Consider the following 57,427-nt stretch of genomic DNA (forward strand, 5'->3'; position numbering starts at 1 on the left):
CCTTGAAGGGTCGTTCGAGACCAGGACGTTGATAGGCTGGGTGTGGAAGCGCAGTAATGCGTTAAGCTAACCAGTACTAATTGCCCGTAAGGCTTGTCCCTATAACCTTGACGGTTATGAGCATTACCCTGTGTTTGAGTTACTACGATATACCCCAACAACTTTACTTCCTCCGGATTGCAGCCGGGCTCCATAGAGCCCGGCGCGACAAGTCAAAGCCTGATGACCATAGCAAATCGGTCCCACCCCTTCCCATCCCGAACAGGACCGTGAAACGATTTTGCGCCGATGATAGTGCTGCAACCAGTGTGAAAGTAGGTTATCGTCAGGCTAGTTATACAGAAAAACCCCGTTGGCGAGAGCCGGCGGGGTTTTTCGCTTTTCAGTGTCTCATTCAAGACACTTTCCACATTTCCGTCTCAATTTCCGTCTTTTTTGACTTGGTCCGCCGCGTCCCGCTAACCTCCGCTGACGAGATGGCGATCACGCCGTCCGGCCCTACAACGGAGAGACTATGGCCATACGCAAGACCTTGATAGCCGCCGCCATCGCGGCCACCGTAGCCACCGCGGTCCAGGCCGCCCCTGTCATGGGCGGTCCCGCGGCGTTTTCCCCGCAAGAGAAGGCACGCCTGGTCAGCACCCTGAACGGTGAGCGCGGCAAGCACGGCCTCGATGCCGACCATGGATTCGCCATCGCCAGCCAGCACCCCGGCGCGCGCGGCACGGCCATCAGCCGCCTGAACCACACCTACAAGGGCGTGCGGGTCTACGAGTCGGAGTCGGTGGTGGTCAGCGACGACGCGGGCAATATCGTCAGCGAGTCGATCGCCGACCGCCGCAAGGACCTGGCCGCGAAACGCATGAACGTGAAGCCGCGGCTGCAGCAAAAGGACGCGATCAACGCGGCCCTGCGCGCGGTGGGCCCGTACAGCGCGCAGATCGATCCGCCCAGCGCGGAGCTGATCATCTACCCGGTCATGAAGACCTACCGCGTGGCCGAAGCCGCGAACAAGGCGGAAAGCGAATTGAACGCGATGGACGTGTTCGAGGCGGTGGAAAGCTACAAGCTGGCCTACCTGGTGCAAACCCGCATGGCCAACGGCAACAAGCCCGTGTACCACAACACCATCGTCAACGCGCAGGACGGTTCGGTGCTCGAGCAATGGAACATGGTGCAGAACGTGGTCGGCACCGGCAACAGCCAGTACAACGGCTCGGTGCCCATCAACACCACGCTGAGCGGCACCACCTACAAGATGATCGACGGCAGCCGCGGCACCGGCGGCACCTTCGGCGCGATGGCCATCACCAACGCCAACCACACCACCAGCGCCGGCAGCGTGTACACCAACGCCAGCAACACCTGGGGCGACGGCAAGCAGTACATCGCCGGCGGCAGCACCACCGACGCCAACGGCCAGACCGCCGCCGTGAACGCGATGTGGGGCTTGATGAACACCTACGACATGCACAAGAACGTGCTGGGATGGCAATCGCTGGACGGGAACAACACCGCGACCTATATCGCCGCGCACGTGAACACCGCCTACGACAACGCCTATTACTCGGACACCTGCAAGTGCATGTACATCGGCGATGGCGGCAGCTACTTCAACAACCTCGGTTCGATCGACGTGATCGGCCATGAAATGGGCCACGGCATCACCGCCGCCACCTCCAACCTGGCGTATCGCGGCGAGTCCGGCGGCCTGAATGAATCCGGCTCCGACATCGCGGGCGAGGCGGTGGAAGCCTACGCGCGCGCCGGCGGCGCCGGCGCCACGCTGCCGTCCCCCGGCGCGAACGACTGGATGATGGGCCAGGAGATCGCCAAGAACGGCCAGCCGCTGCGCTGGATGTACAAGCCAAGCAAGGATGGCAGCAGCCCCGACGCGTGGAGCACCTCGCTCAAGCGCCTGGACGTGCACTACAGCAGCGGCCCGAACAACCGCATGTTCTACTTCCTGGCCAAGGGTTCGAATTCGAGCAGCACCAGCGACTACTACAGCAAATACCTGACCAAGGCGCCGCTGGCGATGACCGGCATCGGCCTGGACAAGGCGTACCGCATCTGGTTCAAGGCGCTGACCACCAAGTTCACCTCGTCCACCAACTACGCCGACGCGCGCCTGAAAGTGCTGGCGGCGGCGCAGGAGCTGTATGGCGTGAACAGCGCGGAGGCGAAGGCGGTGCAACGCGCGTACGCGGCCATCAACGTCGGCGCCGACATCGCCGAGTAAGCCCGCCGCGGGACGCCAGGGTGGGCCGCCAGGCCGGCCCCGGCGTCCGTCTTTACCTCGTTTTACATCTGGGCAACACTCCGGACGCCGCGTTTTCGCCGACAATGGCCGAGTACGCAAAGGAGGAATCATGCCCAATCGCACCCTCGCCGCCGCCATCCTGGCGGCGATCGCAGCCCAGGCCCACGCCGCGCCCATCATGGGCGATCCCGCTTCCTTTTCCCAGCAGGACAAGGCCCGCCTGGTCAGCGCCCTGAACAACGAGCGCGGCATGCGCGGCCTGGATAGCGACCATGGCTTCGTCATCGCCAGCCAGCATCCCGGCGCGCGCGGCACGGCCATCAGCCGCATGCAGCACACCTACAAGGGCGTGCGCGTGTTCGAATCGGAATCGGTCGTGGTCAGCGACGAGGGCGGCAATATCGTCAGCGAATCGGTGGCCGACCGCCGCAAGGACCTGGCCGCGAAACGCATGAGCGTGAAGCCCAGGTTCCAGCAGAAGGAGGCGATCAAGGCCGCCCTGCGCGCGGTGGGCGCCTACAGCGCGCAGATCGACGCCCCCAGCGCGGAACTGATCATCTACCCGGTCATGAAGACGCAGCGCGTGCCGGAGGCGCTGAACAAGGCGGAAAGCGAACTCAATGCGCTCGACGTGGTCGAGGTGGTCGACAGCTACAAGCTGGCCTACCTGGTGCAGACCCGCATGGCCAACGGCAATCAGCCCGTGTACCACAACACCATCGTCGGTGCGGACGACGGCGCGGTGCTGGAGCAATGGAGCATGCTGCAGCACGTGGTCGGCACCGGCAACAGCCAGTACAGCGGCGTCGTCCCCATCAACACCACCCTGAGCGGCACGACCTACCGGATGGCCGACGCCACGCGCGGCACACGCGGCACGTTCGGCGCCATGGCGGTCACCAACGCCAACCACACCACCAGCGCCGGCAGCGTCTACACCAACACCAGCAACACCTGGGGCGACGGCAAGCAGTACATCGCCGGCGGCAGCACCACCAACGCCAACGGCCAGACCGCCGCCGTCAACGCGATGTGGGGCCTGATGAACACCTACGACATGCACAAGAACGTGCTGGGATGGCAATCGCTGGACGGGAACAACACCGCGACCTACATCGCGGCGCACGTGAACACCGCCTACGACAACGCCTACTACTCGGACACCTGCAAGTGCATGTACATCGGCGACGGCGGCAGCTACTTCAACAGCCTGGGGGCGATCGACGTGATCGGCCACGAGATGGGCCATGGCATCACGGCAGCCACCTCCAGCCTGGTGTACCGCGGCGAGTCCGGCGGCCTGAATGAATCGGCCTCGGATATCGCCGGCGAGGCCGTGGAGGCCTACGCGCGCGCGGGCGGCACCGGCGCCGTGCTGCCTTCGCCGGGGACCAACGACTGGGTGCTGGGCAAGGAGATTTCGAAGAGCGGCCAGCCGCTGCGCTGGATGTACAAGCCGAGCAAGGATGGCCGCAGCCCGGACGCCTGGAGCACGACGCTGAAAAGCCTGGACGTGCATTACAGCAGTGGGCCGAACAACCGCATGTTCTACTTCCTGGCCAGGGGTTCCAGCGCCAGCGGCACCAGCGAGTACTACAGCAAGTACCTGACCAAGGCGCCGCTGGCGATGACCGGCATCGGTCTGGACAAGGCGTATCGCATCTGGTTCAAGGCGCTGACCACCAAGTTCACCTCGTCCACCGGTTACGCCGACGCGCGCCTGAAAGTGCTGGCGGCGGCGCAGGAGCTGTATGGCGTGAACAGCGCGGAGGCGAAGGCGGTGCAGCGCGCGTACGCGGCGATCAACGTCGGCAGCGACATCGCCGAGTAGGGGGCGTCAGAAGCGGTAGGCCACTTTCACGACGCCGTAGTCCACGCCGCTGTTGGGCTTCTTGATGCCGCCGTTGGAGTAATGCTGCATCTTGAGCGCGACTTCCCAGTTGTTGTTGAACACATAGCCCACGCCGATGTGGTCGCCGAACTGGAAGGCGGTGGACAGCCTGTCGTCGTTGTTGTTGTAGGTCTTGGACAGCAGGTGCAGGCCGATGCCGGCCTCCGCGTAAAAGCCCTTCTTGCTGTCGCTCTGGAAGCGAAATACCGGCGTGAAGCCGATGTCGACGATGTTCTGGTGCGCGCCGGGGATGTTGCGCGCCTGCGTGCCGCGCCAGGCGCCGACGCTGGCGTCCCAATAGCCGGAGAGGCTGGTGCCGTTGGACTGGAACCATTGCTTGTTCCAGTCGGCGGTGGCGCCGGCGCGCGCCATGCGGATCTTGGATCCGCTGGCGAATTCGCCGTACACCGTGTCGAACATCCTGTCGGCCGCGTGGCTGGCCTGCACGGCCAAAAGCGCGGCGCTCGCCGCGATGATATGTTTGATATACATAGGCTCTTTCTGGGTCGGTGCCATATCTCGAGTTATATAGCAGTACTTCATTTTACCGAGATTCACAAAATCGTTCCGGACACGCTAAGATGAGTCGAATGCTTCCTCATTCCTCACTATGGAGTAGTTCCATTGTCTACGCAAATCACATTTCTCGGCATCGGCTTAATGGGGGAGCCGATGGTGCGGCGCCTGCTGGCGGCCGGTTTTCCCGTCACCGTCTGGAACCGCACGGCCGGTAAGGCTGATGCGCTGCGGGCCTTCGGCGCCACCCCGGTGGCCAACCTGGCGGACGCGGTGGCGTCGGCCGACATCGTCATCTCGATGCTGGAGGCGGGGCCGGTGGTCGGCCTGGTGATCGAGGCGGCCCTGCCCGCGCTGCGTCCCGGCGCGCTGTGGGTGGACATGAGCTCCACGCGCCAGTCCGAGGCGCTGAGCTTCCACGTGCGCCTGACGGCGGGCGGCTGCCGCTTCATCGACGCGCCGGTGTCCGGCGGCGTGGGTGGCGCGCAGGCGGGCACGCTGGCCATCATGGCCGGCGGCGGCGCGGAGGACTACGCGCGCGCCGAGCCGGTGTTCGCGGCGATGGGACGCTCCACGCTGGTGGGCCCGGCCGGCAGCGGCCAGGTGGCCAAGCTGTGCAACCAGTTGATCGTGGGCGCGACCCTGAACATCGTGGCGGAGGCGCTGTTGCTGGCGCAGGCGGCCGGCGCCGATCCGGCGGCGGTGCGCACGGCGATACGGGGCGGCTTCGCCGAGAGCCGCATCCTCGAGGTGCACGGCCAGCGCATGTTGGAGCGCAATTTCATGCCGGGCGGGCAGGTCAAGACGCAGATCAAGGACCAGCACAACATCCTCGCGGCGGCGGCCGACGCGGGCGTGGAACTGCCGGTCACCAACCTGGTGACGCAGCGCTACGAGGCGATCGAGGACATGTTTCCGCACGCCGACCATTCGGCGGCGCTGCTGGCGCTGGAGCAGCTCAACACCGGGCATCGGGTTGGGGCGGGACCCGATCAGTTGCCTTGACGTGTTGATTCCCCGCATGCGTAGGGCGGGCCTAAAGCCCCGCCCTACGGTTCCGTGGTTGTTCGTAGGGCGGGGCAAGCCGGCCCGCCGGATGCATGCGGGCCAGCGGCGGATATTCACTTCGCCAGCGGCAGCGCGGTCTCCACCAGCTCGACCCAGAAGCTGGCGCCGATCGGCAGCAGCGTGTCGTTGAAGTCATAGCTGCCGTTGTGCAGCACGCAGGGCCCGAGGCCGTGGCCGCCGTCGCGGTGTTCTCCCTCGCCGTTGCCGATGAAGATGTAGCAGCCCGGCTTCTCCTGCAGGAAGAAGGCGAAATCCTCCGCCCCCATGGTGGGCTCGATGCGCTCGTTGACATTGCCCTCGCCCACCACCGCCTTCATCACCTCCACCGCGAAGCGCGTCTCCTTCTCATGGTTGACCAGCGGCGGGTAGTTGCGCTTGAAGACGAAGTCCACCTCCGCGTCGAAGCCGGCGGCGATGTGCTCGGCCAGCGCCCGCATGCGGTTCTCCAGCAGGTCCAGCACGGGCGTGGTGAAGGTGCGCACGGTGCCGATCAGCTTGGCCTCGTCCGGGATCACATTGGTCGCGCTGCCGGCGTGGATCTGCGTGATCGACAGCACCGCCGTGTCCAGCGGGCTCTTGTTGCGGGTGATGATGGTCTGCCAGGCCTGCGCGATCTGGATCGCGATCATGATGGGGTCGATGCCGTTGTGCGGCTGGGCCGCGTGGGCGCCCTTGCCGCGCACCGTCACGTGGAATTCGTTGCTCGACGCCATCATCGGCCCCGCCGTCACGCTCAGCGTGCCGGTGGCCAGGCCGGGCCAGTTGTGCATGCCGTAAATCGCTTCCATCGGGAAACGCTCGAACAGGCCGTCCTCGATCATGCGGCGCGCGCCGGCGCCGCCCTCCTCGGCCGGCTGGAACACCAGGTACACGGTGCCGTCGAAATCGCGCTGCCGCGCCAGGTGGCGGGCCGCGCCCAGCAGCATGGCGGTGTGGCCGTCGTGGCCGCAGGCGTGCATCTTGCCGGGGTGGCGCGAGGCGTGCGGGAAGGTGTTGACCTCCTGCATCGGCAGCGCGTCCATGTCGGCGCGCAGGCCGATGGCGCGCTCCGAGGTGCCGTTCTTGATGACGCCGACCACGCCCGTCAGGCCCAGGCCGCGCACCACGGGGATGCCCCACTCGGCGAGCTTGGCGGCCACCACGTCGGAGGTGCGCCGCTCCTCGTAGCACAGCTCGGGATGGGCGTGCAAGTCGCGCCGGATTTGCTGCAATTCGGACTGAAATGCAATAATGGGTTCAACAAGTTTCACTTGGGCTCTCCAGTATTCTGCTCTGCGCGCGAGGCGCGTCCAGCGATACTGTATTGTAGCCTTAGCAAGGCGCGCTTGGGCGGCCCGCATGGCGCGGCCCGCGATCGTTTACGATAGCGGTTTCCCGTTCGCATCCTGGACCCATCATGACCACCACCCACGTCCGCGCCGCCTGCCCGCACGACTGTCCCGACACCTGCGCCCTCATCGTCACCGTCGAGGACGGCGTCGCCACCGAGGTCAAGGGCGACCCCGGCCATCCCACCACCGCCGGCGTGCTGTGCACCAAGGTCGCGCGCTACGCCGAGCGCACCTACCACCCGGACCGGCTGCTGTACCCGCTGCGCCGCGTCGGCCCGAAGGGCGAGGGGAAATTCGAGCGCATCGGCTGGGACGAGGCGCTGGACGCCATCGCCGCCAGGCTGAAGCCGATCGCCGCGCGCGCGCCGGAGGCCATCCTGCCGTACAGCTATTGCGGCACCATGGGGCTGGTGCAGGGCGAATCCATGTCCAGCCGCTTCTTCCACAAGCTGGGCGCCTCGCTGCTGGACCGCACCATCTGCGCCTCCGCCGGCGCCACCGGCTACAAGTACACGGTGGGCGCCTCGGTCGGCACCGACATGGAGCAGTTCCAGCACGCCAAGCTGATATTGATCTGGGGCGGCAACCCGATCGCCTCCAACCTGCATTTCTGGACCCGCGCGCAGGCCGCCAAGCGCAACGGCGCGAAGCTGATCGCCATCGACCCCTACCGCTCCCTGACGGCCGAGAAGTGCCACCAGCACATCGCCCTGCTGCCGGGTACGGACGCGGCGCTGGCGCTGGGCATGATGCACGTGCTGATCGCCGAGGACCTGCTGGACCACGACTACATCGCGCAATACACGCAGGGCTTCGAGCAATTGAAGGGGCGCGCCGCCGAGTGGACGCCGGAGCGCGTGGCCGAGACCTGCGGCATCACGGTGGCGGAGGTGGTGGAGCTGGCGCGCCTGTACGGCCGCATGGCGCGGGACGGCGAGCCGGTCGCCATCCGCGCCAACTACGGCGTGCAGCGCGTGCGCGGCGGCGGCATGGCGGTGCGCAACATCGCCTGCCTGCCGGCGCTGGTGGGCGCCTGGCGCCACCCGGCGGGCGGGATGCAGCTGTCGTCGTCCGGCTCGTTCCCGACCAACAAGCCCGCGCTGCAGCGCCCGGACCTGCTGCCCGACGCCGGCAAGCCGCCGCGCACCATCAACATGAGCACCATCGGCGACGACCTGCTGCGCGCCGCCTCGCCCGAATTCGGGCCGCAAGTGGAGGCGGTCATCGTGTACAACGCCAACCCGCTGGCGATCGCGCCGGACTCCTCGAAAGTGGCGGCCGGCTTCGCCCGCGAGGACCTGTTCACGGTGGTGCTGGAGCACTTCCAGACCGACACCGCGGACTACGCCGACATCGTGTTGCCGGCCACCACCCAGCTGGAACACGTGGACACGCACACCTCCTATGGCCATTTGTACATGATGGCCAACAACGCCGCCATCGCGCCCATGGGCGAGGCCAAGGCCAACACCGAGATCTTCCGCCTGCTGGCCGCGCGCATGGGCATGGACGACCCGTGCTTCCGCGAGAGCGACGACGAACTGGCGGCGCAGGCCTTCGACAAGCGCGACGCGCGCGCCGTCCATTTCGACTGGGAGGCGCTCAAGCAAAAGGGCTGGCAGCGGCTGGACATGCCGGACGCGCCGTTCGCGCGGGGCGGCTTCCCCACGCCGTCCGGCAAGTGCGAGTTCTATTCGGAGCGCATGCTGGCCGACGGCCTGGATCCGCTGCCGGCCTACATCGCGCCGTACGAGTCGCGCGCCAGCAATCCGGAACTGGCGGCGAAGTACCCGCTGGCGATGATCTCGCCGCCGGCCCGCAACTTCCTGAACTCCAGTTTTGTCAATGTGACCAGCCTGCGCGCCACCGAGGGCGAGCCGCACCTCGATATCCACCCCGGGGACGGCGCCGCGCGCGGCATCGCCGACGGCGACATGGTGCGCATATACAACGATCGCGGTTCCTTCGTCTGCAAGGCCCGCGTAACGGATAAGGCCAGGCGGGGACTGGTGGTCGGCCTTTCCGTGTGGTGGAAAAAGCTGGCCGGGGATGGCAAGAACGCCAACGAGGTCACCAGCCAGCGGCTCACCGATATGGGCCGCGCGCCGACTTTTTACGATACACTGGTTCAGGTGGAGAAAGCCGCTTGAAGGTGAAAAATGCGCAAGTTTGTCAGTCAATTACGGCGCGCCAGGTTCTGGCTGGCGGCATGTGCTTGCGCGGCGATGCTGGCGGGTTGTGCGCAATTCAAGTATTACTTCCAGGCGGCGCAAGGCCAGTACGCCCTGTGGTCCGACGCCCGCCCGATTGAGGATTGGCTGGGCGACCCCGGCACCGATCCCAATCTCAAGGCGCGCCTGGAAAAGGCGCTGCTGATACGCCGCTTCGCCGTCAAGGAACTCGGCCTGCCGGACAACGCCAGCTACAAGAACTACGCCGCCCTCAAGCGCCCCTACGTGCTGTGGAACGTGGTGGCCACGCCGGAGCTGTCGCTGCGGCCGATCCAGTGGTGCTTCCCCATCGCGGGCTGCGTCAGCTACCGCGGCTACTACAGCAAGGAGGACGCCACCGCCTACGCCGACGAGCTGCGCGCCGAGGGCAGCGACGTGCAGGTGGGCGGCGTGCCGGCCTACTCCACGCTGGGCTGGTTCAGCGACCCGCTGCTGTCCTCCTTCATCCATTACTCCGACGTCGAACTGGCGCGCATGGTGTTCCACGAGCTGGCGCACCAGGTGGTCTACATGCAGGGCGATTCGCGCTTCAACGAGGCCTTCGCCACTGCGGTGGAGGAGGCGGGCGTGAACAAGTGGCTGGAAATCTACGGCAACGAGGCCATGCGCGAGGGCTATCTGCGCTACAGCGCGCGGCGCCAGGACTTCCTGGGCCTGCTGGTCAAGCACCGCCAGCTGCTGGCCGAGAACTACGCGCGCAAGGTCAGCGACAAAAGGAAGCGCGAGGAGAAGGCGCGCATCTTCGCCTCGCTGAAGGCCGAGTACCACGCGCTGCGCAACGGCGCCTGGGGCGGCTACGCGGGCTACGACCGCTTCTTCTCCGAATCGTTGAACAATGCCCACCTGGCCTCGGTGGCGACCTATAATGACTTTCTGCCCGGCTTCCGCGCCTTGTTGGCGCAACACAAAACCTTCCCGCAGTTTTATGCTGCGGTGCAAGGCATGGCCAATCTGACGCTGGCCGAGCGGCAGGCGCGGCTTCACCAGCTGGGTCAGCCCCCGGCGCCGGCGCCCGACACGGTGGCTACGCAATCGGTAGTTTCGCCCGTCCAGTAATTGCTGCGTCGCAGCATCGACAGCGTGGTTTTTGCCACAGAGGTGACGTTCTAAAATAGCAAAATATCTTGCATACTCTGCCACAGCCCGATAGCATCTAAGTTAATTTTCTGTACGAGCGTACTATTTTTTGCCACCATAAAATACTACTAGAGAGACGAGGCACAGGATGGACAAGATTTGGCTGCAGTCATATCCGCCGGGCATGCCGACGGAGATCGATCCGACCCAGTACCGGTCGCTGGTGCATCTGCTGGAGGAGTCGTTCCAGAAGTACGCGCAACGCAACGCCTATGTCTGCATGGGCAAGTACCTCACCTACGCCGAACTGGACGCGTATTCCCGCCGCCTCGGCGCCTGGCTGCAGGGGCGCGGCCTCAAGAAGGGCGGCCGCGTGGCCGTGATGATGCCCAACGTGCTGCAGTACCCGGTCGCCATCGCGGCCATCCTGCGCGCCGGTTACACCGTGGTCAACGTCAATCCCCTGTACACGCCGCGCGAGCTGGAGCACCAGCTGAACGACTCCGGCGCCGAAGCCATCGTCATCCTGGAAAACTTCGCCACCACGCTGGAGCAGGTGCTGCCGCGCACCAAGGTCAAGCACATCGTCGTCGCCAGCATGGGCGAGATGCTGGGCGGCGCCAAGGGCATGCTGGTCAACTTCGTGGTCCGCAACGTCAAGAAAATGGTGCCGGCCTTCTCGCTGCCGAACGCGGTGCGCTTCAAGGCCGCGCTGTCCGAGGGCGGCTCGCTGAAGCTGACGCCGGTGGAGCTGCAGGCGTCCGACATCGCCTTCCTGCAGTACACGGGCGGCACCACGGGCGTCTCCAAGGGCGCCACGCTCACGCACCGCAACATCGTCGCCAACCTGCTGCAGAACGAGGCCTGGGCGCAGCCCGGCCTGGTCAAGCCGCCGCAGGTCGAGCAGTTGACCATCGTGTGCGCGCTGCCGCTGTACCACATCTTCGCGCTGACGGCCTGCGCCATGTGGGGCATGCGCATGGGCGCGCTCAACATCCTGATCCCCAACCCGCGCGACATCGGCGGCTTCATCAAGGAGCTGGGCAACTACAAGTTCAACATGCTGCCGGCCGTGAACACGCTGTACAACGCGCTGCTGAACCATCCCGATTTCGGCAAGCTGGACTTCTCCGGCCTGAAGCTGGCCAACGGCGGCGGCATGGCGGTGCAGCAGGCCGTCAACGACAAGTGGCTGAAGGCCACCGGTGTGCCCATCATCGAGGGCTACGGCCTGTCCGAGACCTCGCCGACGGCCACCTGCAACCGCGGCGACAGCACCGAGTTCACCGGCACCATCGGCCTGCCGGTGCCGTCGACCGACATCGTCATCCTGGACGACGACGGCAAGGAGGTGCCGCTGGGCCAGCCGGGCGAGATCGCCATCCGCGGCCCGCAGGTGATGGCGGGCTACTGGAACCGTCCCGACGAAACCGCCAAGGTCATGACGCCGGACGGGTTCTTCAAGTCCGGCGACGTCGGCATCATGGACGCGCGCGGCTACGTCAAGATCGTCGACCGCAAGAAGGACATGGTGCTGGTGTCCGGCTTCAACGTCTATCCGAACGAGGTGGAAGGCGTGGTGGCCTCGCATCCGGGCGTGCTCGAATGCGCCTGCATCGGCGTGCCGGACGAGCATTCCGGCGAGGCGGTCAAGGTGTTCGTGGTGCGCAAGGACCCGAACCTGAGCGTGGACACGCTGATGGCCTACTGCAAGGAAAACCTGACCGGCTACAAGAAGCCGAAGTACATCGAATTCCGTGACGAACTGCCCAAGACCAACGTCGGCAAGATCCTGCGCCGCGCGCTGCGCGACGAGCCGGCGGCGGAGAAAAAGCAGGCGGCGTGAGTCCGTCCCCTGTTACGCGCAAAATTGATTAAACATACGAGGCTATAGATGGACAAGATTTGGTTGAAATCCTACCCCCAGGGCGTCCCGGCGGAAATAGACAAGACGCGGTACAAGTCGGTGACGCATTTGCTGGAGGAGTCTTTCCAAAAATACGCCGACCGCAACGCCTACGTGTGCATGGACAAGTTCCTCACCTACCGCGAGGTGGACCAAATGTCCCGGCAACTGGGCGCCTGGCTGCAGTCCAAGGGCCTGGCCAAGGGCGCGCGCGTGGCGATCATGCTGCCGAACGTGCTGCAGTACCCGATCGCGATGGCCGGCATCATGCGCGCCGGCTACACGGTGGTCAACGTGAACCCGCTGTACACGCCGCGCGAACTGCTGCACCAGCTGAACGACTCCGGCGCCGAGGCCATCTTCGTGCTGGAGAACTTCGCCACCACGGTGGAGCAGGTGCTGGCGCAGACCAAGGTCAAGCACGTGGTGGTGGGCGCCATGGGCGACCTGCTGGGCGGCCTGAAGGGCGCGCTGGTCAACTTCGTGGTGCGCAACGTGAAGAAGATGGTGCCGGCGTATTCGATCCCGTCGGCGGTGTCGTTCAAGAAGGTGCTGGCCGAGGGCGCGCGCCTGACGCTCAAGCCCGTCGAGCAGAAGCACGGCGACATCGCCTTCCTGCAATACACGGGCGGCACCACCGGCGTCTCCAAGGGCGCCGTGCTGCTGCACAGCAACGTCGTCTCCAACGTGCTGCAGAACGAGGCGTGGCTGCAGATGAAGCCGCAGGCCGAGCAGCCGGTGTTCGTGTGCGCGCTGCCGCTGTACCACATCTACTCGCTGACCATCAGTTGCTTCATGAGCATGCGCCTGGGCGGCCTGAACCTGCTGGTGCCGAACCCGCGCGACATCCCCGGCTTCGTCAAGGAGTTGGCCAAGTACAAGGTCACCGTGTTCCCGGCCGTGAACACCCTGTACAACGCGCTGCTCAACAACGCCGAGTTCGCCAAGCTGGACTTCTCCAGCTACAAGATCTGCAACGGCGGCGGCATGGCCGTGCAGCAGGCGGTGGCGGACCGCTGGCTGAAGCTGACCGGCACCGCCATCATCGAGGGCTACGGCCTGTCCGAGACCTCGCCGGTGGCCACCGCCAACCGCGTCGACATCAAGGAATTCACCGGCACCATCGGCCTGCCGATCCCGTCGACCGAGATCGCCATCCTGGACGACGACGGCAATCCGGTGCCGTTCGGCCAGGCCGGCGAGATCGCCATCCGCGGCCCGCAGGTGATGGCCGGCTACTGGCAGCGTCCCGAGGAAACCGAGAAGACCATGACGCCGGACGGCTACTTCAAGACCGGCGACGTCGGCATCATGGACGAGCGCGGCTTCACCCGCATCGTCGACCGCAAGAAGGACATGATCCTGGTGTCCGGCTTCAACGTGTATCCGAACGAGATCGAGGGCGTGATCGCCGGCCACCCGGGCGTGCTGGAAGTGGCGTGCATCGGCGTGCCGGACAAGAATTCCGGCGAGGCGGTCAAGCTGTTCGTGGTGCGCAAGGACCCGAACCTGACGGCCGAGGCGATCCAGGAGTTCTGCAAGAACGAGCTGACCGCCTACAAGAAGCCGAAATACATCGAGTTCCGCGACGAGCTGCCGAAGACCAACGTCGGCAAGATCCTGCGCCGCCAGCTGCGCGACGAAAAACAGGCCGCCTGAAAAAGGGGTCAGGTTCGCATTAGAAAAAGGGGTCGGGTTCGCGTTAATCGAACCTGACCCCTTTTTTGCCATCGGCAACGGAAAACGAGGCGAGGGTGGCGATGCCGGTGGCGGGGTTGTGGACGTCGTCCAGGCCCTGGAACAGCACCGTGGCGCGCTCCGGGCGGATGTCGAACAGCATGTAGCCGCGCTTGTCGCTGCGGCCGTACTTCAGCTGCGCGTTCATGTCCACGTATTGCTGCGTGCGCGCCTGCGGCCGCGAGCTGGACGTCACCGAGGTGCCGCAGAACTCGGTGGCGATCAAGGGGTTGCCGGGGCCCACCGGGCGCCGCGCGTCGCGGCTCAGCTCGGCGGCGTAGAAGGTGTGCACGTCGCCCGACAGCACCAGCGGATTGCCGGCGCCGCTAGCTTGCAGCGCGTCGTACAGCTTTTGCCGCGCGGCCGGATAGCCGTCCCAGCCGTCGGTCCAGTAGCGGCCGTCCGCCGCGCGCGCCAGCGGCACCTGGCTGCTTTGCGCCATCAGCGTCTGTTGCGCCAGGATGTTCCAGCGCGCCTTCGATTCCCTCAAGCCCCGCTCCAGCCATTGCTGCTGCTCCGCGCCCAGCATGGTGCGGCCGGCGTCGGCCAGCGCGGCGCAGTCGCGCCGGTAGACCGAGCTGGAACCGCCGCGCCCCACGGTGCAGGCCTGCGCCGAACGGTACTGGCGGTTGTCCAGCACGTGGAAGCGCGCCAGCCGTCCCCAGTCGTGGCGCTCGTACATGCGCAGGCCGCCGAAGCGTCCCGCCGAGCCGTTCAGGCGCACCGGCTGGTGCTCGTACCAGGCCTGGTACGCGGCGGCGCGGCGCGCGGCGAAGCCCTGGTCGAGACGCTCGTCGCGGTCGGCGGCGTAGTCGTTGGCCACCTCGTGGTCGTCCCAGGCCAGTATCCACGGCGCGGCGTGATGGGCGGCTTGCAGGTCGGCGTCGCTCTTGTACTGGGCGTAGCGGGCGCGGTACTGGGCCAGCGTGAAGCTTTCGTCCACGCGCACCGCGCGCGCCGGATGCCTCGACTGGTAGGGACCCCACTCGTAGATGTAGTCGCCCAGGAAGGCCACCAGCTCCGGCGCGGCGGCGGCGATATGGCGGTGCGCTGCGTAGCTGCCGAACTCCCAGTGCTGGCAGGAGGCCACGGCCAGCTTCAACGCGGCGGGCATGGCGTCCAAGGCGGGCGCGGTGCGGGTGCGGCCGACGGGACTGACGGCGTCACCCAGCATGAAGCGGTACCAGTACCAGCGGCCCGGCGCCAGGCCGGTCACGTCCACGTGCACGCTGTGCGCCAGGTCCGGCGCGGCGGTGGCCGTGCCTTTGGCGGCGATGGCGCGGAAGGCCTCGTCCTCTGCCACCTCCCAGCGCACCGCCATTGCCACCGGCGGGGTGCTGGCGGCGTTCAGCGGGTCGTACAGGACGCGGGTCCAGATGACGACGGCGTTGGGCAGCGGGGCGCCGGAGGCGACGCCCAGCGTGAAAGGGTAGGCGCCGCGAGTGCCGGCGCCGGCCGGCGGCCCGGCGCGGGAGACGCCTGCGGCGGCCGCTCCGGCCAGGGCGGCGACGCGCGCGCCGGCCAGCAGGAAGGCGCGGCGGGCGTCTGCACCGCGCGGGTCGGCCCGGCCGGAACCGGGGTGGTCGGCCGCGCCGGCGTCGCTCCGGCGCGGGTCCCCGTCGCCGCCGTCGGCCATGCCTTCAGCCACGCGCTCAGCCGAGCAGCGATTCGATAGGCGGCACCTTGCGCGGCTTGCGGTCCGAATCCGTCGCCACATAGGTCAGCGTGGCCTCGGTCACCTTCACGGTGCAGGCCTGCAGCCGGTTGCGTTCCGCGTACACCTCCACGTTGACGGTGATCGAGGTGTTGCCGACCCGGACGATGTCGGCGTAAAACGACAGCAGGTCGCCCACGAACACCGGGTTCTTGAACACGAAGGAGTTCACCGAGATCGTGGCGACGCGGCCGTTGGCGCGGCGCGTGGCCGGCAGCGAGCCGGCGATGTCCACCTGGGACATGATCCAGCCGCCGAACACGTCGCCATAGACGTTGGCGTCGGACGGCGCCGGCATCATGCGCAGCTCGGGCATCTTTCCTGGCGGCAGGCCCTGGCGTTCGGCGCTGGCGTCTTTTTCCGTATTTGTCGGGCTGGTCATCGTGGATTCTCGCTAAGGGCTACAATTGGGCAAAATCGCATTGTAATCCACGAACCACGGAAGCCCGTCCCCCATGCGCCGCCAGTCCTCCCCATCCCTACCTCCGCCGCCGGACGCCGCCGGCAAGCCCCAGCGCAGCGACCTGGCCACCCTGAAAACCCTGCTGCCCTACCTGATGGTGTACAAGTGGCGGGTGCTGGCCGCGCTCCTGTGCCTGATCGGCGCCAAGCTGGCCAACGTGGGCGTGCCGGTGGTGCTGAAAAAACTGGTGGACGACATGAGCGTCTCGCCCACCAATCCGCAGGCGCTGCTGGTGCTGCCGCTGGGCGCGCTGGTGGCCTACGGCCTGCTGCGGCTGTCGACCACGGTGTTCACGGAGCTGCGCGAATTCCTGTTCGCGCGCGTGACGCAGCGCGCGGTGCGCACCATCGCGCTGAAGGTGTTCCGCCACCTGCATTCGCTGTCGCTGCGCTTCCACCTGAACCGCCAGACCGGCGGCATGACGCGCGACATCGAGCGCGGCACCCGCGGCGTCGGCTCGCTGATCTCGTACACGCTGTTCAACATCCTGCCCACGCTGGTGGAGATCTCGCTGGTGCTGGGCTACCTGGTCACGCACTACGACATCTGGTTCACCGCCATCACCTTCGTGGCGCTGGCGTCCTACATCACCTTCACCGTGCTGGTGACGGACTGGCGCACGCACTTCCGCCGCACGATGAACGACCTCGATTCCAAGGCCAACACCAAGGCCATCGATTCGCTGATCAATTTTGAAACGGTGAAGTACTTCGGCAACGAGGACTACGAGGCCAGGCGCTACGACGAGGGCCTGCAGCGCTACGAGTCGGCCGCCGTCAAGTCGCAGACCTCGCTGTCCTTCCTGAACACGGGGCAGTCGCTGATCATCGCCACCGCCGTCACGCTGATCCTGTGGCGCGCCACGCAGGGCGTCATCGACGGCAAGATGACGCTGGGCGACCTGGTGCTGGTGAACGCCTTCATGATCCAGCTCTACATCCCGCTGAACTTCCTGGGCGTGATCTACCGCGAGATCAAGCAAAGCCTGGCCGACATGGAGCGCCTGTTCTCGCTGCTGGACCAGAACCGCGAGGTGGCGGACGCGCCGGACGCCAAGCCCTTGCTGACGCAGGGCGCGCAGGTGCGCTTCTCGCACGTGGACTTCAGCTACGAGTCCAAGCGGCAGATCCTGTTCGACGTCGACTTCACCATCGCCGCCGGCACCACCACGGCCATCGTCGGCCACAGCGGCTCTGGCAAGTCCACCCTGTCGCGCCTCCTGTACCGCTTCTACGACGTGAACACGGGCTCGATCACCATCGACGGCCAGGATCTGCGGGAGCTGACGCAGGAAACGCTACGCCACGCGATCGGCATCGTGCCGCAGGACACGGTGCTGTTCAACGACACCATCGAATACAACATCGCCTACGGCAAGCCGGGGGCGGGCAAGGACGAGATCATCGCGGCGGCGCGGGCGGCGTCCATCCACGACTTCATCGCCAGCCTGCCGGACGGCTACGCGACCATGGTGGGGGAGCGGGGCTTGAAGCTGTCCGGCGGCGAGAAGCAGCGCGTGGCGATCGCGCGCACGCTGCTGAAGAATCCCGCCATCCTGATTTTCGACGAGGCCACGTCGGCGCTGGACTCCAAGGCGGAACAGGCGATCCAGGCGCAGTTGAAGGAAATCGCGCGCAGCCGCACGACCATGGTGATCGCGCACCGCCTGTCGACGGTGGTGGACGCGCAGCAGATCATCGTGCTCGACCACGGCCGCATCGTCGAACGCGGCACCCACCACGCCCTGCTCGCGGCCGAGGGCCTGTACGCGCAGATGTGGCAGCGCCAGCAGGCCCGCGGCGAGGCGGAACTGGCCTCGCCGACCGACGAGGAACTGGTCGGCTAAGGCAAGCGCCCCGCTGGTCGCCGGCTTAACGCGTGACCGCGCGCGTGCCCACCACTTCCACCGTCACGCGCCGGTTTTTGGCGCGCCCCTCGGCGGACTTGTTGTCGGCCTCCGGCTGGGATTCGCCTTTGCCTTCCGTGTAGATGCGCGTCCCCTCGACACCCCCGCCGGCCATGTGCGCCTTGACCGCGTCGGCGCGGCGCAGCGACAAGGCCTGGTTGTACTCGTCGCTGCCGATCGCGTCGGCGTGGCCGACCGTGACGACCACTTCGGTGTTCATGCCCTGCATCTTGGCCAGCAAGCGGTCGAGCGCCGCCATGCCTTCGGGTTTCAGCCGCGCCTGGTCGAAGTCGAACAGTGTCTGGGCGGCGAAGGTGACCTTCTCGGAGACCGCGACCGGCGCCGGCGCCGGTGCCGCCGCCGGCACCGGTGGCTGGGCCGCGGCGGCCATCCTCGGTTCAGGCTCCGGCGCCGGAGCGTGGACGACCGGGCTGGCGGCCGGCCGGCCCAGCTTGTAGACCAGGCTCAGCGAGTACAGGTCGGCGTCGCCGCGATTGCCCACCGCGTCGTTGACGCGGTAGCGCTCGACCTCGCCGCGCAGGGCCAGCGCCTCGCTGAACTTGTATTCCAGCCCCAGGCCGGCCTTGGCGTTGAGCTTGCTCTGCCTCGGCTGCGGATCGGTCACCGCGAACAGGCGGTTGCCGCTGAAGCTGGTGCTGGTCCTGGCGTAGTTCACGCCGCCGCGTCCCAGCAGCGAGAACCGCGCCGACAGCGGCAACTGGCCCACCAGGTCCAGGCTCGCGCCGCGGAATCCTGCCTGTCCATTGAGCACGCCGCCTTGCGAGGTGGCCGCGTTGAAGCCGAATTTGCCCAGGTCGAAATACGCGCCTTCGAGCGCGAAATAACGGTTCAGCTGTTTGCCCAGCAGGAGCTTGTAGCCCGCTTCGCGCTCGTCGGTGGTGAAACCGGTCAGCGTGGCGCCGTTGGCGGTCAGGCCGCGGCTCAGCCGGGCGCGGTCGATGGTGGCGCGGCTCTGGCCCGCGCCGGCGCCGATGTACCAGGCGTGGTCGGCCCATTCCGGGTTGACGAACGGTTCTTCGGCCGCCAGGGCCGTCTGGCCGGCCAGCATGGCGCCGCCGATGGCGCTCAGCGCGCCGAGGTGTTTCGCTAGTTTCATGATGTGCTTTCGAATGGTGGCGGCGGGGCGCCGTTACTTTGTGATCTGGTTGTTACGCAGGGTCACGGCGGCGGCGGTCAGCACCCGCCCGTTCAGCAGCGTGACGTTGTCGCCCAGCGTGATGGCGGCGGACTGGCCCAGGATGGAACCCTTGAAGACGCTGTTCGCGCCCAGCGTGGTGGGGCCGACCGGCAGCCAGTAAACATTGTCGGCCGTGGCGCCGCCGGTGAACGCCACCGTCGAATTGGCCGTGCTGTTCAGCGTGGACGCGGTGCGGAAGATGTACACGCCGGGACCGTTCATCGTGAAGGTGCCGGTGATGCTGATCGCGCCGGTGTAGCAATACACGCCCGGTGTCAGCACCAGGCCGCCGAGATCGACGCCGGCGGCGGAGGTCACGGTGCAGGTGCGGCTGTTGGCGTCGACGATCGCGGTTTGCAGGTCGCCCAGGGCGCTGGCCAGGATGGCGCCGGATTTGTAGTTGCTGAAGCCGGCCGCCTGCACCGGATCGGTGGTTTGCGACGGCGAGCCGACGTCGCCGGTGACCAGGGTGGTGCCGCCGGAGTTGTTGGTGATCGAAGTGCCGGCCAGCACGCCAAAGCTCGCCGCCGCGCCCAGGTTGATGCCCGCGGCGGGAGGAACGACGACGGGCGGCACCACCACGACCGGTGGAACGACCACTGGAGGAACCACAACCGGGGGAATGACGACAACGGGCGGCACCACGACGGGAGGAACCACAACGACCGGTGGAACGACCACGGGAGGAACAACAACAGGTGGAACCACAACGACCGGTGGAACGACCACGGGAGGAACAACAACAGGAGGAACCACCACGACCGGCGGAACGACCACGGGAGGAACAACAACAGGCGGAACCACCACCACTGGAGGAACCACGACAGGCGGCACCACCACGGGCGGCACCACCACAACAAGCGGGGCGGTCACGGTCAGGTTTGCGGTGCCGGCCTTCGTGCCCGAGGTGGCGGTGATCAGCGTCGTTCCCGCCGCCGTGCCCATGGCGGTGCCGGAGGCGGCGACGCCGCCGGTGGCGGCCGTGCCGGAACTCCAGGTCACCGAATTGGTGATGACGGCGGTGGAGTTGTCGGAGAACGTGCCGATGGCGACGAACGGCTGCGTGGCGCCGACGGCGATGCTGGCGCTGGCCGGCGTCACGGCGATGCTGGTCAGCGTGGGGGCCGGCAGCGGTAGCGGCGCCGTGACGGCCAGTGTGGCCGAGCCGGTTTTTGCGCCGAAGGCGGCCGTGATGACGCTGCTGCCCGCGTTCGCGCCGGTGGCCAGCCCGCCAGCGGCGCTCACGGTGGCCACCGCCGGTGTGGCAGAAGTCCAGGCCGAGGCGCCGGTCACGTTCTGCGACGAGCCGTCGTTGTAGGTGGCGGTCGCGGTCAACTGCTGGCTGGCGCCGGCGGCCACGGTGGCCGTGGCCGGCGTCACCGTGACACTCACCAGCTGCGCCGCGGGCAGGCCGAGAATGGGATCGCGGCCCTGGTCGCCGCCCCCGCAAGCGGCGAGAAGGGCGGTCGCGAGCAAGCCGGCCGTGCAGAGGATTTTCCTTGTGGTGCGCTGGAGCGTATTCATGGTGTTCCTTTAGTGGTGCGGCTCTATGCGGCATTCAGTCGAAAACAGCCGAGCGCCACCACTATCCCTTCCCCGCGCGCCCGGACTTCGTTCGGTGCCGCACATAGGAGGGTGAAACCGGGAATATACTGTTTCAGCGCAACAAAATGAAAAAAGGCCGCCCGAGGGCGGCCTGATGGGCTGTGGCGCCGAACCGGGGGCTCAGGCGCCGCGCGCGCGCTCCAGCAGCCGCGTCACGGCCTCCTTCTGGAAGGCCTTGAAGTTCTCGTTCCCCGTCACGTTGCAGAACGCCAGCGCGCCCACGTGCCGCTCCAGGTCCAGCATGGCCAGCGAATCGGCGCCGGTGTCGCCGCCGCCGTGCATGGCCAGGTGCGCGCGGTCGCGCAGGGTCCAGATCAGCGCCTGCTGGCTGTCCTGCTCCGCCGCCACCGGCTGCGGGCTGAGGAAGGTGGCCAGGGTGCCCTGCTGCAGGTAGCGGCGGCCGTCCACCGCGCCCTCGCCGCTGAAGATCTCCAGGATGCGCGCGAAATCGCGCGCCGAGGTGCGCAGCTGTCCCGAGGGCCCGTCCGGATAGGCGGCCGGCGGCAGCGCGCGCAGCATGCCCTCGCTGCGCGCGTAGGGCTGCGCCAGCGGCACCCGGCCCATGGACGCCAGCGTCCAGCCGGTGTTGCGCATGCCCAGTGGGCTGAACAGGCGCTTTTGCGTCAGCGCGTCGAGCTTGTCGGCGCCGACCCGGCCGGCCAGGTGGCCCAGCAGGGCCAGGCCCACGTCGCTGTGGGCCCAGGCGGCGCCCGGCCTGGTCTCGGCGTAGGAACCCGCCGGCGCGTACCAGCGGCCGCCCGGCGACAGGTAGCCGGCCAGGAAGTCGCGCAGCGGCGGCGCGCCGTTGCCCTGGACGGCGAACTCGCCGGCCTTCTCGTTGTAGGCCGCGTCGGAGATGCCGGAGGTGTGGCTGAGCAGGTGCCGGAAGGTGATGGGCGTGTCCGGGAACAGCGGGTGCGCCAGCGGGAAGTCCAGCAGGGGGCCGACCGGGTCGTCCAGCTTGAAGGCGCCCTGCTCGTGCAGCATCATCATCGCCGTGCCGGTCACCACCTTGCTGGCCGAGGCCACGTGGAAGGCCGTGTCGGCCGTCACCGGCGTACGCGCCCGCATGTCCGCCAAGCCGTAGCCGCGCACGAACAGCGTGCGGCCGTTGCGCACCGCGGCAACGCCCATGCCGGCGGTGCCGGTCTTGCGCAGGCCGTCCATCATGAAGCGGCTGAACTCCTCCTCCCAGCCGCCGGCGGCGACCGACCACGGCGCCGCGCACATCATCGCTCCCAAGCCCAACATACTCCTACGGTCCATCTGTGCTCCTCCAAAAGAAAAGAGGCTTCTCATGGAAGCCTCTGTTGTTGTGTCTTATTATGGCAGCGGGGAGTCCGCGAGATCCTTGTCCAGCGGTTCGACCAGTTCGCCCTCCCACTTGGCGACGACGGCGGCGGCCACGCCGTTGCCGATCACGTTGGTGGCCGAGCGGGCCATGTCCAGGAAGTGGTCGATGCCGAGCAACAGCAGCAGGCCGGCCTCGGGGATGTTGAACTGGCCCAGCGTGGCGGCGATCACCACCAGCGAGGCGCGCGGCACGCCGGCGATGCCCTTGGAGGTCAGCATCAGCACGGCCATCATGGTGATCTGCGTGCCCAGCGACATCTCGATGCCGTAGGCCTGCGCGATGAACACGGTGGCGAAGGTGCAGTACATCATCGAGCCGTCCAGGTTGAACGAGTAGCCGATCGGCAGCACGAAGGAGGCGATGCGGTTGCGCACGCCGAACCGCTCCAGGCCCTCCAGCGTTTTCGGGTAGGCCGCCTCGCTCGAGGCGCAGGAGAAGGCCAGCAGGGCGGGGCCCTTCAGTTCACTCATCAGCGCGAACACGCGGCGGCCGAGGAACAGGAAGCCGGCGAAGATCAGCAGGCCCCACAGCACGCCTATGCTCAGGTAGAACTCGGCCATGAACACGCCGTAGGTGCTCAGCACCCCCACGCCGCTCTTGGCGATGGTGCCGGCCACGGCGGCGAACACCGCCACCGGCGCGAAGGCCATCACGTAGCCGGTCACCTTCAGCATGATGTGGGCCAGGCCGTCCATGGCGTCGATCAGCGGGTCGGCCTTCGGGCCGACGGCGGCGGCGGCGGTGCCGAAGAACAGCGAGAACACCACGATCTGCAGGATCTCGTTCTTGGCCATGCCGTCGATGATGGAGGCGGGCACCAGGTGGGTGATGAACTCCTTCAGCGACAGGCCGCTGGCGGCGATGCCGGTGGAGGCGGCGGCGGGCAGGTGGCCGACCAGCGAGTCGCCGGGACGGAACAGGTTGACCATGACCAGGCCCAGGGCCAGCGAAAACACGGAGGCGATGAAGAACCAGCCCAGCGTCTTGAGGCCGATGCGGCCCACTTCCTTGGCGTCGCCCATGCGCGCGATGCCGACCACCAGGGTGGAGAGCACCAGCGGCGCGATGATCATCTTGATCAGGCGCAGGAAGATGGTGGTCAGCATCGACATATAGTCGGCGAAGCTGGCGGGATTGGCCATGGTGGTGTTGGCGACGTAGCCGACACCGATGCCCAGCACGAGGCTCACCAGGATATAGGTGGTCAGGTTGTTGCGTGTTTTCATAAGGAGTTGCTTCCTGTGGTAGTGTCCAGACTGTGTAGCAATCTGGATAACCGGTAAAATGAGGAATCATTGATGATCAATCAATGAGCAAGTCCCGCAGTATCCTTGCGGGCCTGATGCCTGTCAAGCAACAGTGTCTCATGCGGAATACAGCCGAAAAGGCCGAATTTTAATCGCGAAATCGATCGGAAATATGATAGCCATTAAGAACGTCAGCAAATGGTACGGCCAGTTTCAGGTGCTCACCGACTGCAGCACCCAGGTGGCCAAGGGCGATGTCATGGTGATCTGCGGACCGTCCGGTTCCGGCAAATCCACACTAATAAAGACTGTTAATGGGCTGGAGCCCTTCCAGCGGGGCGAGATCACGGTCGACGGCGTCTCCGTCGGCGCCAAGGGCACGGATTTGCCGGCCCTGCGCGCCCGCATCGGCATGGTGTTCCAGAACTTCGAGCTGTTCCCGCACCTGTCGGTGCGCGAGAACCTCACGCTGGGCCAGGTCAAGGTGCTGGGCCGCGGCCAGGACGAGGCCAACGCGCGCGGCCTGAAATACCTGGACCGCGTCGGCCTGCTGGCGCAGCAGGACAAGTTCCCCAACCAGCTGTCCGGCGGCCAGCAGCAGCGCGTGGCGATCGCCCGCGCGCTGTCCATGGACCCCATCGCCATGCTGTTCGACGAGCCCACCTCCGCGCTGGATCCGGAAATGATCAACGAGGTGCTGGACGTGATGGTGGGCCTGGCCCAGGAGGGCATGACCATGATGGTGGTGACCCACGAGATGGGCTTCGCCAGGAAGGTCGCCAACCGCGTGGTCTTCATGGACAAGGGCCACATCCTGGAGGACTGCGCCAAGGAGGAGTTCTTCGGCGCGCCCCGTTCGGAAAGGGCGAAGGACTTCCTGGCGCGTATTATTCATTAGAGCCGCATTCATTGAACATGTAAGGAGAAATGATGACGTTGAACAGACTGTTGGCCATCCTCGTTTGCAGCGCCCTCGCCGCGCCGGCCATCGCCCAGGAGCCCACCGGCACCCTGGCCAAGATCAAGCGCACCGGCACCATCACCCTGGGGGTGCGCGACGGCTCCGTGCCCTTCTCCTACCTCGACGACAAGCAGCAATACCTGGGCTACTCGGTCGACCTGTGCATGAAGATCGTCACCGCCGCGCAGAAGCAGCTGGGCATGACGGCGGTGAAGGTGGTGATGCAACCGGTGACGGCGGCCAACCGCATCCCGCTGATGGCCAACGGCACCATCGACCTCGAATGCGGCTCGACCACCAACAACGCCGAGCGCCAGAAGCAGGTGTCCTTCGCGTCCAGCATGTTCGTGGTGGCCAACAAGCTGCTGGTCAAGAAGTCCTCCAACATCAAGACGCTGGCCGACATGAAGGGCAAGACGCTGGTGGCCACCGCCGGCACCACCACGCTCAAGCAGATGACCATCCTGAACAACGAGATGAATCTCGGCATGACCATCCTGATCGGCAAGGACCATCCCGAATCGTTCCTGATGCTGGAGACCGGCCGCGCCGCGGCCGAGGCCAACGACGACATCCTGCTGGCCGCGCAGGTGGCCGCCGCCAAGTCGCCGGGCGAGTACGAGATCACGAAGGAGGCGCTGTCGGTCGAGCCCTACGGCATCATGCTGCGACGCGACGACCCCGCCTTCAAGCAGCTGGCGGACGCCGCGCTCGCGCGCTTCTACCAGACCGACGACTACAAGAAGGTCTACGAGAAGTGGTTCATGAGCCCGATCCCGCCCAAGGGCATCAACCTCAACTTCCCCATGCCGCCGCAGCTGCAGGCGGTGATCGCCAAGCCGACCGACTCGCCGGACCCCGCCGCCTACGCCGCCGTGCCGGCGGCGCAGCAGGCCGCCGCGAAGAAAAAAGCCAAGTAAAGCCGGCATGAATTACCACTGGAACTGGCGCATCTTCTGGGAGGAGTCGCCGGACGGCGTCCACACGTATTGGGAGACGCTGGTCGACGGCCTGCAATGGACCATGGCCGCGTCGCTGGGCGGCTGGATCATGGCGCTGCTGCTGGGCGTGCTGGTGGGCACGGCGCGCACCATGCCCGACACCCGGGCCGGCGCGTGGCTGCGCCGCCTGGGCACCGCCTACATCGAAATCTTCCGCAACGTGCCGCTGCTGGTGCAGATGTTCCTGTGGTACTTCGTGGCGCCCGAGCTGCTGCCGCCGGACGCCGGCGCCTGGCTCAAGGCGCTGCCGAACGCGCCCTTCGTCACGGCCGTGGTGTCGCTGGGCTTCTACACCTCCGCCCGGGTGGCGGTGCAGGTCACCGCCGGCATCGAGTCGCTGTCCGGCGGCCAGCGGCTGGCCGCGATGGCGCTCGGCCTGTCGCGCTGGCAGACCTACCGCCACGTGCTGCTGCCGCTGGCCTTCCGCATCATCCTGCCGCCGCTCACCAGCGAGTGCCTCAACATCATCAAGAACAGCTCCATCGCGCTCACCATCGGCCTGGTGGAGCTGACCGCCAGCGCGCGCGCCATCCAGGAATTCTCCTTCCAGGTGTTCGAGGCGTTTTCCGCCGCCACGCTGATCTACGTCACCGTCAACATCCTGGTGGTGGGCGCCATGCACGTGGTGGAGCGCAAGCTGGCGCTGCCCGGTACCCTGCAGTCGGGAGGGACGCGCTGATGTTCTCCGACTTCGACTTCGACATCATCGCCCGTTCCTGGGTCTACCTGTTCAAGACCGGCATGGCCTTCACGCTGGAGCTGACCGTGCTCGCCATGCTGGGCGGCGTGGTGCTGGGCACCCTGCTGGCGCTGGGACGGCTGTCGTCCTTCGCTCCCGTGGCGCTGCTGGCCGCCGGCTATGTGAACCTGATGCGCGCCATCCCGCTGGTGCTGGTCATTTTCTGGTTCTACTTCCTGGTGCCTTACATAGGCGCGTGGGTGCTGGGCGCGCCGGAGCCGATCAAGGTGGGGGCGTTCTGGTCGGCGCTGATCACCTTCATCCTGTTCCAGGCGGCCTATTACTGCGAGATCATGCGCGGCGGCATACAGTCCATCCCGCGCGGGCAGGTGCTGGCGGCGCAGGCGCTGGGCATGGGCTACTGGCAGGTGATGGGCCACGTGGTGCTGCCGCAGGCCTTCCGCAACATGCTGCCGGTGCTGCTCACGCAAACCATCGTGCTGTTCCAGGACGTGTCGCTGGTCTACGTGCTGTCGGTGCCGGACTTCGTCGGCGCGGCCAGCAAGGTGGCGCAGCGCGACGGCAGGCTGGTGGAGATGTACCTGTTCGTGGCGGTGGTGTACTTCATCCTGTGCTGCGCCCTGTCGTGGCTGGCGCGGCAGCTGCAGAACCGGGTGGCCATCGTGCGCTGAGGTCCCGGCTTTCGGCCGCTCAGTCCCCCGGCGGCCGCCGGTTCTTGCCCAGGATGGCGACGATGATCAGGCCATAGGCGGCCAGGCGCAGCAGGTAGTACATCGGCACGTCCGGATTGGACAGCGGGAAGTTGGCAGACAGCAGCCGCTGCAGCGCCTCCAGCACGAAGGCCAGCGCGAAGTAGAGGAAGAAGCGGTCGCGGGTCTGGCGCCAGAAGCGCAGGAAGAACAGGGCGATCGTCAGCGCCGCCATGATGATGGCGCCGCTCAGCAAGGCGTTGGCTTGCATTACTCGTCCTCCCACACCAGGCCGTACAGCAGGGGCAGCAGCGCCACCAGGGCCGCCACCAGGCGGTAGGTGGACAGGTCGATGTCCGGGAACACCACCCGGTCCAGCACCAGCAGCACGTTGTTCAGGAACATGCCGCAGAAGCACAAGCCGCTCCACAGCAGCAGGCGGTAGCGGGTGCGCCGGTAGCTGCGCAGCAGCATCCAGGCGCAGGCCAGCGCGGTCGCCGCGCACAGCAGGTAAATGATGCTGGCCATATCAAGGCTCCTTTCGCCACAAGAAGGCGTCGGCGAACAGCTGCGCCTTCTTGTTGGTTTTTAGATGGATCAGCGTGCTGACGTCGACCAGGTGGCGCGCGTAGACCTCGGCCAGCCGGTCCAGCATGTCGGCCAGCCGCGGGGTGGTCGGCGCGTAGCGGAAGCGCGCCCCGTCCTGCGCCTGCGCGATGCCGGCGGCCTTCAACTGGTCCAGCAGCCGCTGCGCGCGGCGTTCGTCCAGGTAGAGCCGCTGCGCCAGTTCGGCGCCGGTCCACGCGTGCGTGTTACGCTCGCGCAGCAGCAGCAGCGCCTCCAGGTAGGGCACGGAGGGAATGCTGTGCCAAATGAAGCGCCGCAGGTCGTCGGGGATGGAGGTGGGTTCTTCCATGGCGGCATTATATTCCGGGCGGAAAAACCGCCGCGCATGATATGCTGCGCACGAAAAAAGGGGCCCCGCCATGCGGATTTCGAAGACACTTCCAGCCGTGCTGTTCGCGCTCGGCATGTCCGGCCCGTCCCACGCGGCCGGCAAAATCGCCGCCGACCTGGTGTTGACCAAGGCGACCCTGATCGACGTCGCCGGCGGCAAGGCCGTCAAGGGCAAATCGGTGGTGCTGAAGGGCGACACCATCATCGCCGTGGTGGACGACAAGGCGCTGGCCAACTACGCGCCGAAAAAGACCGTCCGCCTGCCGGGGAAATACCTGATGCCGGGCCTGTGGGACACCCACATCCACTACGGCGGCGGACCGGAACTGATCGAAGAGAACAAGCGGCTGATGCCGCTGTACCTGGCGCATGGCGTCACCGCCGTGCGCGACTGCTCCGGCGACCTGGCCGACACGGTGCTGGAGTGGCGCCACCAGATCGCCTCCGGCCAGATGTCCGGCCCCACCATCTTCACCTCCGGCGCCAAGCTGGAAGGCGTCAAGCCGCTGTGGAAGGGCACCATCGAGGTCGGCACGGCGGCCGAGGTGGGCGCCGCGCTGGACCAGCTGCAGGCCTGGAAGGTGGACTTCGTGAAGATCACCGAGAACACGATGACGCCGGCCATCTACCTGGAGGCGCTGAGGCAGGCCAGGGCGCGCGGCATGCGCACCTCCGGCCACGTGCCGGCGCAGCTGACCCTGGACCAGGTGGCCGACGCGGGCCTGGGCACGGTGGAGCACCAGTCCTACCTGCTGCGCGCCACGACGCCGCGCGAGGGGGAACTGACCGCGCAGGTGGCGGACGGCAGGCTGACCGCCCGCGAGGCCATGAAGCTCAGCCTGGAAAGCTACGACGAGGCCACCGCGCGCGCCGCGTTCCGCCGCCTGGCCGCGGCCGGCACCGCCGTCGTGCCGACCCTGTACGGATCCTACGTGACGGCCTACCTGGACCGGGACGACCATAGCCGGGACGCCTACCTGCAATACATCGGCAAGGGCCTGCGCGCCACCTACGACTGGCGCGTGCAGCGCGCCGCCAAGGACGGCCCGGAGGCCATCGCGCTGCGCCACGCCATTTTTGAAAAGTCGGCCGCGCTGCTGCCCCTGCTGGCGCGGGAGGGCGTGAGCATCATCGCCGGCACCGACGCCGGCTTCCTGAACTCCTACGACTACCCCGGCGTGTCGCTGCACGACGAGATCGGCCTGTACGTGAAATACGGCCTGACGCCGGCGCAGGCGCTGCAAAGCGCGGTCGTCGCCGGCCCGCGCTTCCTGGGCAAGCTGGATCGCTACGGCGCCGTCGCCGAGGGCAAGGCCGCCGACCTGCTGGTGCTGGACGCCGACCCGCTGAAGGACATCGCCGCCACCCGCAAGATCCGCATGGTCGTCAGCCGCGGCGCCGTGCACGACCGCGCGAGCCTGGACCGGATGCTGGCCGGGGTGAAGGCGTGGGTGGCGAGGCAGCCGTAGTCCGTCCCGGCCGCAAGGGGTAAAATGTCGGCATTCCTCACTGAGAGCAGCCGCCATGTCCAACATCGCAACCCCCGACAGCATCACCATCATCCGCCCAGACGACTGGCACCTCCACCTGCGCGATGGCGCCACCATGGCCAGCGTGCTGCCTCACAGCGCGCGCCAGTTCGGCCGCGCCATCGTCATGCCCAACCTGAAGCCGCCCGTCACCACGGTGGCCGCCGCCGAGGCCTACCGCGGCCGCATCCTGGCCGCGCTGCCGGATGGCATGAAGTTCGAGCCCTTGATGACGCTGTACCTGACCAACAACACCGAGCCGGACGAGATCCGCCGCGCCGTGGACAGCGGTTTCGTCCACGCCGTCAAGCTGTACCCGGCCGGCGCCACCACCAATTCCGACGCCGGCGTGACCGACCTGAGGAACTGCTACAAGGTGCTGGAAGTGATGCAGGAACTGGACCTGCCGTTCCTGGTGCACGGCGAGGTGACCGATCCCGAGGTGGACGTGTTCGACCGCGAGGCCGTGTTCATCGAACGGGTGATGCGCCCGCTGCGCAAGGACCTGCCCGAGCTGAAAGTGGTGTTCGAGCACATCACCACCCGCCAGGCTGCCGAATACGTGGCCGAGGCGGAAGGCCCGATCGCCGCCACCATCACCGCCCACCACCTGCTGTACAACCGCAACGAGATCTTCAAGGGCGGCATCCGCCCGCACTACTACTGCCTGCCGATCCTGAAGCGCGAGGAGCACCGCCTGGCGCTGATGACGGCCGCCACCAGCGGCGACGAGCGCTTCTTCCTCGGCACCGACTCCGCGCCGCACGCGCAGGGCGCCAAGGAGCACGCCTGCGGCTGCGCCGGCTGCTACACCGCGCTGCACGCCATGGAGCTGTACACCGAGGCCTTCGAGCGCGCCGGCGCGCTGGACAAGCTGGAGGCCTTCGCCAGCCTGAACGGCCCGTCCTTCTACGGCATGGAGCCGAACGCGGACACCATCACCCTGCGCCGCGAGCAATGGACGCTGCCGGCCACCCTGCCGCTGGGCGAGCTGGAAGTGGTGCCGCTCAACAGCGGCGAAACCATCAACTGGAAGATGGTGTAAGGCGCGGGCGTGTTCGCGGAAATCGACTGGTCGCGTCCATGGTACGCGTCGGTGCGGGCCGCGGCGGCCGGCACCGACCTGGAGGCGTCCAGCGTCATCGCTTCCTTCAGCGCGCAAGCGGCCGCGCGCGAATTGTGTAATCATCAAGGACTGCCGCTGGCCTTCGTGCCTCAAAGCGCGCTGCCCGAAGGCGTCGCGTACGAGGAATTCATCGGCGCCACCGGCGGCGTGCCCACGCGCGACAACCTGCACGACTTCTTCAACGGCCTGGTGTGGCTCAGCTTCCCGCTGATCAAGCGGCAGCTGAACGCGCTGCAGGCCGCGCAGATCGCGCGGGACGGCGTCGGCAAGTCGCGCGGTCCGGCGCGGGACGCGGCCACGCTGTTCGACGAGAACGCCGCCCTGCTGGTGGTGCGCGGCACCGAACAGGGGCGGGCGCTGGCGCGGGCGCTGCGCGGCCATGAATGGCGCACCGCCTTCGTGGAGCTGCGCGAACTGTTCGGCGAGGCGGGGCAGGCGCAGGTCTGGCTGTTCGGCCACGCGCTGATGGAAAAGCTGGTGGCGCCGTACAAGGCCATCACCGCGCACACGCGCATCGTGACGGCGGACGAGGGTTTTTTCGCGCTGGACGAAGCCGGCCGCCGCGCGTGGCTGGACCAGACGGTGGCGCGCGAGCTGGCGCTGGAAGGATTGAGCAAGTCCTGCTTCACGCCGCTACCCATGCTGGGCGTGCCCGGCTGGTGGCCGGGGCAGGACGAGGAATTTTACGGCGACGCGGCGGTGTTCCGGCCGAAGCGCTCCGCCCAATGACAGCCGCTTGCGGCAGAAAGCGAAGGAGCGATGGGCAAGGTAATCCGCTGGGGCATACTGGGCACGGGCAAGATCGCCACGGCGATGGCGCAGGGCCTGCGCGACACGCCGGACGCTGAACTGGTGGCGGTGGCGTCCCGCACGCAGGAGGGCGCCGAGCGTTTCGGCGCCGAATTCGGCGTGGCGCGCCGCCACGGCGGCTACCAGGCGCTGGCCGACGACCCGGACGTGGATGTGATCTACATCGCCACGCCGCACCCCATGCACCACGAAAACGCCATCATGTGCCTGAACGCGGGCAAGGCGCTGCTGGTGGAAAAATCGTTCACCGTGAACCGCCGCCAGGCGGAGGAAATCGCCGCCCTGGCGCGCGCGAAGAAGCTGTTCGTCATGGAAGCCATGTGGAGCCGCTTCATGCCCGCCATCGTCGAGGCCAAGCGCATCGTCGACAGCGGCGAGATCGGCGCGCCCGCCAGCGTGAGCGCCGATTTCGGCTTCGCCTCCGACGCGGGACCCGAGCACCGCCTGTTCAACCCCGAGCTGGGCGGCGGCTCGCTGCTCGACCTGGGCATCTACCCGCTGTCGCTGTCGGCCTACTTCCTCGGCCCGGTGCGGGAGGCGCGGGCCGCCGGCCAGCTGGGCGCCACCGGCGTCGACGTGCAGGCCTCGTTCTCGCTCAAGCACGAGGGCGGCGGGCTGTCCTCCGCCGTGTGCAGCCTGCGCGCCCGCACGCCGTGCGAACTGACGGTCTCCGGCTCCCTGGGATTCGTGCGCCTGAACACGCGCTTCTACCTGACCGAATCGCTGACCGTGCAACTGGCCGACGGCACGCGCCGCGACCTGCACGTGCCGCGCATCGGCAACGGCTACGCGCACGAGGCGATCGAGGTGGGCCGCTGCCTGCGCGCGGGACTGCTGGAAAGCCCCGTCATGCCGCTGGACGACACCCTGGCCCTGATGGGCATCCTCGACGACATGCGCGCGCAGATCGGCGTGCGCTACGGCGCCGACATCCAACCCTGAAGGGCAGCCCCATGTTCACCGCCGACCGCGTCCCCTCGCTCAAATCCGTCCTGCTGGCCAGCGGCGTCGTCCTGACGCTGGCCATGGGCGTGCGCCACGGCTTCGGCTTCTGGATGCAGCCCATCTCCGAGGCCAATGGCTGGACCCGCGAAACCTATTCGCTGGCGCTGGCGCTGCAAAACCTGTTGTGGGGCGCCTTCGGCCCCGTGGCCGGCATGGCGGCGGACCGCTACGGCACCATGCGGGTGGTGCTGGTCGGCGCGCTGGCCTACATGGCGGGGCTGGTGTGGATGGCGGTGGTGACGCAGCCCACGCTGTTCATCATCGGCTCCGGCGTGTTCATCGGCCTCGGGCTGTCGTGCACCGCCTTCGGCGCGGTCAGCGGCATCATCGGCCGGGTCGCGCCCGTGGAGCGGCGCTCCTGGGCCTTCGGCATCTCCGGCGCGGCCAGCTCCTTCGGCCAGTTCCTGATGATGCCGCTGGAGCAGTTCCTGATCACGTCCCTGGGCTGGCAGAACGCCTTCTACCTGCTGGCCGGGGCCATCATCCTGGCCATGGTGCCGATGTCCTTCTACCTGCGCGAGCCCGAGGTGGCGCGCGGCGACGGCCAGCACCAGAGCATAGGCGAGGCGCTGGGCGAGGCGCTGCGCAACCGCTCCTTCCTGTTCCTGGTGGCCGGCTACTTCGTGTGCGGCTTCCAGGTCGTGTTCATCGCCGTCCACCTGCCGGCCTACCTGAAGGACAAGGGCGTGGTGGACCCCAAGGTGGCCGTGATGGCGCTGGCGCTGATCGGCCTGTTCAACATCTTCGGCTCCTTCTACGCCGGCAAATGGGGCGGCATGGTGCCCAAGCGCTATCTGCTGTCCGGCATCTACTTCATCCGCTCGGTGGTGATCGCGTTGTTCCTGCTGGCGCCGTTGTCGGCCATGTCGGTGTACCTGTTCGCCGCGGCGATGGGCTTCATCTGGCTGTCCACGGTGCCGCTAACGAACGGCATCATCGCCGGCATATTCGGCGTCAAGCACATGTCGATGCTGGCGGGGGTCGTGTTCTTCTCGCACCAGATCGGCAGTTTCCTCGGCGTCTGGCTGGGCGGCTACCTGTACGCGCAGCAGGGCAACTACGACGTCGTCTGGGGCATCGCCATCGCGCTGGGCGTGATGGCCGGCCTGGCGAACCTGCCGGTGGACGAGCGCCCCGTCGCGCGCGGCGCCCTGAAAGCCGCGTGAGGCCATGAAGACCTGGCTGCTCAGGGCGGCGCTGGCGCTCGTCCTGGCGCTCGCCTTCCTCGCCTACCTGCGCCCCGACTTCATGCTCGACCTCGGCACCCGCATCGTCATGTGCCTCTAAGTTATCAAAAGCACATCGGTGTCAGGCGCGACATTCGGACATTCACGTTGTGAATGTCCGAATGTCGCGCCTGACACCGATGTAATTCTGTCAAACTTTCAGGAATTCCTCGCGGCCGCCGAGCCAGCGTTCGAGGTGGGCTTCCACCGTTTCGGTGTGGCGGGCGTCGCGCAGCAGGGCGCTGGCGACGTCGCGCGCCTGGTCGACCAGCCAGGCGTCGGCTTCCAGGTCGGCGAAGCGCAGCATGGCTTGGCCGGATTGGCGCGAGCCGAGGAATTCGCCGGGGCCCCGTATCTCCAGGTCGCGGCGGGCGATCTCGAAGCCGTCCGTCGTTTCGCGCATCGTCATCAGGCGCTGCTTGGCCACGCCGCCCAGCGGGCTTTGATACAGCAGCAGGCAGACGCTGGCCGCCGAGCCCCGCCCCACGCGCCCGCGCAACTGGTGCAGCTGCGACAGGCCGAAGCGCTCGGCGTGCTCGATCACCATCAGCGAGGCGTTCGGCACGTCCACGCCGACCTCGATCACCGTGGTCGCCACCAGCACCTGCATCTCGTTGGCGGTGAAGGCGTCCATGATGGCCTGCTTTTCCGCCGGCTTCAGGCGCCCGTGCACCAGGCCGACGCTCAGGTCCGGCAGCGCCTCGGCCAGCAGCGCGTGGGTGTCGGTGGCGGTCTGCAGCTGCAGCGCCTCCGATTCCTCGATCAGCGGGCAGACCCAGTACACCTGCCGCCCCTCCAGCGCCGCCGCGTGCACCCGCTCGATCACCTCGTCGCGCCGGTTCTGGTCGATGGCGCGCGTGACGATGGGGCTGCGCCCCGGCGGCAGTTCGTCGATCACCGACACTTCCAGGTCGGCGTAGTACGTCATCGCCAGGGTGCGCGGGATGGGCGTGGCGGACATCATCAACTGGTGCGGGATCGCGTCCTCGTTGCCCTTGTTGCGCAGCGTGAGGCGCTGGCCGACGCCGAAGCGGTGCTGCTCGTCGACGATCACCATGCCCAGGTTCGCGAATTGCACGGTGTCCTGGATGATGGCGTGCGTGCCGATCACCAGCCGCGCCTCGCCCGATTCGACCATCGCGGTGGCGGCGGCCTTGTCCTTCTTTTTCAGGCTGCCCGTCAGCCACGCGACCTTCACGCCCAGCGGTTCCATCCACGCGGCGATCTTGCGGAAGTGCTGGTCGGCCAGGATCTCGGTGGGCGCCATCAGGGCGGCCTGGTAGCCGCTGTCGATGGCTTGCGCGGCGGCCAGCGCCGCCACCACGGTCTTGCCGGCGCCGACGTCGCCCTGCAGCAGGCGCTGCATCGGATACGGCTGGCAGATGTCGGCGCGGATCTCGTCCAGCACGCGCTGCTGCGCGCCCGTCAGGTGGAAGGGCAGGGCCCTCTGGAAGGCGCGCGACAGGTCGCCCACCACGCTGAGCGGCGGCGATCCCTTGGAGCGCCGCGCGCGCTGCGCGCGCTTCAGCGACAGCTGCTGCGCCAGCAGCTCGTCGAACTTCATGCGCGTCCACGCGGGATGCGAGCGGTCCAGCAGCGCGTGCTCGTCCACCTCCTGCGGCGGGTAGTGCAGCAGCTTCACGGCCGGCTCGAAGTCGGTCAGTTGCATGCGCGCCACCAGCGGGGCGGGCAGGGTGTCGCGCCAGTCCACGCGCTTCATGGCGTCGTTGATCGCGCGCCGCAGCATGGTTTGCGACAGGCCCTCGCCGGCCGGGTACACCGGTGTCAGCGACGTGGGCAGCGGCGCGCCCTCGTTGATCACCTTGTAGTTGGGATGGACCATCTCGGCGCCGAAGAAGCCGTGTTTCAGCTCGCCCCGCGCGCGCACCCGCGTGCCCTCGGCCAGCTGCTTGACCTGGCTGCCGTAGAAGTTCATGAAGCGCAGCTGCAAGTCCCCGGTCTCGTCGGCGATATGGACCAGCAACTGGCGCCGCGGCTTGAAGCCGATCTCGCTCTTGGTGACGATGCCCTCCACCTGCGAGGACTGGCCGCCGCGCAGGCACGCGTCGCGTATCGTGATGACCTGCGTTTCGTCCTCGTAGCGCATGGGCAGGTGCAGCACCAGGTCCATATCGGTGCGCAGGCCCAGCTTGGCCAATTTTGCTTCCGGGCTGACAGTCGGTTTCTTTTGCTTAGGTGCGGCCATATTCAGGTGGTTCTTGGGCTGGTGTAAAATAGAGGGTTGCCCAACAGTTTCAGAAGTACCTTATGTCTTCTTTCTTGTATTCTCTATCAGATTTCGATTTTAACTTGCCGCCGGAGCGGATAGCGCAATTTCCTCTGCCGGATCGCAGCGCCTCCCGTCTTTTGCACGTGGACGGCGCGCGACTGCACGACCGCAAATTCACCGACATCCTGGATCAGCTCCAGGCCGGCGACCTGCTGGTGATGAACGACACCCGCGTGCTGAAGGCGCGTTTCTTCGGCGTCAAGGAGTCCGGCGGCAAGGTCGAGGCCCTGGTCGAGCGCGTGCTGGACACCCGCACCGTGCTGGCCCAGGTGCGCGCGTCCAAGTCGCCCGGCCCCGGCGTCAAGATACGCCTGGCCGACGCCTTCGACGTCACCGTCGGCGAGCGCGCCGGCGAGTTCTACACGCTGCACTTCGAAGCCGACGTGTTCGAGCTGATCGAGGCCCATGGCCGCCTGCCGCTGCCGCCCTACATCGAGCACGCCGCCGACGCCGTCGACGAGACCCGCTACCAGACCGTGTTCAACAAGGTGCCGGGCGCCGTCGCCGCGCCCACGGCCGGCCTGCATTTCGACGAGGCCCTGCTGCAAAAGCTGAGGGACAAGGGCGTGAACTTCGCCTATGTGACCCTGCACGTGGGTGCCGGCACCTTCCAGCCGGTGCGCACCGAGAACCTGGCCGAGCACAAGATGCACACCGAGTGGTACACCATGCCGCAGGCCACGGTGGACGCGGCGCGCGCCGCCCGCGCGGCGGGACGCGACGTGGTGGCGGTCGGCACCACCAGCCTGCGCGCGCTGGAATCGGCGTCGCAGTCCGGCCGGCTGGAGGCCGGCAGCGCCGACACCGCGCTGTTCATCACGCCCGGCTACCGCTTCAAGACGGTGACCCGCCTGATCACCAATTTCCACCTGCCGAAATCGACGCTGCTGATGCTGGTGTCGGCCTTCGCCGGCTACGACGAGATCCGCGCGGCCTACGCCCACGCGATCGCACACGAATACCGCTTCTTCAGCTACGGCGACGCCATGCTGCTGACGACGCAGGCCCGCGCATAAATAGCGCGTTCATTTAGGACATCCATGCTGGAATTTAAACTCATCAAGAACGACACCACGGGCCTGACCAAGGCGCGCCGCGGCACCGTCAAACTGAACCACGGCGAGGTGCAGACCCCGATCTTCATGCCGGTCGGCACCTACGGCTCGGTGAAGGCCATGTCGCCGCTGGAGCTGAAGGAAATCGGCGCGCAGATCATCCTGGGCAACACCTTCCACCTGTGGCTGCGCCCGGGCAACGACGTGATGTCGAAGTTCGGCGGCCTGCACGGCTTCATGGGCTGGGACAAGCCGATCCTGACCGATTCCGGCGGCTTCCAGGTGTTTTCGCTGGGCGAGATGCGCAAGATCACCGAGGAGGGCGTGCATTTCAATTCGCCCATCAACGGCGACAAGCTGTTCCTGTCGCCCGAGATCTCGATGCAGATCCAGCGCGTGCTCAATTCCGACATCGTGATGCAGTTCGACGAGTGCACCCCCTATGAAATCCAGGGCCGCCCGGCCACGGTGGACGAGGCGGCCAAGTCCATGCGCATGTCGCTGCGCTGGGCGCAGCGCTCCATGGACGAGTTCAACCGCGGCGAGAACCCGAACGCGCTGTTCGGCATCGTCCAGGGCGGCATGTTCGAGAACCTGCGCGACGAATCGCTGGCCAAGCTGGAGGAGATCGATTTCCCCGGCCTGGCCATCGGTGGCCTGTCGGTCGGCGAGCCGAAGGAGGACATGATGCGCGTGCTGGCCCACGTCGGCCCGCGCCTGCCGCCCAACAAGCCGCACTACCTGATGGGCGTGGGCACGCCGGAGGACCTGGTGGCCGGCGTGTCGAACGGCGTCGACATGTTCGACTGCGTGATGCCGACCCGGAACGCGCGCAACGGCTGGATCTTTACCCGCTTCGGCGACATCAAGATCAAGAACGCGCGCTACAAGGAAGACACCCAGCCGCTCGACGAGAGCTGCGGCTGCTACGCCTGCCGCAACTTCTCGCGCGCCTATCTGCACCACCTGCACCGTTCCCAGGAAATCCTGGGCGCGCGCCTGAACACCATCCACAACCTGCACTACTACCTGGACATCATGCGCCAGATGCGCGAGGCGCTGGACGGGGACCGCTTCCCGGCGTGGGTGCAACAGTTCCACGCCGACCGGGCGCGGGGCGTGTAGGCGCCGCGCCAGGCGCGCCGCAAGCTTGCAAAAAGAATTACCCGGCCCCATATCGCCTGGACGTCTGACGAGTCCCGGCGGGTGCTAGAATACAGCGCTAATTTTTCAAACTATATTACTGGAGTCCCCTGTGTTCATTTCCAATGCCTACGCCCAATCCACCGACGCACTCGGCCTGGGCGGCAACCTCACCAGCTTCCTGCCGCTGGTCCTGATGTTCGTGGTGATGTACTTCCTGATGATCCGTCCCCAGCAGAAGCGCGCCAAGGAACAGAAGGCGATGATGGATGCGCTGGCCAAGGGCGACGAAGTGGTGACCGCCGGCGGCATCCTGGGCAAAGTGTCCAAGGTGACCGACGTGTACGTGACCCTGGAAGTCTCCCCCGGCAACGAGATCATCGTGCAAAAGCCATCGATCACCACGCTGCTGCCGAAAGGCACGCTGAAAGCGCTGTAATCCGACCACGGGCCGCCCGATCCAGCATCGGCGGCCCGTTCGAGCCTCTCCTGGAACGTATATGAATCGCTATCCTGTCTGGAAATACATCCTCATCGCCTTCGCCGTGCTGATCGGGGCGCTGTACACGGCGCCCAACTACTTCGGTGAATCGCCGGCGCTGCAGGTGACCAGTGGCAAATCCACTGTCAAGGTCACCAGCGAGCTGAGCGCCCGCGTGGCGGACGTGCTCAAGCAAGGCAACATCCCCGCCGTCAGCATCAACCTGGACGGCACCGGCAGCCACACCTCGGTGCGCGCGCGCTTCACCGACACCGACGTGCAGTTCAAGGCCAAGCTGGCCCTGGAGAAGGCGCTCAATCCCGATCCGGCCGATCCGGCCTACATCGTCACCAACAACCTGACCGCCAACACCCCCGAGTGGATGACGAGCATCCTCGCCAAGCCCATGTACCTGGGCCTGGACTTGCGCGGCGGCGTGCACTTCCTGATGCAGGTGGACGTGCAGGCGGCGCTCGAGAAGCGCGTGCTGGGCATCCAGACCGCCGTGCGCAGCGCGCTGCGCGACAAGAGCGTGCGCCACGCCGGCATCGAGCGCAAGGGCAACGTGGTGGAGGTGAGGTTCCGCGACGAGGCCACGCGCCAGCTGGCCCGCAAGGTCGTCAACGACTTGATGCAGGACGTGATCCTGACCGACGGCGGCGCGGGGGAAGACCTGAGCCTGGCCATCGCCCTGAAGCCGGCCGCGCTCAAGGACGCCATGGACAACGGCGTCAAGCAGAACATCGCCACCCTGTCCAAGCGCGTCAACGAGCTGGGCGTGAGCGAACCCATCATCCAGCAGCAGGGTCCGGACCGCATCGTGGTGCAGCTGCCCGGCGTGCAGGACGTGGCGCGCGCCAAGGCCATCATCGGCCGCACCGCCACCCTGGAGATCCGCATGGTGGACGATTCCATCACCCCCGGCACCGAGCTGCAGGCGGCGGTGCCGTTCAACTCCGAGCTGTTCACCGTCGGCAAGGGCGTGCCGGTGATCCTGTACAAGGACATCGTGCTGACCGGCGACTACATCTCGCGCGCCACCGCCACCTTCGACCAGAACCAGCAGCCGGCCGTGTCGATCGACCTGAACGGCGACGGCGGCCGCAAGATCCGCGAGGCGACCCGCGACCGCGTGGGCAAGCGCATGGCCATCGTGCTGTACGAGCAGAAGGGCAAGCCCGAGGTGCTGTCCGTGGCCACCATTCAGAGCGAGCTGGGCGGTAGCGGCTTCCAGATCACCGGCATGGGCAACATGGAAAACTCCACCGAGCTGGCGCTGCTGCTGCGCTCGGGCGCGCTGTACGCGCCGATGACCGTGATCGAGGAACGCACCGTCGGTCCGGCGCTGGGCGCGGAAAACATCAAGAAGGGCCAGCTGTCCATGGTGTACGGCTTCGCCGCCATCGCCGTGTTCATGATGATCTACTACATGATGTTCGGCTTCTTCAGCGTGCTGGCGCTGGGCGTCAACCTGCTGCTGTTGATCGCGTTGCTGTCGATGATGCAGGCCACCCTGACCCTGCCGGGCATCGCCGCGATCGCGCTGGCGCTGGGCATGGCGATCGACGCCAACGTGCTGATCAACGAGCGCATCCGCGAGGAGCTGCGTTCCGGCGCCACGCCGCAGGCCGCCATCGCGGCCGGCTTCGACCGCGCCTGGGCCACCATCCTGGACTCCAACGTCACCACGCTGATCGTCGGCCTGGCGCTGCTGGTGTTCGGTTCGGGCGCCGTGCGCGGCTTCGCCGTGGTGCACTGCCTGGGCATCCTGACCTCGATGTTCTCCGCCGTCTTCGTGTCGCGCGGCGTGGTCAACCTGTGGTACGGCCGCAAGAAGAAGCTGCAGTCCATCGCCATCGGCACGGTCTGGGTTCCCGGCACGTCGTCGAAATAACAGCACAGAAGGTAGGATTTCATGGAATTTTTCCGCATTAAAAAAGACATCCCGTTCATGCGCCACGCGTTGGTGTTCAACGTGGTGTCGGCGCTGACCTTCGTGGCGGCGGTGTTCTTCCTGTTCCACAAGGGGCTGCACCTGTCGATCGAGTTCAAGGGCGGCACCGTGATGGAGGTGAAGTATCCGCACGCGGCCAACATCGAGCAGATCCGTAAAACGGTCTCCGCGCTGGGCTACGAGCAGCCCGAGGTGACCGGCTTCGGCACCGCGCGCGACGTGATGCTGCGCCTGCCGATCGTGCAGGGCGCCAGCAGCAAGGAGGCGTCCGAGGCCTCGGGCCGCGTGTTCGAGGCGCTGTGCAAGGCCGATGGCGGCCAGACCAAGCGCCTGGAAAGCGTTAGCGAGAAGGGCGAGCAAATCGCCAAGACCGCCTGCGTGGACGCGGCCGGCGCCGAGACGGTGCACCTGAACAAGGTGGAATTCGTCGGCCCGCAGGTGGGCGACGAGCTGGCCCAGAACGGCCTGAACGCGCTGATCATGGTGATCGTGGGCGTGATGATCTACCTGGCCGCGCGCTTCGAATGGAAGTACGCGGTCGCGGCCATCATCGCCAACCTGCACGACGTGGTCATCATCCTGGGCTTCTTCGCCTACTTCCAGTGGGAATTCTCGCTGACGGTGCTGGCGGCGGTGCTGGCGGTGCTGGGCTATTCGGTCAACGAATCGGTGGTCATCTTCGACCGTATCCGCGAAAACTTCCGCAAGCAGCGCAAGGCCTCGGTGCACGAGGTGATCGACAACGCCATCACCTCCACCATCTCGCGCACCATCATCACCCACGGCTGCACGCAGATGATGGTGCTGTCGATGCTGCTGTTCGGCGGCCCGACGCTGCACTACTTCGCCGTCGCGCTGACCATCGGCATCTGCTTCGGCATCTACTCCTCCGTGTTCGTGGCCGCGGCCGTGGCCATGTGGCTGGGCGTGAAGCGCGAAGACCTGATCAAGCCGGTCAAGGAGAAGGACGAAACGGACGGCGCCGTGGTTTAATACCGCTCGCCTAGCCAAGATGCCGCCACGTGCAACACTGGCGGCATTTTTTTTATCCCGGGAGAAACGATGAGCCGAGCCGGCCGCCTGTTCCAGCTGATGGATGCCCTGCGCGGCAACCGCCGTCCCGTCACGGCCGCGAAACTGGCCGAGCAGCTGGGCGTGTCCGAGCGCACCATCTACCGCGACATGCAGACCCTGGCCGAGCTGGGCGCGCCGCTGGAGGGCGAGGCCGGCGTCGGCTACATGCTGCGCGCCGGCTTCTTCCTGCCGCCGCTGATGTTCGGCGCCGACGAGCTGGAGGCGCTGGTGCTGGGCGCGCGCTGGGTGCGGCGCCAGGGCGACGAGGGCCTGTCCAAGGCGGCCTCCAGCGCGCTGGCCAAGATCGCCACCGCCTCGCCCAAGGACTTGCGCGACAGCATGGCCGACACCAGCCTGTGGGTGCCCATCGGCTACGACGAAACCGCCAGCGAGGCCTTCGTGCAGCCGGCGCGGCTGGCCATCCGGCAACAACACAAGATGCGCATCAGCTACCGCGACGAGGCCGGGCGCGAATCCCAGCGCATCGTGTGGCCGTTCGCGCTGGCCTATATGGAGGGCAAGCGGCTGCTGGCGGCCTGGTGCGAGATGCGCGACGCGCTGCGCCATTTCCGCATCGACCGCATCAGCGCGGCCGAGCCCATCGCCGAGCGCTATCCGACGCCGCGGCATGCCTTGCTGCAAGCCTGGCGCGCCGAGAACAATATTCGCGAAGATATGTGAATCAACGCACAGAGCCTCGCGCGGAGCGGCCTTAAGATGGACTCGTCTCTTTCAGGACATCCCTAGTTTTGGACTTCCCCCGCTGCTCCCCAGCGGGGTTTTTTTTTGTCCCCGCGCCTTCCTAAACGCTACTGACAGAAACTGTCGCGTGGCGCTTCTATCATGTTTGCACGTCCACGATAGGAGATCCCAACATGCGCCTGTACTATTCCCCGCTCTCGTCCAACGCCCGCCGCGTGGCCATCGCCGTCCACATGCTGGGCGCCGAGGTGGACGTCGTTGAAATCAACCTGGCCAGCGAGGCCGACCGCCGCCGCCTGCTGGAACTCAATCCCAACGGCATGCTGCCGGTGCTGGAGGACGACGGCTTCCTGCTGTGGGAGTCCTGCGCCATCATGCAATACCTGGCCGACAAGACGCCCGGCCACGAACTGTACCAGCGGGACTTGCGGACGCGCGCGGACGTGAACCGCTGGCTGTTCTGGGCCTGCCAGCACTTCTCGCCGGCGATCGGGGTGTTGACCTGGGAACGCATCTGGAAGGGCTATGTCACCGGCCAGCCGGCGGATCCGCGCGAAGAGGCCCGCGGCGGCGCCGACCTGGAACAGTTCGCCAGCGTGCTGGACGGGCACCTGGCCGGCCGCCAATGGGTGGTGGGCGACGCGGTCACGCTGGCCGACATCGCGCTGGCCGCGCCGCTGATGTACATCGGCAAGGCCTCGTTGCCGCTGTCCGGCCACGCCAACCTCATGGCCTGGTTCGCCCGCGTGCAGTTGTTGCCGGCCTGGCTGCAAACCGAGCGCGAGTTCTAGCCATGTGCGTCATTTGCCTCACCATGGAACGCGCCCGGGCGCGGCTGGGCTTGCCCGCCGATGGCCTTCAACGGTCCGGGCAGTGCGCCAGCGCCGCCGGGGAAACGCGCCGGGCGGATGCCGGCGGAACCAGCCGGCCCGCGCCGGCGGAAGGGCCGCGGCGCGACGCCGACCTCCGCGGCGAGCGGCGGCTGGTCGCGCGGCCGGCGCCGGAGCTGATCGCGCAGCTCGTCGAATAGCGGCACGGGCCTGCGCGGGCCACGGCCGCGCAGGCCGCGGCGGCGTTGTCCGCGCGGGCCTGCGGCAGCGGCAGCGCCAGCCGGTTTGCTCAGTTGCCGCGCTGCAGCTCGCGTTCCAGCTCGGCCACGCCGGCCGCCACGTCCACGTCGGCGCCCAGGTCTTTCATGGTCGAGCCCAGCGCGTGCAGGGTGCGGAACAGGTGGTGCGCGCGGCACTGCTCGCCCATCTGGCCGATGCGCACGATGTCCAGGCCGAAGGAGCCCGAGATTTCGACGCGGTATTTCAGCGAGATCTGCTTGCAGATCTCGGCGCGGTTGACGCCGGCCGGCACCTGGATGCCGACCACCGAATTGAGCCGCGACTCGGCCGCACCGTACAGCGACAGCCCCATCGCCTCCACGCCGCGCTGCAGGCCCAGCGAGCAGCGCAGGTGGCGCTCGAAGCGCTCCTCCAGCGTTTCCTTGCAGATCAGGTGCAGCGCCTCGTGCAGCGCCAGGATGCCCGACACCGGCGCCGTGTAGTGGTAGGACGCGTTGTGCCAGAACTGCTCGGCCAGCTTGGCGTCCAGGCACCAGTGCGGCGGCGGCGCGGTGCGCGCGTTGATGCGCTCCCAGGCCCGTTCCGAGAACGCGATCAGCGACACCCCGGGGATGGACGACAGGCCCTTCTGGCCGCCCGTCACCACCGCGTCGATCTTCCAGTTGTCCATCTCGCAGGGCATGGTGCTCAGCGTGCACACCGCGTCCACGATCACGTAGCAGCCGTAGTCGCGCGCCAGCTTCGTGATCTGCGGCAGGGTGTGGTTGAACACGGTGGACGAGGTTTCGCCCTGCGCGATGGTCAGCACCTCGGGCCGCAGCCGTTCCAGGTGCTCGCGCACCACGGCCAGCTGGGCCGCCTCGCCGTCCGGCACGATCAGGTAGTCGACCTGGCCGCCGACGCGGCTGGCCATCTCGCCGAAACGGCGGCCGAAATAGCCGTTGCACACGCTCAGCACGCGGGTGCCGGGGAACACCAGGTTGCACACGCTCATTTCCATCGCGGCCGAACCCGGTCCCGCCACGCCCAGGATCCAGCGCGACTCGGTCTGGAATACGTAGCGCGCCATTTCCTTCATCTGGTGGATGATCTTCGCCATCGTGTCGCCCAAATGGTTGATGACGATGGAATTGGCCTGCGCCACGCTGTGCGGGATGGGCACGGGGCCGGCGCCCATCATCAGCAGGGGTTCGGTGGGCAGGATGTTGATCAGGCTGTCGACTGTCGGTGGTGTTTGCATGGCGGGTCCAAGGTTTGATTGGTGGAAAATATAACATCGTTCCCGCTTCGTCGCTTTTTGGCCGGCATATTTCTGATATAAGATTACTTTATTGAAACTGAAGAGAGATCCGCGTGAACAACATCAGCTACCTCGACCGCGCCGTCGGCGCGCTGCGCACCCTGGGCATCAAGCTGGGCGGTCCCGAGACCGCCCCGGTGGTGCCGCTGCTGGAGAAAGTGGCGAAATACGACGCCGTGAAGATCACCGCCATCGCCACCACGCTGCAGCACTCGTCCGCCTTCAACGCCGCCGTGCGCGAACAGATCCAGGGCATGGACATCTCCACCCGCTACGCCGACATCACGGCCAGCTTCAACTCCGTGCGCGAGGACGCCGAGAAGATGAGCGGCTGGATCGCCGACGGCCGCCTGGACTTCCAGGAACGCATCCAGCTGGGCTGGATGAAGATGCGCCGCGGTTCCATCCCGGACCGCTTCAACAGCATCCGCGCCACTTACCTGGAGGTGGCCAAGGCCGCCAACGACCAGATCCAGCGCGAGGACGCCATCCTCGAGGCCTACCGCGACTTCCGCATGGCGCTCAAGACCGCCGAGGTGGACGCGCAGCAGGTGCTGGCCGTGGCCACCGCCGCGCTGGAGCAACGCAAGGCGGAATTGGACGCGGCCAGCAAGGCCACCGAGAACGTGGCCGACGACGTGGAGCGCGCCCGCCTGGAGCTGGCGCGCGACGAGGCCGTGCGCGCGGTGCAGGACGAGGACAAGTCCTACCAGATCGTCAAGGACATCGCCGACGACCTGAAGACCTCCTACAACACCGCCGAGCTGGTGTTCGCCCGCCTGCAGCAGACCCACACGCTGAAGGAGCGCATCTACCAGCGCGCGGTGACCTTCTTCTCGACCAACGAGGTGGTGTTCACCGGCCTGGCCGCGTCGTTCACCGCCATGGCCGGCCTGTCGGAAACCACCAAGACGCTGGACGCGATGACGGACGGCATCAACCAGGGCCTGGAGGCGCTGGCCAAGACCGGCAACCAGCAGCTCGAGGCGGGCCTGCGCGCCGGCTACGGCTCCACCCTGCGCGCCAGTTCGGTGACGGCGCTGGCCTCGGCCATCGTCGAGTTCCAGGGCAGCAGCATGAAGCTGATCGAGGAGCTGCGCGAGGAATCGACCCGCACCTCGAAGGAGATCGAGGCCGCCACCGAGGACAGCAAGAAGCGCTTCGTGGCGCTGCTGAACAAGGGGGCGTGACGTGGCGGGCTTGAGATGAAGATCCAGCTGGCCGAGCAGATGGGCGCGATGGCGCTCATCGACGAGCTGCGCCACCGGCGCATGCAGGTCGACGAGCACCTGGACTTGCCGCGGCGGCGGGAGGAGGTCGCCGAACGCGTGCGCGCGTATTACAGCGCGCAGCGCATCGAGGTCGACGACGCCCTGATCGAGCAGGGCGTGCGGGCCTATTTCGCGCGCCGGCTGGAGTTCCAGCCGGCGGACACCGCCTCGCCCGACTACGCGCGGGCGCTGGCCTACATCCAGGCGCAAGGGACGGGGGCGCCGGCGGCGCGCGCCGGCGCGCCCGGCCCGGCGCCGGCGCCGAGGGGCGTCATCGGCCGCGTCGGGGCGGCGCTGGCCAGGCTGCTGCGTTGAGGCGGGACGGGGAATGAACAGTCGGGAATTCAACGAGGCGGTGCAGGAGAACAGCCGCCTGTACCAGGGCAAGCTGCGCAGCTGCGAAGTGCGCTGCGCGGAGGCGAGCCGCGACGAGATCGCGCTGGAGCAGCGCATCGCCAAGCTGCTGCGGCAGGTGGCGGTGCTGCAACTGGAGGACATGGGCACGCTGGAAAGCGAAGTGGCGCGCGAGCTGGAGTTCCGCGCCGACGAGGAACAGGCGTTGCGCGCCGAGATGTCCGCCATCGACCAGGAAATCGCCGGCTACATGGCCGAGATCCGTAGCCAGACCGCCATCATCAAGGCCGCCATGGCGCAGCCGGACACGCGCACCGCCGAGCAGCTGGCGGCGCAGCGCGAATACGAGCGCGCCCGCGCCGAACTGGCGGACCACGCGGCGGCCGAGCCGGAGCTGCGCGCCGAGATCGACGGCAAGCTGGCGCGCTACCGCGACGAGCCGTTGTACGCCTGGCTGCGCGAGGCCGGCTACGGCACGCCGGAGTACGCGCGAGACGGCGACGCCGCGCGCGGCGACCAGTGGATCGCGGGGCTGTGCCACTTCGACGAGAACCACCGCAACGAGCGGATGCTGCTGGCCATGCGCGCGGCGCTGCCGGAGCGGGCCGAGCGGCTGGCCGCCCGCGTGGAGGAGGCGCGCCGCGCGCTCGAGGAACTGGCCCGCCCCCTCACCGGCGCCGAGCGCATCGCGCGCCAGGTGGCGCCGCTGGAGGCGGCCATCGCCCAGGCCGAGGCGCGCGCGCGGCACGTGGAGGCCAGCATGGCGGACTACGCGGCGCGGCGCGATCCCCGCTACCGCAAGGCGCAGGACCTGCTGGCCGCCAGTCTCAAGGCGCAGCCGCTGGAGGCGCTGATCGCCCGCGTGCGCGCCACGCCCAGCCCGGAGGACGACAGGCTGGCGCTGGAGATCGTCAACCTGCACGACAAGCTGTCCGGCAGCCGGCGCGACTACGAGCGGGCGCTGGCCGCGCGCCAGCACGCGGAGGCGGACCTGCGGCGCGCCACCGAACTGGAGGACGCGCTGCGCCAGGGGCACTGGCTGGACGGCGTGGAGTACGGAGAGGGACTGGAGCTGCAGCGGCTGGTGTCGCGCTGCATGAACGGGGAGATCGACACGGCCACCGTGCTGCAGACGGTGCAGCGGCACGCGCTGCGGCGCGGCGCCTACAGCGAGAACGCTTGGGGCGGCGCCTAGCGCGGCGGCCGGGCCGGCCGGGTTGACGTCAAAGCATCAGCACCGCGTACAGCGACTTCACCTCGTCGGCCGACTCGCGCAGGATGGCCTCCAGCGTGCCGTCGCCGACCGCGAAATCGATGGTGCGGGCGCTGGCCCGGGTGGTCGCGCCCTGCGGCTGGTGCAGCGGCGAATCGACCGGCGCCAGGTCGTTGGCCAGCAGCAGCGTGTCGCCCAGGTTCTCCGGCGGCAGCGCGCGCATGCCGGTCCACATCGCCTCGATGGCCTGCGTCACCGGGTCCGGCACGGCCAGCTTGCGCAGCACGCCGCGGCCGATTTCCGTTTCGCCATGGGCGATCCAGTCCTCCGGATCGCCGTCCATGATGCCGGGATACTCCGCGGCGCGCGCCAGCATGTAGAAGCCGCCCACCTCGTGGATGATGCCCGCGAACAGCGCCGTGTCCGGATCGACCTGGGCCACGCGGCGCGCGATCACCTGCGCCAGCGCCGCCACGTGGGCGGTGTGCTCCCACAGCTGGGCGGCCTTGGCCTGCAAGTCCGGATCGGTCAGCTTGCTGCCCAGCTGGCGCACGATCAGCGACGCCACCAGCGACTGCAGCGTGCGCACGCCGAGGCGCTGCACGGCCGAGCGCACGCCGGAGATCTCGGTGCCGGAGCGGTTGTAGGCGACCGAGTTGGCGATGGCCACGGTGCGGGCCGCCAGCAGCGGGTCGGCCTGGATCAGTTTGACGGCCGTGTCGGCGTGGCAGTCGGGATCGTTCAACGCCTGCTGCAGCTTGAGCGAGGCGGCCACGTTGGCGGGAAACGCGAGTTCCCCCCGGCCCGCCTGGGCGGCGATGTGCTTGAAGGCGTCGACTCTGTTCATCTTGTCTTTATATCCAGATTATTGCTGCATGGAACTATTTTGACACAGTTTTGATGAAATCCGCAGCAAATTATGCGCCCAAACGCCGGAAAAGCAAAAAGGGGTCAGGTTCGATTTTCCCGCGCGGGAAAATCGAACCTGACCCCTTTTTCGGGGCGGGAAGCCTAGTCGGCGCCGCTGAAGATGGCGTCGCAGCCTTCGCGCGTGCCCTCGGTGTCTTGCAGCTCGTCCACCAGGTCGAGGTCGAACAGTTCCTCGATGGCGTTCATGAAGCTGTTGTGCTTGGTCGCGCCGATCAGGCGGTAGATGTCGCCGTCCTCGTTGCGGATGCCGATCAGCAGCTTCTCCTTGCGCACGACGTCGGCCGGCTCTTCGCTGAGCAGCAGGTTGCCGGTGATTTGCTTGTCGAATTTCGCGGGCGCGAGGCCCTCGAGCAGGGTGGTTTTCAAAGACATGGTGTGGAGTTTTTCTAGTGGGTTGTTAGGTTGGCGCGCGCCTCAGGCGCCGCCTGCTGTTATCACTTGTTTAAGGCCGGACAGGGTTTTTTCAAGGGCGGCGAAATCGTCGTCGCCGTAGCCGGAGAACACCGCCGCGCCCAGCGACACCACCCGCGGGAAGACCTCGCGGAACAGCTGCTCGCCGCGCGGCGTCAGGCGGATGAACCAGGAGCGCTTGTCGTCCAGGCTGCGCTCGCGCTCCACCAGGCCCTTCTGCTCCAGGCGCTCGATCACGCCGGTCAGCGTGCCCTTGGTGATCAGGGTCTTGTCGCCCAGCTCCTTGTACGGCATGCCCGGCGTGTTGCCCAGGGTGGCGATGATGTCGAATTGGGCATGGGTCAATCCGCACTGGCGCACATGCTCGCCCGACAGGCGCTCAAAGCCCTGCATGCACTCGGCCAGCAGCCGGATACTCTTCAAATATCGTTCACCCATGGAACGTGATTATAGCGCCCGGGCCGGGTTTGTCCCGCCCCGATCGCGGCGTTTCGGCCGCGCCCGCCATCGCGCACGCCGCCGCGCCACTCTCGGGTACCATAGGCGCAGAACAAATATGGACAAAACAACATGCCCAACCACGCGCGCGCCATCGCCGCCTTGTTAATGGTGACCCTGGTCTGGGGCACCACCTTTCCCGCCATGAAGGACATGACGAACATCCTGTCCGCCAACTGGATCGTGGTCAGCCGCTTCACGCTGGCCAGCGTCATCCTGCTGCCCTTCCTGTGGGGCGCCGGCTGGGCCGATTGCCGCCGCGGCGCGCTCAGCGGCGTGCTGCTGTTTTTCTGCTACCTGTTCCAGGTGGAGGGCCTGGCGCTGACCAGCTCCAACCGCAACGCCTTCGTCTGCGGCCTGAACGTGCTGGTGCCGCCGCTGCTGGGCCTGGCCATGGGCCGGCGCCCGGAGCCGCGCATCGTGGCGGCGCTGGCCCTGGCGCTGGCCGGCCTGTTCGCGCTGTGCTGGGACGGCGCCTTCATCTGGGGCCGGGGCGACACGCTGGCGCTGCTGGCCGCGCTGTGCTTCGGCCTGTACATCAAGCTGATGGAGACCCAGACCCGCAAGGCGGACCGGCTGATGTCGCTGACGGCGGCGCAGGTGCTGACGGTGGCGCTGTGCGCCGGCCTGTGGATCGCGCTGCGCGAGGTGCCGCGCGGGCCGATCGCCGCGCCGCAGGACATGGGCGACTACTGGGAATACGTCTGGCAGGGCCTGCTGCAATACCGCTGGAACCTGATCTACCTGGGCGTGGTGGCCACCGCCGCCATCATTTCGCTGCAGACCTGGGGCCAGAGCCGCGCCAGCGCCAACGAGGCGGCCGTGATCTACGCCTTCGAGCCCGGTTGCGCCGCCATCTTCGGCTATCTGTGGCTGGGCGAGACGCTGGCCTGGACCGGCGTGCTGGGCGCGCTGTTGATGATCTCCGGTATGATAGCGAGCCAGTGGAGCGTGCCGCGCCCGCCCACCGCGCTGGCCCCCGAATAAAGGCGGACCCCGTGTTCCCCGCCGAGGGTATCGTTTTAGCAGAAGGAATCGCCCGTTGTCCACGCCGTTCGCCCACTTGTCCATCCTCGCCAGGGAGCAGCCGCTGCGCGTGCTGCTGGTGAACGCGGGCGAGGCGGACACGCTGACCTGGGCCGGCCTGGCGCAGCCGCTGCGGCTGGCCGCGCGCCTGCTGGGCGGGCGCCTGCAGCTCGACGTCCGCACGCCGCGGCAGGCCGCCGACGGCGCGGCCGACGGCCTGGCCGACCACGCGGGCGCCTGGCACCTGGCGCTGCTGGTGGCCGACGAGACCCAGGCCGCGTTGCCGCCGCCTTTGATCCGCGCCGTCATCGAACGCTGCCGCGCGGCGCCCTACTGGGGCGGCGTCGGCGCCGGCGTGCTGTGGCTGGCCGAGGCGGGGCTGATGGGCGGCGTGCGCATCGCGCTGCCCTGGGCCCTGTACGCGGACGCCGAGGACATCGCCGAGCGCGCCATCCTGACCCCCAATCTGTTCGAGCTGGACGGCCCGCACCTGAGCTGCTGCGGCGGCGCGGCCAGCGCCGATTTCGCGCTCACGCTGGTGGAGGCGCTGTTCGGCCCCAATGTGCAGGCCGAGATCAAGGAGGCGCTGTGCATCGACCGGGTGCGCGGCCCCGAGGAGCGCCAGCGGGTGGCGCTGCAGGCCCGCTTCGGCGCGCTGCAGCCCAAGCTGTCCGAGGCGGTCACCCTGATGGAGGCCAACATCGAGGAGCCGCTCTCCACCGACGACGTGGCCGGCCTGGTGGGCCTGTCGCGGCGCCAGCTGGAGCGCCTGTTCAAGCAATACCTGGGCAGCCTGCCGTCGCGCTACTACCTGGAGCTGCGCCTGCAGCGCGCGCGCCAGCTGCTGCTGGAAACCAATTATTCCATCGTGCAAGTGGGGCTGATGTGCGGCTTCTCGTCCGGTTCGCACTTCTCCACCGCCTTCGGCACCCTGTTCGGCAACACGCCGCGCGAGGAACGGCAGCGCAAGCTGGCCGGCTAGCGCGGTCAGGCGCGGACGGGCGTGTCGCGCGGCACCGCCACCGCGCCGTGCGCGCCGGAGCTGTCATTGCTGTCCGGCGCCACCAGCGGCAGCGTGATGTGGAAGCGGGTGCCCAGCCCCGCCTCGCTGTGCACCGCGATGGTGCCGCCCAGCACGCCGGACACCAGCGTCTGCACGATGTACAGCCCCAGCCCCGAGCCGCCCTGGCCCATGCGCGTGGTGAAGAAGGGGTCGTAGATCTTGTTGCAGTGCTCGGCCGGGATGCCGGCGCCGTCGTCGCCATAGGACAGGCAGACCCGCTCGCCGTCCACGCTGGCGAGGATCGTCACCGTGCCGCCGGCGCTGGCGGCGAAGCCGTGCACCAGCGTGTTTTCCAGCAGGTTGGACAGCACCTGCGCCAGCGGCCCGGGGTAGCTGTCCAGCTCGATCTCCTCCGGGATGTCCAGCGCGATCCGGTGCGGCGTCTTCTTCCACGCGTTGCGGTGGGTGGCGATCACCTCCTCCACCGTGTGGCGCAGGCGGAAGGGGCGGCGCCGCACGCTGGCCTGGTCGACCGCCAGTTCCTTGAAGTTCTCGATCAGTCCCGAGGCGCGGTGGGTGTTGCGCTCGATGATGCCGCAGGCCTGCTGGCACTGGCGCAGGAATTCCTCCGCCTGCGAGCGCCGCAAGCCGCCGCCGACCAGCCCCGCGCCGAAGTCGCGCAGCAGGTCGCGCATGGTGGTGGCGGCCGTCAGCGAGCTGCCCAGCGGCGTGTTCAGCTCGTGCGCGATGCCGGCCACCAGGCGGCCCAGCGACGCCACTTTTTCCGTCTGCACCAGCTGCTCGGCGGCCAGCCGCAGGTCCTCGTTGGCCTGCGTCAGCTGGGCCGTGCGCTCGTGCACGCGCTGCTCCAGCACCGTGTTGAGCCGCTGGATCTCCTCCTCGCGCGCGCGCCGCACGCCCACCTCGCCCTGCAGTTCGGCGGTGCGGCGCCGGACCATCACGCGCAGCTGCACGATGAAGGCGGTGGCCACCACCACCGCCATCAGCAGCAGCGCCAGCGGGCGGTAGTCCAGCTCGTGCGAGAACTGGACCGTGGTCCATTTCTGGCGGATGGCCTCGCGCTCGTCGCGCTCGATGGCCGCCAGCGCCAATTCGATGATGGGCAGCAGTTCCGGCAGGTCGGCGCGCACGCCGTAGCCGACCCGGTAGCTGTAGTCGGTCTCGCCGGCCACGCGGATGTCGCTGGCCCCCGTCTCGACCAGCTGGTGGGTGCCGGTCAGCAGCGGGCCGACCAGCGCGTCGATCCCGCCGGCGCGCAGCAGCTCGGTCGCCTCGCGGAAATTTCCGACCTGGACCGGAACGATGGCGGGCCAGTCCTTGCGCAGGCGCTCTTCGATATTGCTGCGGGCCGACACGCCCACCCGCTTGCCGGCCAGGCCGGACAGGCCGCCCGGCGGCGGCTCGCCCACGCGGCTGAAGATGACGGTCGGGGTGCTGAGGAAGGGTTCGGTCACCGACAGGTAGCCCGCGCGCTCCGGCGCGTGCGCGATGGCCGACACCAGGTCGACCTCCTTGCGCCGCGCCTTGGCCAGCTGGTCGGCGATGTTTATGCTGGGCACCAGTTCGAAGCGGGTGTTCAGCATCAGCTCCATGCGCCGCATGATGTCGACCGAGATGCCGCGCAGGATGCCATCCTCGCCGCGCCACTCGATGGGCGGGCGGCCCACGTCGACCGCCACCCGCAGCACGGGGCGCCGCGCCAGCCAGGCCTGCTGGGCGGGCGACAGCGGCAGCTCGCGCCGGGCGGGCACGCCCTGCGCCGCGCCCAGCCAGCGCGTCCGTATCAGCTCATGCTCGGCCGGGGTGATCGCGGCCAGGCCCTTGTTGACGATGGCCAGCAGCTCGGGCGCGTCGTTGCGCAGCGCGAAGCGGATGGTGGCGGCCTCGGCGAAGTAGTACACCAAGCCTATCTTCAGCTTGCCTCCGGCCGCGCGTTGCGCCACCGGCAGGTCGTCGAGCAGGCCGTCGGCCTGCCCGCCCAGCACCAGCGTGGCGCCCTCCTGCGGGTCCGCCACCTCCACCAGCTCGCAGTCCGGGCAGCGCGTGCGCAGCACCGGCACGCGCACTGTGCTGCGCACGACGGCGATGCGCTGGCCGCCGAACGCGGCCAGCGTGCGCGCGTCGACGTGGCCGCCGCGCACCGCCATCGCGATCGGCAGCTCCAGGTAGGGATCGGAGAAGTTCAGCCGGGTCTTGCGTTCCGGCAGGTCGCGCGCGCACAGCACGCCGTCCACCTCGTGCGCCATGCCCTTGCGCAGCGCCTCCTCCCAGCTCGAGCCGGTGTAGCGGAACCGCAGGCCCGTGTTGCGCGCCACCAGTTCCGCGTAGTCGAGCGAGGCGCCGGCGTAGGTGGCGCCGGCGGCGTCGGCGCGGCGGAAGTTCAGCGGCGGGTTGTTCTGGGCCAGCGCCAGCGTGAGCACCGGATGGGTCCGCACCCAGGCCCGCTCGGCGGGCGTCAGCACGGCCTGCGCCGCCGCCGCCGGCGTGACCAGGGGGCGGCACGCCAGCCAGAGTAGACTTATCCACAAAGCAATCCTGTCGCGTGCGGTGCGCATTTGGGCGGAATCCGGGACCGGCTGTTTTCAGTACAGCATACACCGTGCGGCGCAATGAGGGGGCAAGCGGGTATGTCGCCGGCCTTCTGAAAAATGAAAATCCTTGTCGCATCCACAAAAGAGTTTTAGCATCCCGCTTTTTATAATGACGTACCACCCGTGGCCGCCTGGTTGCGGCCGTACCTCTACTTTCGATGGGGAATGCCATGAACGCAAAGCTTGACTCTTCTGTAACCACCCGCCCGGTCACCCGGCAGACTTTCGACGAGGTGCTCGTCCCCACCTACGCGCCGGCCGCGATGGTGCCGGTGCGCGCCTCGGGCCTGGACCTGTGGGACCAGAACGGCAAGCATTACCTGGACTTCACCTCCGGCATCGCCGTGGCCTCGCTGGGCCACTGCAATCCCGTGCTGGTGGAGGCCCTGACCAGGCAGGCCAACACCCTGTGGCACCTGGGTAACGGCTACACCAACGAGCCCGTGCTGCGCCTGGGCATGGCCCTGACCGAGGCCACCTTCGCCGAGCGCGCCTTCTTCTGCAACTCCGGCGCCGAGGCCAACGAGGCGGCCCTGAAGCTGGCCCGCAAGCACGGCCACGCCAAGGGCGGCGAGGGCAAATCGCGCATCGTGTCCTGCTTCAGCTCCTTCCACGGCCGCACGCTGTTCACCGTGTCCGTCGGCGGCCAGTCCAAGTACACCGAGGGCTTCGAGCCGCTGCCGCCGGCCATCGACCACATCGAGTACAACAACATCGAGGCGGCGCGCGCCGCCATCACCGACGACGTGTGCGCCGTGATCGTGGAACCGGTGCAGGGCGAGGGCGGCGTGGTCCCGGGCGACAAGGCCTTCCTGCAGGCGCTGCGCGAGCTGTGCGACCAGACCGGCGCGCTGCTGATCTTCGACGAGGTGCAGTGCGGCATGGGCCGCACCGGCCACCTGTTCGCCTACCAGGGCTACGGCATCACGCCGGACATCCTGACCTCGGCCAAGGCGCTGGGCAACGGCTACCCGATCGGCGCCATGCTGACCACCGCCGAACTGGCCGCCACGCTGAGCGTGGGCAGCCACGGCACCACCTACGGCGGCAACCCGCTGGCCGCCACCGTGGCGCTGACGGTGCTCGACACCATCAACCAGCCGGCCTTCCTGGCGCGCGTGAACGAGGCCTCGGGCACGTTGACGGCCATGCTGGAAGGCCTGTGCAAGGACTATCCTGAGATCCTCTCCTCCGTGCGCGGCAGCGGCCTGTTGCTGGGCGTGGTGGTGGCCGACGCCTGGAAGGGCAAGTCCAAGGACATCCAGAAGGCCGCCGAGGCCGAGGGCCTGATGGTGCTGATCGCCGGCACCGACGTGGTGCGCTTCGCGCCGGCGCTGATCGTGTCCGACGCGCAGATCGCCGAAGCCGGCCGCATCCTGCGCGTGGCGCTGGACGGCTTGAAGGGCTAAGGCGCCCGGCGGCGCCGCGCCCGCGCGCGGCGCCGCCATGCCTGTCAGATAACAACAAAGGAGTCCCCATGTATGTCGTCCGTCCGGTAGAAATCGCGGATATCGCGGCGCTGGAAAAGCTGGCAGCGGTCAGCATGCCGGGTGTCCATACCCTGCCGAAGACGCGCGACAAGATCGCGCAGGCCATCGAAGCCTCGATCGCCTCGTTCGGCGCCAATGTCGACATTCCCAGCGAGGAATCCTATCTCTTCGTGCTGGAGTCGCTGGCCGACCGCCGCATCGTGGGCACCGCCTCGATCTTCGCGGCGGCCGGCACCAACGGCACCTACTTCTCGTTCCGCAACGATGTCATCCAGCAGGTCTCGCGCGACCTGAACATCAGCCACAGCGTGCACGCGCTGACCCTGTGCTCCGAGCTGACCGCGTATTCGCAGCTGTCCAGCTTCTACGTCGACGACCGGGTCAAGGGCGCGCCCGAGGCCGCGCTGCTGTCGCGCGCGCGCCTGCTGTTCGCGGCGATGGCGCCGCAGCGCTTCAGCGACCGCTTCTTCGTGCCGCTGGCCGGCGCCACCGGCCCCAATGGCGAGTCGCCGTTCTGGGACGCGCTGGGCCGCAAGTTCTTCCAGATGGATTTCCTGGACGCCGAACGCACCATCGGCGGCGCGCGCAACCGCACCCTGATCGTCGAGCTGATGCCGCACTACCCGGTCTACGTGCCGCTGCTGCCGGGCGACGCCCAGGCCGTCATGGGCCAGATCCACCCGTCCGGCGAGCTGGCCTTCGGCCTGCTGACGGAGGAGGGCTTCGAGGCCGACGAGTACATCGACATCTTCGACGGCGGTCCCATCCTGCAGGCGCACAAGCACGCGCTGCGCACCATCACCTCGTCCATGCAGCGCCGCGTGGAGCCGTCCCGCCCGTCGCGCGCGGGCGAACCGGCCGTCGCGTACGCGGTGGCCGCCAACGCCGGCCCGCGCTTCCGCGCGGCCGTGGTCTCCGTTCCCGCCATCGAGGGCGGCACCGCCATCGCGCTGCCGCCGGACGTGTTGGACGCCCTGCAGGTCGCCGAGGGCGACAGCGTGCTGTGCGCCCGTATTTAAAGTGAGACCGATATGCTAGTTGTACGCTCCATACAAGCCACCGACCTGGACGCCCTGTACCTGATGGCCAGCCAGGTGGGCTCCGGCATGACCACGCTCAAGCCGGACATGAAGATGCTGGGCGACCGCCTGGACATCGCCTGCGCCTCGTTCGCCGAAACCATCGCGCCGGAAAAGCGCGACTACATGTTCGTGATGGAGGACACCGCCAGCGGCCGCATCGCCGGCGTGTGCGCCATCAAGGCCTCGGTGGGCCTGGACGAGCCGTTCTACAACTACCGCATCGGCACCCTGGTGCACTCCAGCCGCGAACTGAAGGTGTTCACGCGCATGGAGACGCTGTACCTGTCGAACGACCTCACGGGCAGCTCGGAACTGTGCTCGCTGTTCCTGAACCCGGACTACCGCCAGGGCAACAACGGCAAGCTGCTGTCCAAGTGCCGCTTCCTGTTCATCGCCCAGTTCCCGCACCTGTTCAACGAGCGGCTGATCGCCGAGATGCGCGGCTACCAGGCCGAGAACGGCCGCTCGCCGTTCTACGAGGGCCTGGGCCGCCACTTCTTCAAGATGGAATTCGACCGCGTGGACGAGTTGACCGCGCTGGGCAAGAAGTCCTTCATCGCCGAGCTGATGCCGCGCCAGCCGCTGTACGTCGCCTACCTGCCGAAGGACGCGCAGGACGTGGTCGGCAAGGTGCACACCTCCACCGCGCCCGCGCGCCGCCTGCTGGAGCAGGAGGGCATGCACTACGAGGGCTACGTCGACATCTTCGACGCCGGCCCGGTGCTGCAGGGCCGCATCTCCGAGCTGCGCGCCATGCGCGACAGCGCGCTGGCCACCGTCGACGTCGACAGCGACATGACGCACGCCTGCGCGCCGCAGCTCGAACCCATCCTGGTGTCCAACACGAATCTGCGCGACTTCCGCATGATCCTGTCGGAGGCCGCCCACGTGAACGGCAATATCGACCTGTCCGCGGAAGACCAGCAACTGCTGCGCTGCCGCGCCGGCGACACCGTC

General features: G+C 67.5%; 49 protein-coding genes and 2 rRNA genes (1 of these 51 cut by a window edge). 34 read left to right on the plus strand and 17 right to left on the minus strand.

Annotated elements, in window-relative coordinates; all coding sequences use genetic code 11:
* The 4 genes from BM436_RS23045 to BM436_RS23060 all read left to right on the plus strand — a co-directional run.
* A 23S ribosomal RNA gene (locus tag BM436_RS23045) occupies positions 1-101 on the plus strand; the annotation flags it as partial.
* Between the two features lie 117 nt (positions 102-218).
* Positions 219-331, plus strand: a 5S ribosomal RNA gene (gene rrf, locus BM436_RS23050).
* Between the two features lie 183 nt (positions 332-514).
* Complete coding sequence (locus tag BM436_RS23055; RefSeq protein ID WP_093557886.1) at positions 515-2,242, plus strand: M4 family metallopeptidase; 1,728 nt, start codon at positions 515-517, stop codon at positions 2,240-2,242.
* Positions 2,243-2,372: 130 nt separating this feature from the next.
* A complete protein-coding gene (locus tag BM436_RS23060; protein ID WP_093557887.1) occupies positions 2,373-4,094 on the plus strand; it encodes a M4 family metallopeptidase in 1,722 nt (573 codons plus the stop codon).
* A 6-nt stretch (positions 4,095-4,100) separates the two neighbouring features.
* Here the strand turns inward: BM436_RS23060 and BM436_RS23065 are convergent, their stop codons facing one another.
* Positions 4,101-4,646 (minus strand): acyloxyacyl hydrolase, encoded by a 546-nt coding sequence (locus tag BM436_RS23065; protein ID WP_093557888.1) that lies wholly within the window; start codon positions 4,644-4,646, stop codon positions 4,101-4,103.
* Between the two features lie 132 nt (positions 4,647-4,778).
* Here BM436_RS23065 and BM436_RS23070 point away from each other — a divergent pair, with 132 nt between their 5' ends.
* Positions 4,779-5,675 carry an NAD(P)-dependent oxidoreductase gene (locus BM436_RS23070; protein ID WP_259741440.1) on the plus strand — a complete coding sequence of 299 codons (897 nt, stop codon included), beginning with the start codon at positions 4,779-4,781 and terminating at the stop codon, positions 5,673-5,675.
* 116 nt (positions 5,676-5,791) lie between these two features.
* Here the strand turns inward: BM436_RS23070 and BM436_RS23075 are convergent, their stop codons facing one another.
* Positions 5,792-6,988 carry a M20 aminoacylase family protein gene (locus BM436_RS23075; RefSeq protein WP_093557890.1) on the minus strand — a complete coding sequence of 399 codons (1,197 nt, stop codon included), beginning with the start codon at positions 6,986-6,988 and terminating at the stop codon, positions 5,792-5,794.
* A gap of 146 nt (positions 6,989-7,134) precedes the next feature.
* On the opposite strand from BM436_RS23075, the gene BM436_RS23080 reads away from it, so the two are divergent.
* The 4 genes from BM436_RS23080 (at position 7,135) to BM436_RS23095 (ending at position 13,942) form a co-directional block, all read left to right on the plus strand.
* Complete coding sequence (locus BM436_RS23080; protein WP_093557891.1) at positions 7,135-9,219, plus strand: molybdopterin-containing oxidoreductase family protein; 2,085 nt, start codon at positions 7,135-7,137, stop codon at positions 9,217-9,219.
* A 9-nt stretch (positions 9,220-9,228) separates the two neighbouring features.
* Complete coding sequence (locus tag BM436_RS23085; RefSeq protein WP_093557892.1) at positions 9,229-10,356, plus strand: aminopeptidase; 1,128 nt, start codon at positions 9,229-9,231, stop codon at positions 10,354-10,356.
* 169 nt (positions 10,357-10,525) lie between these two features.
* Positions 10,526-12,223 carry a long-chain fatty acid--CoA ligase gene (locus BM436_RS23090; protein WP_093557893.1) on the plus strand — a complete coding sequence of 566 codons (1,698 nt, stop codon included), beginning with the start codon at positions 10,526-10,528 and terminating at the stop codon, positions 12,221-12,223.
* Positions 12,224-12,271: 48 nt separating this feature from the next.
* Entirely contained in the window at positions 12,272-13,942 is a 1,671-nt protein-coding gene (locus BM436_RS23095; protein WP_093557894.1) for a long-chain-fatty-acid--CoA ligase, read from the plus strand.
* A gap of 43 nt (positions 13,943-13,985) precedes the next feature.
* On the opposite strand, the gene BM436_RS23100 is transcribed toward BM436_RS23095, so the two are convergent.
* Positions 13,986-15,668 carry an alkaline phosphatase D family protein gene (locus BM436_RS23100; protein WP_229490635.1) on the minus strand — a complete coding sequence of 561 codons (1,683 nt, stop codon included), beginning with the start codon at positions 15,666-15,668 and terminating at the stop codon, positions 13,986-13,988.
* 4 nt (positions 15,669-15,672) lie between these two features.
* Positions 15,673-16,116, minus strand: a complete 444-nt coding sequence (locus BM436_RS23105) for an acyl-CoA thioesterase (RefSeq protein WP_093557896.1) — start codon at positions 16,114-16,116, stop codon at positions 15,673-15,675.
* Between the two features lie 73 nt (positions 16,117-16,189).
* Here BM436_RS23105 and BM436_RS23110 point away from each other — a divergent pair, with 73 nt between their 5' ends.
* Positions 16,190-18,043, plus strand: a complete 1,854-nt coding sequence (locus tag BM436_RS23110) for an ABCB family ABC transporter ATP-binding protein/permease (protein WP_093557897.1) — start codon at positions 16,190-16,192, stop codon at positions 18,041-18,043.
* A 25-nt stretch (positions 18,044-18,068) separates the two neighbouring features.
* On the opposite strand, the gene BM436_RS23115 is transcribed toward BM436_RS23110, so the two are convergent.
* The 4 genes from BM436_RS23115 to BM436_RS23130 form a co-directional block, all read right to left on the minus strand.
* Positions 18,069-19,220 (minus strand): OmpA family protein, encoded by a 1,152-nt coding sequence (locus tag BM436_RS23115; RefSeq protein ID WP_093557898.1) that lies wholly within the window; start codon positions 19,218-19,220, stop codon positions 18,069-18,071.
* A gap of 33 nt (positions 19,221-19,253) precedes the next feature.
* Positions 19,254-20,825 carry an ice-binding family protein gene (locus tag BM436_RS23120; protein ID WP_093557899.1) on the minus strand — a complete coding sequence of 524 codons (1,572 nt, stop codon included), beginning with the start codon at positions 20,823-20,825 and terminating at the stop codon, positions 19,254-19,256.
* A 201-nt stretch (positions 20,826-21,026) separates the two neighbouring features.
* Entirely contained in the window at positions 21,027-22,172 is a 1,146-nt protein-coding gene (locus tag BM436_RS23125) for a serine hydrolase domain-containing protein (protein ID WP_177307443.1), read from the minus strand.
* A 57-nt stretch (positions 22,173-22,229) separates the two neighbouring features.
* Entirely contained in the window at positions 22,230-23,486 is a 1,257-nt protein-coding gene (locus tag BM436_RS23130; RefSeq protein WP_093557901.1) for a dicarboxylate/amino acid:cation symporter, read from the minus strand.
* A gap of 193 nt (positions 23,487-23,679) precedes the next feature.
* Here BM436_RS23130 and BM436_RS23135 point away from each other — a divergent pair, with 193 nt between their 5' ends.
* From BM436_RS23135 to BM436_RS23150, 4 genes are read left to right on the plus strand one after another with little or no spacing between them, the layout of a single operon-like run.
* Entirely contained in the window at positions 23,680-24,405 is a 726-nt protein-coding gene (locus tag BM436_RS23135; RefSeq protein WP_093557902.1) for an amino acid ABC transporter ATP-binding protein, read from the plus strand.
* A 32-nt stretch (positions 24,406-24,437) separates the two neighbouring features.
* Complete coding sequence (locus BM436_RS23140) at positions 24,438-25,388, plus strand: amino acid ABC transporter substrate-binding protein (RefSeq protein ID WP_093557981.1); 951 nt, start codon at positions 24,438-24,440, stop codon at positions 25,386-25,388.
* 7 nt (positions 25,389-25,395) lie between these two features.
* The gene (locus BM436_RS23145; RefSeq protein WP_093557903.1) at positions 25,396-26,148 is read left to right on the plus strand and encodes an amino acid ABC transporter permease; all 753 of its coding nucleotides are present in this window, start codon (positions 25,396-25,398) and stop codon (positions 26,146-26,148) included.
* Entirely contained in the window at positions 26,148-26,840 is a 693-nt protein-coding gene (locus BM436_RS23150; RefSeq protein ID WP_093557904.1) for an amino acid ABC transporter permease, read from the plus strand. The genes BM436_RS23145 and BM436_RS23150 overlap by 1 nt, the downstream gene beginning before the upstream one ends.
* A gap of 19 nt (positions 26,841-26,859) precedes the next feature.
* On the opposite strand, the gene BM436_RS23155 is transcribed toward BM436_RS23150, so the two are convergent.
* Genes BM436_RS23155 through BM436_RS23165 form a run of 3 tightly spaced genes read right to left on the minus strand, consistent with a single transcriptional unit; the run spans position 26,860 to position 27,774 of the window.
* Positions 26,860-27,129 carry a DUF5985 family protein gene (locus tag BM436_RS23155; protein WP_093557905.1) on the minus strand — a complete coding sequence of 90 codons (270 nt, stop codon included), beginning with the start codon at positions 27,127-27,129 and terminating at the stop codon, positions 26,860-26,862.
* Entirely contained in the window at positions 27,129-27,386 is a 258-nt protein-coding gene (locus BM436_RS23160; RefSeq protein WP_093557906.1) for a DUF5985 family protein, read from the minus strand. The genes BM436_RS23155 and BM436_RS23160 overlap by 1 nt, the downstream gene beginning before the upstream one ends.
* A gap of 1 nt (position 27,387) precedes the next feature.
* Complete coding sequence (locus BM436_RS23165; RefSeq protein ID WP_093557907.1) at positions 27,388-27,774, minus strand: hypothetical protein; 387 nt, start codon at positions 27,772-27,774, stop codon at positions 27,388-27,390.
* 70 nt (positions 27,775-27,844) lie between these two features.
* On the opposite strand from BM436_RS23165, the gene BM436_RS23170 reads away from it, so the two are divergent.
* Genes BM436_RS23170 through BM436_RS23190 form a run of 5 tightly spaced genes read left to right on the plus strand, consistent with a single transcriptional unit; the run spans position 27,845 to position 33,451 of the window.
* Positions 27,845-29,284, plus strand: a complete 1,440-nt coding sequence (locus tag BM436_RS23170) for an amidohydrolase family protein (RefSeq protein ID WP_093557908.1) — start codon at positions 27,845-27,847, stop codon at positions 29,282-29,284.
* Between the two features lie 55 nt (positions 29,285-29,339).
* Positions 29,340-30,389 (plus strand): dihydroorotase, encoded by a 1,050-nt coding sequence (pyrC, locus tag BM436_RS23175; protein ID WP_093557909.1) that lies wholly within the window; start codon positions 29,340-29,342, stop codon positions 30,387-30,389.
* Between the two features lie 9 nt (positions 30,390-30,398).
* Entirely contained in the window at positions 30,399-31,199 is an 801-nt protein-coding gene (locus tag BM436_RS23180) for a DUF3025 domain-containing protein (protein WP_093557910.1), read from the plus strand.
* 30 nt (positions 31,200-31,229) lie between these two features.
* Positions 31,230-32,222 carry a Gfo/Idh/MocA family protein gene (locus BM436_RS23185; RefSeq protein ID WP_093557911.1) on the plus strand — a complete coding sequence of 331 codons (993 nt, stop codon included), beginning with the start codon at positions 31,230-31,232 and terminating at the stop codon, positions 32,220-32,222.
* A gap of 11 nt (positions 32,223-32,233) precedes the next feature.
* The gene (locus BM436_RS23190) at positions 32,234-33,451 is read left to right on the plus strand and encodes an MFS transporter (protein ID WP_093557912.1); all 1,218 of its coding nucleotides are present in this window, start codon (positions 32,234-32,236) and stop codon (positions 33,449-33,451) included.
* A gap of 211 nt (positions 33,452-33,662) precedes the next feature.
* Here the strand turns inward: BM436_RS23190 and recG are convergent, their stop codons facing one another.
* Positions 33,663-35,717 (minus strand): ATP-dependent DNA helicase RecG, encoded by a 2,055-nt coding sequence (gene recG, locus BM436_RS23195; protein WP_093557913.1) that lies wholly within the window; start codon positions 35,715-35,717, stop codon positions 33,663-33,665.
* A gap of 74 nt (positions 35,718-35,791) precedes the next feature.
* Here recG and queA point away from each other — a divergent pair, with 74 nt between their 5' ends.
* The 7 genes from queA (at position 35,792) to BM436_RS23230 (ending at position 43,001) form a co-directional block, all read left to right on the plus strand.
* Positions 35,792-36,817, plus strand: a complete 1,026-nt coding sequence (queA, locus tag BM436_RS23200) for a tRNA preQ1(34) S-adenosylmethionine ribosyltransferase-isomerase QueA (protein ID WP_093557914.1) — start codon at positions 35,792-35,794, stop codon at positions 36,815-36,817.
* A gap of 24 nt (positions 36,818-36,841) precedes the next feature.
* The gene (tgt, locus tag BM436_RS23205) at positions 36,842-37,981 is read left to right on the plus strand and encodes a tRNA guanosine(34) transglycosylase Tgt (protein ID WP_093557915.1); all 1,140 of its coding nucleotides are present in this window, start codon (positions 36,842-36,844) and stop codon (positions 37,979-37,981) included.
* A gap of 130 nt (positions 37,982-38,111) precedes the next feature.
* Positions 38,112-38,438, plus strand: a complete 327-nt coding sequence (gene yajC / locus BM436_RS23210; RefSeq protein WP_093557916.1) for a preprotein translocase subunit YajC — start codon at positions 38,112-38,114, stop codon at positions 38,436-38,438.
* A 61-nt stretch (positions 38,439-38,499) separates the two neighbouring features.
* A complete protein-coding gene (gene secD, locus BM436_RS23215) occupies positions 38,500-40,374 on the plus strand; it encodes a protein translocase subunit SecD (RefSeq protein WP_093557917.1) in 1,875 nt (624 codons plus the stop codon).
* Positions 40,375-40,395: 21 nt separating this feature from the next.
* On the plus strand, positions 40,396-41,427 hold the full coding sequence (secF, locus tag BM436_RS23220) for a protein translocase subunit SecF (RefSeq protein ID WP_093557918.1): 1,032 nt from the start codon (positions 40,396-40,398) through the stop codon (positions 41,425-41,427).
* A 69-nt stretch (positions 41,428-41,496) separates the two neighbouring features.
* Complete coding sequence (locus tag BM436_RS23225) at positions 41,497-42,189, plus strand: helix-turn-helix transcriptional regulator (protein WP_177307445.1); 693 nt, start codon at positions 41,497-41,499, stop codon at positions 42,187-42,189.
* A gap of 194 nt (positions 42,190-42,383) precedes the next feature.
* Positions 42,384-43,001: a glutathione S-transferase family protein gene (locus BM436_RS23230; RefSeq protein WP_093557919.1), complete on the plus strand. Its 618-nt coding sequence runs from the start codon at positions 42,384-42,386 to the stop codon at positions 42,999-43,001.
* A gap of 328 nt (positions 43,002-43,329) precedes the next feature.
* Here the strand turns inward: BM436_RS23230 and BM436_RS23240 are convergent, their stop codons facing one another.
* Entirely contained in the window at positions 43,330-44,520 is a 1,191-nt protein-coding gene (locus tag BM436_RS23240; RefSeq protein ID WP_093557921.1) for a pyridoxal-phosphate-dependent aminotransferase family protein, read from the minus strand.
* Between the two features lie 113 nt (positions 44,521-44,633).
* Between BM436_RS23240 and BM436_RS23245 the strand changes: the two genes are divergently transcribed.
* From BM436_RS23245 to BM436_RS23255, 3 genes are read left to right on the plus strand one after another with little or no spacing between them, the layout of a single operon-like run.
* Positions 44,634-45,770: a merozoite surface protein 3b gene (locus tag BM436_RS23245; RefSeq protein WP_177307447.1), complete on the plus strand. Its 1,137-nt coding sequence runs from the start codon at positions 44,634-44,636 to the stop codon at positions 45,768-45,770.
* Between the two features lie 15 nt (positions 45,771-45,785).
* Positions 45,786-46,166: a DUF6384 family protein gene (locus BM436_RS23250; protein WP_093557922.1), complete on the plus strand. Its 381-nt coding sequence runs from the start codon at positions 45,786-45,788 to the stop codon at positions 46,164-46,166.
* A 13-nt stretch (positions 46,167-46,179) separates the two neighbouring features.
* Complete coding sequence (locus BM436_RS23255) at positions 46,180-47,400, plus strand: coiled-coil domain-containing protein (RefSeq protein ID WP_093557923.1); 1,221 nt, start codon at positions 46,180-46,182, stop codon at positions 47,398-47,400.
* 28 nt (positions 47,401-47,428) lie between these two features.
* Here the strand turns inward: BM436_RS23255 and BM436_RS23260 are convergent, their stop codons facing one another.
* The 3 genes from BM436_RS23260 to BM436_RS23270 all read right to left on the minus strand — a co-directional run bounded on the left by BM436_RS23260 (position 47,429) and on the right by BM436_RS23270 (position 49,197).
* A complete protein-coding gene (locus BM436_RS23260) occupies positions 47,429-48,265 on the minus strand; it encodes an HDOD domain-containing protein (RefSeq protein ID WP_093557924.1) in 837 nt (278 codons plus the stop codon).
* A gap of 164 nt (positions 48,266-48,429) precedes the next feature.
* Entirely contained in the window at positions 48,430-48,714 is a 285-nt protein-coding gene (locus BM436_RS23265) for a hypothetical protein (protein ID WP_093557925.1), read from the minus strand.
* Between the two features lie 48 nt (positions 48,715-48,762).
* Positions 48,763-49,197 carry a MarR family winged helix-turn-helix transcriptional regulator gene (locus BM436_RS23270; protein ID WP_093557926.1) on the minus strand — a complete coding sequence of 145 codons (435 nt, stop codon included), beginning with the start codon at positions 49,195-49,197 and terminating at the stop codon, positions 48,763-48,765.
* A 132-nt stretch (positions 49,198-49,329) separates the two neighbouring features.
* Between BM436_RS23270 and BM436_RS23275 the strand changes: the two genes are divergently transcribed.
* On the plus strand, positions 49,330-50,244 hold the full coding sequence (locus BM436_RS23275) for a DMT family transporter (RefSeq protein ID WP_093557927.1): 915 nt from the start codon (positions 49,330-49,332) through the stop codon (positions 50,242-50,244).
* A 55-nt stretch (positions 50,245-50,299) separates the two neighbouring features.
* A complete protein-coding gene (locus BM436_RS23280) occupies positions 50,300-51,265 on the plus strand; it encodes a GlxA family transcriptional regulator (protein ID WP_093557928.1) in 966 nt (321 codons plus the stop codon).
* A 5-nt stretch (positions 51,266-51,270) separates the two neighbouring features.
* On the opposite strand, the gene BM436_RS23285 is transcribed toward BM436_RS23280, so the two are convergent.
* On the minus strand, positions 51,271-53,862 hold the full coding sequence (locus BM436_RS23285) for a transporter substrate-binding domain-containing protein (RefSeq protein ID WP_093557929.1): 2,592 nt from the start codon (positions 53,860-53,862) through the stop codon (positions 51,271-51,273).
* A 206-nt stretch (positions 53,863-54,068) separates the two neighbouring features.
* Here BM436_RS23285 and BM436_RS23290 point away from each other — a divergent pair, with 206 nt between their 5' ends.
* The 3 genes from BM436_RS23290 to astA form a co-directional block, all read left to right on the plus strand.
* The gene (locus tag BM436_RS23290) at positions 54,069-55,307 is read left to right on the plus strand and encodes an acetylornithine/succinyldiaminopimelate transaminase (protein ID WP_093557930.1); all 1,239 of its coding nucleotides are present in this window, start codon (positions 54,069-54,071) and stop codon (positions 55,305-55,307) included.
* A 68-nt stretch (positions 55,308-55,375) separates the two neighbouring features.
* On the plus strand, positions 55,376-56,407 hold the full coding sequence (locus tag BM436_RS23295; RefSeq protein WP_093557931.1) for an arginine N-succinyltransferase: 1,032 nt from the start codon (positions 55,376-55,378) through the stop codon (positions 56,405-56,407).
* Positions 56,408-56,419: 12 nt separating this feature from the next.
* On the plus strand, positions 56,420-57,427 hold the 5' portion of the coding sequence (gene astA / locus BM436_RS23300) for an arginine N-succinyltransferase (RefSeq protein WP_093557932.1). The gene runs 42 nt beyond the window's last position; only the first 1,008 of its 1,050 coding nucleotides appear in the window; it begins with the start codon at positions 56,420-56,422; its stop codon lies off the right edge, out of view.

Source organism: Pseudoduganella namucuonensis (genome assembly GCF_900116645.1).
GTDB classification, from domain to species: domain Bacteria; phylum Pseudomonadota; class Gammaproteobacteria; order Burkholderiales; family Burkholderiaceae_D; genus Rugamonas; species Rugamonas namucuonensis.

Bases quoted from the DNA above. Each gene is read 5' to 3' on its own strand.
- BM436_RS23065 (WP_093557888.1), bottom strand. From the start codon at position 4,646: ATGTATATCAAACATATCATCGCGGCGAGCGCCGCGCTTTTGGCCGTG.
- tgt (WP_093557915.1), top strand. From the start codon at position 36,842: ATGCTGGAATTTAAACTCATCAAGAACGACACCACGGGCCTGACCAAG.
- BM436_RS23240 (WP_093557921.1), bottom strand. From the start codon at position 44,520: ATGCAAACACCACCGACAGTCGACAGCCTGATCAACATCCTGCCCACC.
- secD (WP_093557917.1), top strand. From the start codon at position 38,500: ATGAATCGCTATCCTGTCTGGAAATACATCCTCATCGCCTTCGCCGTG.
- recG (WP_093557913.1), bottom strand. From the start codon at position 35,717: ATGGCCGCACCTAAGCAAAAGAAACCGACTGTCAGCCCGGAAGCAAAA.
- BM436_RS23190 (WP_093557912.1), top strand. From the start codon at position 32,234: ATGTTCACCGCCGACCGCGTCCCCTCGCTCAAATCCGTCCTGCTGGCC.
- BM436_RS23230 (WP_093557919.1), top strand. From the start codon at position 42,384: ATGCGCCTGTACTATTCCCCGCTCTCGTCCAACGCCCGCCGCGTGGCC.
- BM436_RS23295 (WP_093557931.1), top strand. From the start codon at position 55,376: ATGTATGTCGTCCGTCCGGTAGAAATCGCGGATATCGCGGCGCTGGAA.
- BM436_RS23150 (WP_093557904.1), top strand. From the start codon at position 26,148: ATGTTCTCCGACTTCGACTTCGACATCATCGCCCGTTCCTGGGTCTAC.
- BM436_RS23085 (WP_093557892.1), top strand. From the start codon at position 9,229: ATGCGCAAGTTTGTCAGTCAATTACGGCGCGCCAGGTTCTGGCTGGCG.
- BM436_RS23125 (WP_177307443.1), bottom strand. From the start codon at position 22,172: ATGGACCGTAGGAGTATGTTGGGCTTGGGAGCGATGATGTGCGCGGCG.
- BM436_RS23120 (WP_093557899.1), bottom strand. From the start codon at position 20,825: ATGAATACGCTCCAGCGCACCACAAGGAAAATCCTCTGCACGGCCGGC.
- BM436_RS23275 (WP_093557927.1), top strand. From the start codon at position 49,330: ATGCCCAACCACGCGCGCGCCATCGCCGCCTTGTTAATGGTGACCCTG.
- BM436_RS23225 (WP_177307445.1), top strand. From the start codon at position 41,497: ATGAGCCGAGCCGGCCGCCTGTTCCAGCTGATGGATGCCCTGCGCGGC.
- BM436_RS23080 (WP_093557891.1), top strand. From the start codon at position 7,135: ATGACCACCACCCACGTCCGCGCCGCCTGCCCGCACGACTGTCCCGAC.
- BM436_RS23095 (WP_093557894.1), top strand. From the start codon at position 12,272: ATGGACAAGATTTGGTTGAAATCCTACCCCCAGGGCGTCCCGGCGGAA.
- BM436_RS23160 (WP_093557906.1), bottom strand. From the start codon at position 27,386: ATGGCCAGCATCATTTACCTGCTGTGCGCGGCGACCGCGCTGGCCTGC.
- BM436_RS23115 (WP_093557898.1), bottom strand. From the start codon at position 19,220: ATGAAACTAGCGAAACACCTCGGCGCGCTGAGCGCCATCGGCGGCGCC.
- BM436_RS23130 (WP_093557901.1), bottom strand. From the start codon at position 23,486: ATGAAAACACGCAACAACCTGACCACCTATATCCTGGTGAGCCTCGTG.
- BM436_RS23170 (WP_093557908.1), top strand. From the start codon at position 27,845: ATGCGGATTTCGAAGACACTTCCAGCCGTGCTGTTCGCGCTCGGCATG.
- BM436_RS23155 (WP_093557905.1), bottom strand. From the start codon at position 27,129: ATGCAAGCCAACGCCTTGCTGAGCGGCGCCATCATCATGGCGGCGCTG.
- BM436_RS23250 (WP_093557922.1), top strand. From the start codon at position 45,786: ATGAAGATCCAGCTGGCCGAGCAGATGGGCGCGATGGCGCTCATCGAC.
- BM436_RS23135 (WP_093557902.1), top strand. From the start codon at position 23,680: ATGATAGCCATTAAGAACGTCAGCAAATGGTACGGCCAGTTTCAGGTG.
- BM436_RS23255 (WP_093557923.1), top strand. From the start codon at position 46,180: ATGAACAGTCGGGAATTCAACGAGGCGGTGCAGGAGAACAGCCGCCTG.
- BM436_RS23105 (WP_093557896.1), bottom strand. From the start codon at position 16,116: ATGACCAGCCCGACAAATACGGAAAAAGACGCCAGCGCCGAACGCCAG.
- BM436_RS23145 (WP_093557903.1), top strand. From the start codon at position 25,396: ATGAATTACCACTGGAACTGGCGCATCTTCTGGGAGGAGTCGCCGGAC.
- BM436_RS23140 (WP_093557981.1), top strand. From the start codon at position 24,438: ATGACGTTGAACAGACTGTTGGCCATCCTCGTTTGCAGCGCCCTCGCC.
- BM436_RS23165 (WP_093557907.1), bottom strand. From the start codon at position 27,774: ATGGAAGAACCCACCTCCATCCCCGACGACCTGCGGCGCTTCATTTGG.
- BM436_RS23185 (WP_093557911.1), top strand. From the start codon at position 31,230: ATGGGCAAGGTAATCCGCTGGGGCATACTGGGCACGGGCAAGATCGCC.
- BM436_RS23090 (WP_093557893.1), top strand. From the start codon at position 10,526: ATGGACAAGATTTGGCTGCAGTCATATCCGCCGGGCATGCCGACGGAG.
- pyrC (WP_093557909.1), top strand. From the start codon at position 29,340: ATGTCCAACATCGCAACCCCCGACAGCATCACCATCATCCGCCCAGAC.
- BM436_RS23290 (WP_093557930.1), top strand. From the start codon at position 54,069: ATGAACGCAAAGCTTGACTCTTCTGTAACCACCCGCCCGGTCACCCGG.
- BM436_RS23110 (WP_093557897.1), top strand. From the start codon at position 16,190: ATGCGCCGCCAGTCCTCCCCATCCCTACCTCCGCCGCCGGACGCCGCC.
- BM436_RS23285 (WP_093557929.1), bottom strand. From the start codon at position 53,862: ATGCGCACCGCACGCGACAGGATTGCTTTGTGGATAAGTCTACTCTGG.
- BM436_RS23060 (WP_093557887.1), top strand. From the start codon at position 2,373: ATGCCCAATCGCACCCTCGCCGCCGCCATCCTGGCGGCGATCGCAGCC.
- secF (WP_093557918.1), top strand. From the start codon at position 40,396: ATGGAATTTTTCCGCATTAAAAAAGACATCCCGTTCATGCGCCACGCG.
- BM436_RS23270 (WP_093557926.1), bottom strand. From the start codon at position 49,197: ATGGGTGAACGATATTTGAAGAGTATCCGGCTGCTGGCCGAGTGCATG.
- BM436_RS23055 (WP_093557886.1), top strand. From the start codon at position 515: ATGGCCATACGCAAGACCTTGATAGCCGCCGCCATCGCGGCCACCGTA.
- BM436_RS23260 (WP_093557924.1), bottom strand. From the start codon at position 48,265: ATGAACAGAGTCGACGCCTTCAAGCACATCGCCGCCCAGGCGGGCCGG.